Origin of the sequence: Streptomyces sp. NPDC058000 (assembly GCF_042886435.1) — a bacterium.
Classification (GTDB): Bacteria; Actinomycetota; Actinomycetes; order Streptomycetales; family Streptomycetaceae; genus Streptomyces.
Map to the genome: position 1 here is coordinate 227903 of NZ_JBHVQS010000003.1, position 57449 is coordinate 285351.

Sequence of the window (57449 nt, forward strand, 5' to 3'; positions counted from 1 at the left end):
ACGTCGAGTGGTACCGGGTGCACAGCACGCGTGCGGCCGGCGCGAGTTCGGTGAACCGCACCGCCCGCAGCCGCCCGGCGCACGGCCGGGCCAGCGCGCCCCCGCTGCGGTACGCGACGGCCTGTCGCGCGGCCTCCAGGAGCACCATCCCGGGCACGTGGTCGGTGGGGTGGTCGAAGAGGAACGGGTGCAGCGGGTCGGCCGGCGCCACCAGTAGCCCGTCCCCGTCCTCGGCCAGAACCGCGTCCTGGGGGTGGTTCACCGTCAGCGCGCCGGCGTCCGGCCGGTGTGCCGCCGTCCGGGGTGCGGCCGTCGGCGCACCGGCCGCACCCCGGGTCCGCAGCGCGGCGTAACCCGCCCCGTCCACGAACCGCACCCCGCCGCCGCCCTGCCCGAACACCGCCCCACGGGCGGCGAACGAGGCGTCCAGCCGCAGGCCGCTGACGGTCCGGTCCGGTGTCCGTCGGATGCCGCTCACCCGGGCGCGGCAGGTGACCTCGGTCGCGCCGGGCTCGGCCGGCGGCTCGCTCTTCGGGGTCAGGCGGAAATACAGGTCGGTGATGATCGCGTGGCGCGTCGCCGGAACCCCGAGGAACCGCAGCGGGACGTACAGCCCGAGCTGGCGCAGGGTCTCCACCAGGACCAGCGGGCTGTGCCGCTGCGATCCGTCGCGGGGGAACGTCGTATGGGCCCGCGGCCAGGACGCCGCCGCCTCGAAGACGTCCGGCGCGGTCGTCCGCCGCACGTCCGTGAGGAGGACCTCGGCCACGGAGGTCCGGTGCACCAACTCCCGCTCGACGGTGCGGGACCAGCTGAGCGGCCCATTCTTCTCGACTGCGTCGACAGGTGACGTATTCATATGACCAGGGAATATCGAAATTCGAACACGCGCACCCGTGAATTGGAAGCGCCCGGGCGCGGTAGATTTCTGTCAGGTGGCACGAGAACGACATCTGAGGTGCACGTGCAGATCCGGGCGAAGACCACGCGCAGGTTCCTTCTGGAAGCAGCCGCAACCTTGTTCGATGAACGGGGCTATGTCGGCACGAGCATCAGCGATATCAGCGCGCATTCCGGCCGCACCAGCGGCGCGATCTATTTCCACTACGCGAGTAAGGAGAAGCTCGCCCTCGCCATCGTCGAGGAGCACTTCGACACCTGGCCGCAATTGATCGGCCGTTACCGACAGCCCGGTGTGCCCGCACTGGAGAAACTCGTCGGGTTGAGCTTCGAGGTGGCGCGGGCGTTCCGCGACGACATCGTGGTCCGGGCCGGGGCCCGCCTCTGGGCGGAGCGCAAGGCCATCGAGACCCAACTCCCGGCACCGTTCCTGGGGTGGATCGAAGCCGTCACCCAACTACTCGAAGAGGCCGCCCGCAACGGCGAACTGGCCGTCGGAGTACCGCCCGCCGCCACCGCACACAGTGTGGTCTGCGCCTTCTTCGGCCTGCACACCGTCTCCGACGCCCTGGAGGGGCGACGGGACATCGAGGAGCACCTGGGCGACCTGTGGCTGCTGCTGCTCCGCGGCCTCCAGGCCGAGCCGGACCCGGCGGCACTACTAGACCGGGCGCACCAACTCGCCCGCGCTGCCCGAGCGGCGCCCGAACCCGCCTGACCGGGCGCGGCGGCGCCGGCCGGTCGCTACGACCGGCGGCCGCCGCGCAGGAAGCGTCGCAACGCGGTCAGCGACCAGGTGTTGATGACGTCGTCCTTGGTGAGCCAACCGCGCTGGGCCGTGCCCACCCCGTAGCGCATATACGGCAGATGTGTAGTGGCGTGGGCATCGGAATTCACCGCGAATTTCACACCGTGGCGTTTGGCGCGGAGGATGTCCTCGTCGCACAGGTCCAACCGCTCGGGGTGGGCGTTGATTTCCAGTGCGGTACCCGTCCGCGCACAGGCTTCGAAGACCGCGTCGAAGTCGGCGTCGATTCCCGGGCGTTTACCGATCAACCGTGTGGTGGGGTGCCCGATGATCGCGACGTACGGATTCTCGCAGGCGCGGATGAGGCGACGGGTGAGCGCCTGCCGGCTCTGCTGGAAGTGCGAATGCACCGAGGCCACGCAGAGGTCGAATTCCGCCAGGAACGCGTCGGGCCAGTCGACGTCGCCGTCCGGCCCGATGTTGAGTTCGGTGCCGTGCAGCAGCCGCATACCGCGGTGCTTCCGGTCCAGCGCACGCACCGCGTCCCGCTGCGCGAGCATCTTCTCGTCGGTCATCCGCTGCATGGCGAGGTTCGGCGCGTGGTCGGTGACGGCGAAGTACCTGTACCCCCGGGCGGCGGCCGCGGTGACCATGTCCGCCAACGAGGACAGCCCGTCGGTGAGATCGGTGTGGGTGTGCAGATCGCCCCTGATGTCGTCCTCCGCCACCAGGTCGGGCAGGTCGCCCCGGAGCCCGGCGGCCACCTCGCCCCGGTCCTCCCGCAGCGGCGGCGCGATCCACGGCAGCCCGAGCCGGCCGTAGATCTCCTCCTCCGTCTCCGACGCGACCAACTCCCCGCTCGCACTGTCGAACAGCCCGTACTCGGACAGCTTGAGCCCGTTCCGTACGGCGATCGCACGGGTGCGGATGTTGTGCCCCTTGGACCCCGTGAAGTACTGGAGCCCCGCGCCCCAGGAGGCCGGCGGCAGCACCCGCAGATCCACCTGGAGGCCCTTGGTGGTGCGGATCGAGGTCTTCTTCTGGCCGTGCGCGATGACCTCGGCGGTGTACGGGAGCTCCGCCAACGCCGTCATGAAGGGCGCCGACCGCTCCGCCGCCACCAGGACGTCGATGTCCCCGATCGTCTCCCGCATCCGGCGCAGCGACCCCGCATAGGTGCACCGCTCACATCCGGTGATCCCCGACAACTCCCCGGTGATCTGCTCCGCGACGTCCATCGCGGCACTGATCAGGATCCGCCCGCCGCCCGCCTGTTGCAGCAGCGAGATCCCGTGCAGGATGTTCTCCTCGGTCTTCTCGCCGAACCCCTTCAGATCCCGCAACCGCTCCTCGTGGACGGCGTCCAGCAACTGATCCACCGACGTGATGCCCAGATCCTCGTAGAGCACCATGGCCTTCTTCGGCCCCAGCGTGGGGATGGCGATCAGCTCCCGCACCCCCGCGGGGATCTCCGCCCTGGTCTCCTCGATCACCGCCACCCGGCCGGAGCGCAGGTACTCCACCACCTTCTCCGCGATCGACGCCCCCACGTGCGGAATCTCCCGCAGCCCCGTCACATCGAGCTTCGAGACATCGGCGGGATGCCCCCCGATCGCCCGGGCGGCCTTCTCGTACGCCCGGGCCTTGAAGGCGTCACCACCACTGATCGCAAGGAGGTCGGCGTACTCCTGGAGCAACGCCTCGACCTCCTCGTTGGCGCGGACCATGTCTCCAGGGTGCGCCTGGTGGGGTGGGGCGGCATGTGAAGGGGCGGCGGCGGGGCACCATCCGCCGCTCAGCGCAGTGAGCCGAGCAGCACGCCGAGTGACGTCAGGACCAGGAAGAACGCGCTCGTGACCATTCCGCGCCGGATCCAGCGGTACTTGGTGGCGACCACGCGAGACAGCTCGGCGAACTGGCTGACGTCCCGCTCCACGGGATCGGTCCGGCGGACGGCGGAGCTCAGGTGGGCGGAGGTGGAGCCGACGGCATCGCCGAAGTAGTGCACGCGGTACCGCCGGGCCGTTGCCGTACGGGGCACGATGACCAGGCCCAGCAGGCACAACGAGGGCGGCAGCGCCGCACAACCGGACCAGAAGCACAGCTGGGCGACCACCCCGAAGCGCAGCGGAGCGACGGCACCCGCGCTCACGGCTCCCAGGAGGGCGGTCACGGCGAGCCCGAGGACGGACAACAGGAAGCCGGCCTTCTGATCCGCCTTGACCATCTCCTCGCGGGTCTCGGTCACCAGTAAACGGGCCAGGGCGTCACCCCTGGGACCACCGCCGTCGCGGCGTGGACCACCAGCCCGGCTCGAAACGGACAACGGGACTCCTCTCTGGCGCAACGGGGGCTCCCCGGCCGGTGGCCGGGGAACCCCTCCGGTCGGCAGGGGCCGGATCAGACGGACGACTTACGGCGCAACTCGTCCTCCAGGGCGTTGACCGCCTGGCTGACGCGAATGTTCATCTCCGCCACGTGCTCGCGGCGGGCAGCGTCGAATTCGGCCTTGCGGCGCCGCACGTACTGTTCGCACTCCTCCTGGGCGATCTCCAGCTCCGCCAGCGACTTCCGCTCCGCGGCGCGTACGGCCGCGTCGTGCACCTTGACCGCACTGTTGCTGCGCGACGACAGCAACCGGTCGTAACTGCTCTCCTGGCCGAGGAACTTGACCAGCACCGGCAGCACGTCGATGAGCACGAAGAGCAGCCGGACCAGCCAGACACCCGTGAACAGCGTCGGGTTGTCCCCGGTGAGCTGCTCCAGGGCCGCCATGCGCTCCAGCACGCCGATGCCCTTCTGCTTCGCCCGTTCCTGGGCCACACGGCGGGCGATCTCCTTGTCCCGGGCGGTCAGGAAGGCGCCACGGGAGTGCGTCAGCCGGCTGCCGTCCTGGCCGATCCGGTCGTTCATCCCGGTCAGCCGGCGCTCGTTGGCCGCGGTGTGGTGCGTGGCGCGGTAGTCGGCCGCCTTCGCCCGCAGCCGCTGGCACTCCGAGGTCCGTTCCAGCAGCCCGGTGCCGGCATCGCGGATCAGCTGACGGCACTCGTTCCGGACGTCCGCATCCAGGGACTCCAGCAGTTTGGCGTCCTGGTCGACCCGCTTCTGCAACTCGGCGGCGTCCTGGCGCAGCGCGTCCAACTCGGCGGACTGCCCTCCCGGCGTCGCGCTGAACGACAGCAGGTAGCTGTCGCAGCCACCCGGCCGCCCCTGGTCACCGGAACCTTGTGAGGGGTCGGGGTTGCAGCGCAGGAGGTTGCTCCGCAGCCGGTCCACGTCGCCGTGCCGTTCGTCCTGGATCCGCTCCTCGACCGCGGTCTGGAATATCCGCAACACCAGCGGCTCGGCGATGACCGTACCCAGCAGCACGGCCACCAGGAGGCGCGTCAGCAGCGGGGTCACCCGTCGTTTGGCGTTCGGTTGCGGGGCGATCAGCCAGCGGTCGAGATTGAGCACGAACAGCATCCAGACCACGGCGGGGACCAGCGCCAGGACGGACGTGCCACCGACGGCCTCGTTCGCGAAGTTCCACATGGAGAACGCTGCGATGACGGAGGTACCGAGAACCACGCCGCCCAGTGCGGTGTACTTGCTGCGCTCGTACCAGACCCAGGCGAGCAGGTTCTCGTCCACGCCGGTGAGGGACCGCAGCCGGCGGGCCGGGTCGAAACCCGTGGGAGGGGCCTTTTCCCGGGGCCTGCCGTACCCCTCCGGCAGCTTGAGGTAGTCAGTCAAGGAGGTGGTCCTCGTCCTTGATGTAACGGGGGCCGGGCCCCTGGCCGTTTCGGCTGGTCAGCTTTGCGGGGGAGCCGTTGGCGCGGTCCGCCGGCGCGGACTCCACGGCCGGGGCCGCCGGACCGGCGGCCGGGACGGTGCCCTGCTCCATCAACTGCTGCAACACCTGCTGGTAGTCCACGAAGTGTTCGGCCCGGCCCATGTGCGTCACCAGGGTGCGCAGCAGATCGGCGTGGAGTGCGCGCTGTTCCCGCTCGCGCTCCTGCGCCCGGCCGCCGGCCTGGGCGGCCGCCTGCTGCCGGTGTGCCCGGTCGTCGTCCTCCCGGCGGTGCGCGCGCTCGGCGATCGCGGCGACGTCGATGACGTTGCGGGTCACCCCGAGCGCGTCCACGTACTCGCCGCCCTGCTGGAGCAGCTCCGCCAGTCGCTGCACCGACTGGGACTCGAACTCGTGCTGTCCGCGGAGGAGTTCCTGGTCACGACGCTCGTCCCGGAGCTTCTGCTCCCACTTCCGCAGGTCCTCGGGCGTGAGCACCTCGATGCCGACGAACTCCACGTTCATCCCGGCGATCCGCGGCGTGACGATCGTGGTGTACGCGGTCATCCGGCGGGTCGCCTCGTCGCGGACCGCGTTGACCTCCTCGATGCGATGGGCGGCGCTGACCCGTGACAGCTCACTGTCCCCGGCAAGGTACGCGCGAAGGGGAACCGTCACATCGTCGATGCCCTGGCGGGCGACGGCGGTGGCGTCCGTGACCTGGCAGGTGAAGGACGCCCGGATCGTGAAGGTGTCGGCTTCGCTCACCGAGGGGACGACCCGCTCCGCCTCGACCAGCCGGGCCCTGGTGTCCACCAGGCTCACCGACGAGGCGTCCACCACGTCGGGGTGCGACGGGTCGAAGGTCATCCCCTCCGGGTATTCGCGGTACTGACCGCCGACCCGGAAGACGTAGACCGCACCGGGCGGCAGCGCCGGTACGTCGGCGCGCTGCCGGCGGCGTGACCACCAGCCGCGCTGCACGGTCTGCAGCATCTGCTCCGCCACGATCGGATAGTTCTCGGGCACTGCTGTCATCCTCCTTGGAGGGAAAGGGAATTGCTGGTGGATCCGTGGCGTCGCAGGTTTCCGAGGAGGACCTGTACGAGGTGCTGGGTACCAGGTATCGCGTAGTCCGGATGGCGAACCGCCACCGACACGTTGGCCCGCAGTCCCTGCCACTGCCGGCGGTCCAGCGCGCCACGCATCGCCTCGCCCAGCTCGCGTACCGAGCCGGTGGCGGACGGGACGTCCTGGAGTGCGGCCAGGGTGCGGACCAGTGCGGTCACGGCACGTGCGCGGCGCACGCTGAGCAGCACGGTGGTCCAGAGACAGCCCAGGTGCCGGGCGGTCGGAGGGTGCCGCTGGAGCAGTTCCGCGGTCAGCGGTACCCCTGGGTTCAGCCCTTCCGCTTCGAGGATCTGCAGGACGGATTCGAGGGCCAGGGTCCGATCCCTGAGGTCCCGGGTGTGGGCCAGCTGGGTCCGTAGGAAGCGGAGGGAGATTTCCGCGCGCTCGGCCTCCGCTTCGGCCGCGGCCGTCGCAAGCAGGAGCACCAGCGAACGGCGTGCCGCGGCCGCCACCCGCTGTCCGCGGACGATCATCCCCCACAGGCAGTTGAGCGCCTCCAGCCGATAGAGGGCCCCGGCCTCGCCGGCGAAGGCCATCGCCGCCGTGATGGCGCGCAACTGCCCGTTGCCCAGCTTCGACCAGCCGAGGGCGGTGGCGAGTGCCTGCGGTGCCAGGCGCTCGTCTCCGCACATGAACTGCAGGACGAAGGCCGCGGTCAGTCGCTGGCTGCTGAGCCCGTCCGACCAGGACGGGAGGAGGTTCTCCTCGACCTCCGGCAGGGCGTGCCGGGCCAGCAGCGCCACGCCCCGCGCCACCTCTTCCCGGACCCGGGGGCCGCCCTCCAGGGCCAACTGGTTGAGCCAGCGCCGCAGCGGATACCAGAGCTCGTAGCCGTACAGTGCGTGCAGTTCGCCGATCACCAGCCCCCGTACCCTCGGAGAGGCGAAGACGATCGTCCGCTCGCTGCGGCACCGGTCGCCCCGGTGCACCGGAGTGGCGATCCCGGACGCGCGGGTGCTCCACGCGGCCCGACTCTGCCGCAGGGGCGGCCGGGTGACCGGGACGGCGTCCTCGTCGGACACCGGCTCGCCGGCGGGCCGGTCCCCGTTGCGCACGTAGTCATCGAGGAGCACCACCAGTTCCTCGAAGGTGCGCTCGGGAAGCCCCTCGGCGAAGGCCAGGGCCGCGATCGGGAGCAGATCCTCGGGCGCGGGGCTCTTCTGGAACCAGTCCCGGACGGTCTGCTTGGCGCTGTCCCGAAGGCCCTCCAGCGCGGCCTGCGTGCCGTTGGCGAGCTGCCGGGCGGCCCGGACGATGTCCCTGGGCCGCCACAACTCCGCCACGAGCGCCCGGAGTTCGTCCAGGGTCGCGGCGGGCAGCTGGCCGAGGAAGGCGGCTCCGTACATCTGGTCCGCGCAGTGCTCGAAAAGCGGCAGCGGGCCCGGTGGGGTCCAGGGCACGCAGTGGCCCTTCAGCGCCAACCGCCGTCGGTCGGCCGGAGAGGCGGTGAGCACCAGGTAGGAGCCGCGGCGGCGCAACTCGTCCTGGAGCTTCTTGAGGTTGTAGTCCTGCACCGCGTCGGACTCGGTCTCGCCGGCGTAGTCGAGGATGACGTACCCGCTCGCGGGTTTGACGCTCCCCTTCTCCGCGAGATGGGTCAACGAGTTCGCGGGGGACAGGCTCCGGAGCGCGGCATCCTCGCCCAGCAGGTCCCGCAGCATCGCGAACGCCCCAGCCCGCCGCCCGCTGCCCTCCTCCCCGGCCAGCACCAGGAGGTGGTCGGACTGCAGCCGGCCGGCGGTTTCGTCATACGTGTCCGGGTGCAGGTAGTGCGCCAGTACCCGGCCGATCTCGGCGGGTTCGACCAAGCCGGGTGCCAGTCCCGGGGAGGTGGCGGCACCGAATCCGAACACCGATTCCGCCGCGTCGACCCGGCCGTAGAAGGTGTTGTAGACCTGCTGGACCCGATGGTTCAGAGCGCCGGTCAGCTCGTGGTAGTCCTGTTGATCGGCCTCCAGGTCTCGGGCCTCCAGGTCTGGGGCGGCCGGGTCCGGGTGGCCCGGCGCGGGGTGCGTGGTCTCGTCTTCGGCGGGGTCCGAAGCGGGACCCGCCGGTCCCGGTACGCCGTCGTCCGGTGCCTGACGAGGCGGTTCTTCCCCTGTTCCGGAGCCTGCCGGCGCCGTTGCGTCGTCGGGCTCGTGGTCAGCCATCAGTGGTTCCGAATCCGACGACCCCGCCGCGCAGGTCCACGGGAGCGTGGAAGTTGTTGACGTTGAGGTTCCGGCTCTTGTAGGTGCTACGGATCCCCTGGCCCGGATGGCCGGCCGTGGGGTGTTCCGAGCTGTTCGTCGTGGTGGTCCGGGCCGCGGCGGCCGGGTCCCTGGGGCCGTCGACCTCCGGAGCGGCGACTCCCGGGTCGAGATCGTCCGGATCGTGTCCCGGTACCCACAACCAGGCCGTCGACTCGCATTCCTTCTCCCGGATGTCCACCCGCCGGAAGGCGGACCGGGGAAGCGTGGTGTGTCCGCCGGCCACGGTGTTCAGGAAGACCGTGTCGGACAGGGCGAGCACCAGGTCGGCGTCGTCCGCGGCGGCCAGCGCGGCGCGGAGCGGATCGGAGTTGAGCAGTCGGCAGGTGGTGACCACGGTCCGGCCGGCGAAGCCGTTGTCGGCGACCTCCACCGGTCCGTGGTGGATGGCGGCCCGCACTCTCATCCGCGCGCTGCGTACCCGGTCCTCGTTGTAGGCGAGCAGCACCGCCGTGATGTGGCGGATGTAGTCGTCCACGATCCGGGGTTCGGAGCCGTCCATGGGGGCGACGGCCAACTGCTCGTCGCCCTTGGCCTGGATGTGCCATCGGGTCCGGTCCAATGCCGCATTGTGGGCGGCCCGGGAAAGGAGCCGGGGGAGATCGTGCTGGATTTCGGATTGCCGGCGGTCGTTGTTCCCTCCGTACGACTGGACATCCAGGGCAATGCACGTGCAGGGGTAGTACCCGGCCTGATCGGCCACTTGGTCATTCCTCCCTCACATCTCACGGGCTTTCCGCGAGGTGTGAGGGAGAGGCTAGGAGTGGCGGCGAGAAGCGAACCCGTATTAATACGGGTTCTCGGCCTCGATTTTTGCGAATTCCAGCAGCTGCGGAATGTCACTGATTGATATCTGACGGTAGCTGCGCTCGATCAGACCGCGTTGGGACAGTGCGGCGAGCGCCTTCTCCGCGGTGGGGAGGGCCAGTCCGGCGAGTGACGCCAATTCCGACTGCGTGAGGGTTACGCCGAGCGCGCAGCGCCGCCCGTCGGCGCCGCTGACCGCCTGTCCGTAGGTCTGGGCCAATTCGGCGATCACGCGGGCCAGTCGGGTCGACGCGTCGTAGGCGCGGAAGTCCAGTCGACGGCGGTTCGCCCAGCGCAGACGGGCACTCATCATGCGGTACAGCGCGGCCATGGCGTCCACATGCCCGCTGAGGAAGGTTTCCAACGTGCGCCGTTGGATGATCCGCGCGGTGACCTCGCCGCAGGCGATGACGGTGCCGGAGCGCGGCTCGTCCTCGAACGCCGCCATTTCCCCGACCAGATCGCCGGCCAGGCGAATCGCCAGGAGCATGTCGAAACCGTCCGCCGAGCTCGTCACCACCTTGACCACGCCTTGGGTGACCAATAGGACATGACTGCTCTCATCGCCCTGATGTAACAAAGTGCGATGTGCCGGGTATTTGGCCAGGGTGCCCAATTCCAGGGCGGCGGCGAGCGATGCGGGCTTCAGTCGGCCGAGAAAAGTGGCGAGCGGCCACTCGCGCCTCATCGGGTCGACTCGCCGGCCCGGGGCCTGCGCGAACTGGTGCGTAACTTCAGCATGCTCTATTGCCCCCATTGCGATGTCGTTCGCGCACGCACAGCGGTGCTCGGCACACGTCCCCCTATATTGCCGCCGGTGGGTGAATCATGAAGCAGAAGAACGGCTTTGGCTGAATTCCGTACCGGCCCGTGTCCGTGCGCCCATCCGGTGATGGCGGACTCGTCACGGAAGATCCGGAAACGGCCGCCGCAGGCGCAGAAGGAGGATCGTGGCGGCGCATGCGGCAACTGTCGTCACGGGGCGCTCGAACGCGATGGCGAGCATTATGCGCCGTAACCGGTTCCGGGAGGGGCGCCGTCACCCTTCACACCCCTTGCCACCGGGCGGGCCCGGGTCCGGCTGCGCCGGCGCCATGGATTGCCTTGCAGACGCCATCCGCTACCCCGTCAGTTAGGTCAGCGGTGGCTCCAGCAGGCCGGCGCCCTCGACAGCGGTGCGGGCCGAATCTTCCACTAGGCGGTCATCGTCTCGACCAGCCGGGCCAGTCCTCCCACCACCGCCCCGTAGCCGGGGATGGCGAGGAGCGGCCAAGGCACGGGGCGGGGGACCAACACCTTGGCGTGGAAGGCGAGGTCACGGTACTCGGGCATGCCCTCGGTGCCGGGGAGCACCATGAAGCGCGGCCGCACCGTACAGAACAGCAGCCAGTCGATGACCAGCAGGTCGAACAGGGTGAGGGCGAGGAAGCCGGTGGTGCCCAGGACGAACGGCGGTAAGAAGCCCAAGTGCCCCTCGGCCCGGTCGTGCAGGTCCAGCACGCCGACCACCGGAACAGCAACGAAGAGCAGGAGGTTCAGCAGGCCGGCCACCGCCGCGGTCCGTCTGCCGCGTGCGCTCTGCGGCCCGTACCGCTCCCTGATCGCGGGCGGGTAGTCGGAGAGCAAGGCATCCCGCGCCACGAGCAGGGAGCCGATGACGATCAAGGTGAAGAGGGACACCAGGACGAGGGCGTAGCCCATGCTGACGCGTGCGATCGCTATGAAGTCCATGGTGCCGGAGCCTAAGCGCCGTCGCGCAGATGATCTATTGCGTGCCCGTCACCCCGGCACCCCGTCGCCCCGCCTGTCGTTGAAGCGCGGTGCATTCGTCACGCGAAGTCGGCAATTGGCCGTGGCCCGCATCCGCAGTTCGACTCACGCGGGACCGGCCGTCCGTAATTGCGCTATCGCCTTCCGTAGTCACGCTGGCAGGATCGAGCCTCGCGGCGCGGGTGCCGCGAAGTGCGACCCAGTGGGCGAGGGGATCAGGCCGATATGGGCACACGCGAGGTTGTGTTGATGACCGATCACGCCTCGATGGAGGGCAGTCGTTCCGCTCTGGCCGCAGCCGTCGAGCTACTCACCGGACGACCACCCGTACTGATCGACGCGCGGCACTTCATGACGGGTGGGACCGGTCGGACGCACATCGTCGATGCAGGAGTCCGGTTCGAGGTGCCGGCCGAGGGCCTGATGGTGACACCTTCGGCGGTACTCATCTACGAGGTTCAGCCTCCCGAACGCCGCAGCTTCGCCCCGTTCCAACGACTGCTGAGCCGGCATGGGGTGGTGTCGCTGGGAACAGACGCCAGTGCCTGGCGGGAGGCCACCGAGAAGGACCTCATGGTGGAACGGTTCGCCCAGCGCGGTATCCGGCATATGGAAACCATCAGTCTGTCCCGGCCCAGCGCGCGGAGAGCCACCGAGGCATTCGAGCGACTGGGTCGAAACGTCTGGGCTCGGCCGGTGCTGGGCACCTGCGGAAACGACGTCTTCCACGTCACCACTCCCGAGCAACTGCGCGCCGCGATCGGCTACTACGCCCGTTCCGAGCAGGACTGGTTGATCTCCCGGGATGCCGACAACTTCAACTCCGATGGGCTGCGCCATCAGTTCCGTGTTTCCGTGCTGGACGGACGCCCGGTACAGGCATGTGAACATGTCCAGGCGGATCCGGACGCTCCCTGCAACGAGGCCCAGGGAGCGGGCTGCACCCCCTTGCCGATTGATGACCTGCCCGCAGAACTCTGCAAACTGGCCGTCTCGGCCACCGAGTCCATCGGGCTGCCGTTCGCCGGCGTCGACCTCGCCGTTGAGAACGGCGGCGTGGTGTTCGAAGTCAACGTGCACCCGATGCTCGGCTCGGTGCACCCCGCGGAGTCGGTCGCGGTCCCGTACGTGGAAGCGCACCTGGCCATGCTGTGATCACGCGAGCAGCCCCCTGATCCCAACTGGGGCCCCGCGCCCCCTCACCGCGTAGGCCAGGCCAGGCCGGTACGGCGGAGGTGCAGTGGGGCCGGGCCTTCCAGCCTTTCAGACAGTTCTCCGTGAACGCCGACACCCGCGGTCGGCCTTGCGCGGAGCGCCGAGGACGACCGCGGGCGCGTTCATGGCCGCCGCACCATCGCAAGGGCCGCAGCACCGATCGCGCAGGCGATGGCGGCCGCGAGGTAGGCCAGGTGATAGCCCCCCAGCCGGTTGTCGCCGGTCGCCGCGACCAGGACCAGGGCAGCGACTCCGGCGCTGGAACCGATCTGCTGCGCAACGACGTTCACCGCTCCGGCGACCGCGTGCTGGTGCGGCGGAACGCCGGTGAGCCCGGCCGTCGTCATCGCGGGGAAGTTCAGTCCCTGGCCGAGGCCGCTGATCACCAACCCGGGCATCACATGCAGCACGTAGTTCCCATGCGGCGGGGTGGTCATCCACAGTGCCGTTCCCGCGCCGATCAGGATGAGCCCGGTGACCATCAGCGTTCGCGGGCTGTACTTGGTCAGCAGCCGTCCGGTGGCGAAGGTGGCCGTGAGGAACACCGTCAGCGACATCGGTACCAGGGCGAGACCGGATTCGACCGGGGAGTATCCCAGCATCCCCTGGAGATACAGCGGCGCGAAGAACACGATCCCGACCGACGCCGTGTACTGGAGGAACGCCGCCGTGGTCGCGAGCCGCACCGATGAGAGCCGGAAGAGGGAGAGCGGCAACAGCGGGTCGGCCGTGCGGCGTTCGCGCACGACGAAGAGGACCAGGAAGACCACCGCGGCCCCGATGACGGCCCATGCCCACTCCCCGCCCCAGCTCACGCCGACGACGAGCAGTGCGAGGCCGAGGGTGCCGGAGATGGCGCCGGCCATGTCCAACGGGCCCCTGCGGCCCGCCCCGTCGGGCAGTCCGGCCCGCGTGACCGCGAGCACGATCACTCCGAGTGCCACCGAGAACCACAGGACCGACCGCCAGCCGAGGAACTCGGTCAGTACGCCACCCAGCAGCATCCCGCCGCTGAAGCTGGCCGCGCCGACCGCGGCGTACACGCCCAGCGCACGGCTGCGCTCCGGTCCGGCCGGGAACACCTCGGTCAGCAGGGCCAGTGCGGCCGGACCCGACAGTGCCGCGCCGATTCCCTGGACCGCCCGCGCGCCGAGCAGCACCGCGCCGTCCGGTGCCAGGGCGCCGGCCACGGCAGCCACCGTGAACAGGGCGACCCCGACCTCGAAGACCCGCCGTCGGCCGAACACATCGGCCAGTCGGCCACCCACCAGCAGGAAACCGGCGAACGTGACGGAGTACGCCGTCATGACCCACTGGAGGGAGGTGTCGGCCAGGCCGAAGCGTGCTCCGACGGACGGCAGCGACGCGTTGAGGACGGCCATTCCGCTCAGATCCAGTGCGAGCGCCCCGGCCAGCACCCCGAGCGCCAGGCCCGGCCTGTGCCGCGGCGTCGTTGCGAGGGTGGTCATGCGGACCTACCGACGACTGCCCGGGGGAGGTTCTGCCGGTTCGTGACGGGCAGATGGCTGTCGGCATGCGCCTGGCCGACTAAGTCGACGGGCCCCAGCGGGGCCGCGCCTGTCGCGGCCGGGCGGGCCCGCCTCCGTGATGGTCTGTTGCGCATGGTGGTGTTGCTTCCTCTCCCCAGGCGGGTTGGATACGAGCCCCACAAGCCGATCATTGCGCCAGACACAGGTCAACTGCTTGTTTCCCAACTGGCTGGAAACAACACGTAGTTCATGCGTGTCCGGCAGATGCGGAATCCAGGGCCCACCCTGGCGGCGCGCCTGTGGAACCGGCAACGGCCTGCCTCTGACCTCGCCCGGCGCAGCTTGCCCCTCGGAGAACGACACGGGCCGCACGGGGGTCGTTCAGTCGCCCTCCCTTGCCTTGGAGTAGGGAGCGCCGCCAGTCGCGACGGGGGTGGCGGCTGCAACGGATCACTAATAATGGATCACCAATACAGGCCGGGTGTGTCGGGAATAGCCCATCCTGGAGAGTGGTGCCGGTATTTGCGTTCGATGTCCGAACTGCCCCATGGTCATCGCCCGAGAAAAGAGTGAACCGGCCACTTGGGGATCAAATCTTGCCAGTGGGCCTTCCGGCCAGAGGATCACTCTTGTCTCACCAATCCCAGAGTGGCAATCTGATGTTCGCCGATCGGGCGAGCACCTCGTAATCCGGTCCACCTGGGTGAAACGGACCTTTACGCCCGTCGGCATTGCCCATGCAGGTGAAGAGTTTTGCGTGCACGTTCTCACAGTCAATGCAGTCGCCGATCAACCTGACCAGAAGACCGACGACGTACCCGGCGGGTGAACTGCCGGGCGGTGATTCCGCAGCAGATCGTGGTCTGCTGCGGTCGAGATGACTCAACGGGGGCAGTCACAGTGCAATCATTGGTTTTTCGGCAGCTGCGCCTTCACGTCCGGGGCGGTACAGGAAGTCGAGCACCATACGGCTCTCTTTGCCCTGACCGGGCTTCCGCACGTTTCTCAAGCTCGCCGTATTCCAGCTTCGCCGACGAGACCATCGCGGCGCCGAGTACAGCCGGGGGCGGCCCGGTAAGCGCGTTCCAGCTGTAGCAACGGCGCGGACCCGTAAGCAGCGAAAGCGGTCAAAGGGCCGACCAGGTGCGGCTGTGAAGGCGCGAGTCGGTCCGTAACCGGCTGCGAGCCGCGGATGCGCGACCACTCGGACAATCTTCGAAACCCCTGATCATCAGCGTGCGATGGCCTATTCGCGTGTGTGGTGGCGCGTTTGTTGTTTCCTCTCGGTGTCAGGCGGAACGGCTTTGACGGACCGCAGGCCCACCTATGTCCTGTGCAAGTACGGCACTTGACGCGGCGGAGTGAAAATCCGCTTCGCAAACCATTCCCATGGCCAGCTTTCTGAGCACTGACTGACCATTTTGAGAGCCGCCGACGCCGGCCGTGTGGACCGGCACGGCCGCATGCGCGTCGAGCCACCACAATCCCGCTGCTGTTGCGTGGTTGACGGAGTTCGAGAGCCTTCAAACCGCCGGTGGCAACCTCTACCAGCCCCTTCCATCCGCCCTGCCGAGGAGGCGAAATGCCCCAAGAGCGCGGAGCGCGCAGTGTGCGCGCCGTAACAGATTTCCTGCTTTCTCGCGTCGTTGAGCTGCTGGACGTGTCCAAGGACGCGATGGATCGCTGGGCGCCGATGCACAAGTACGGCCTGGACTCGGTGAAGGCCGCGACCCTTGCCGCCTCGTTGTCCGAATTCCTCGGCTGGAAAGTTCCGGTCACCTGGATGTGGCAGTACCCGACCATCGACGAACTGTGCCGGGCACTCGTCGACGGTCCACGTGCCGCGGAAACCGCCGCCCCGAGCACCGATCGCCGCGTGGCCTCGCACGAGCCCATCGCGATCGTGGGCATCGGCTGCCGGTTCCCGGGCGGACCGGACCCGTCCGCGTTCTGGCAGCTGCTGACCGAGGGCCGCGACGCCGTCGGCCCGGTGCCGGCCGCGCGGCGCGAGCTCCTGCGTGACACGGCGCGTTGGGGCGGGTTCATCGACGACATCGACCAGTTCGACCCGCTGTTCTTCGGCATCTCGCCCCGGGAAGCCGTCCAGATGGACCCGCAGCAGCGCCTGGTGCTGGAACTGGCCTGGGAGGCGCTGGAGGACGCGGGTGTCGCGCCCCTCAGCCTCGTCGGCAGCGACACCGGCGTGTTCATGGCCTCCTGTTGGGGCGACTACGCCGCGTTGGCGCACTATCGCGGTCCCGACAGCCAGATCACTCCGCACACCGCGACCGGCATGCACGACGGCATCATCGCCAACCGCGTCTCCTACATCCTCGGCTTACAAGGCCCGAGCATGGCCATCGACGCCGCCTGCGCCGGATCGCTGGTCTCGGTGCACCTGGCATGCCAGTCGCTCTGGATGGGCGAGAGCGACCTGGTGCTAGCCGGCGGCGTGAACCTGAGCTTCGTCTCCGACTACTACACCGCCATGGACCAGATGGGCGCGCTCGCCCCGGACGGCCGCTGCAAGTCATTCGACGCCCGCGCCAACGGCTACGTCCGCGGCGAGGGCGCCGGGGTCGTCGTACTCGCCCCGCTGAGCGTGGCGCTCGAACGCGAGCTGCCGGTGTACTGCCTGCTCAAGGGCAGCTCGTCCAACAACGACGGTCTGAGCAACGGTATGACCGCGCCGAACCCTCAAGCGCAGGAGCTGATGCTCCGCACCGCGTACCGACGGGCCGGCATCGCACCGTCCCTCGTGGACTACATCGAGTGCCACGGCTCCGCGACGCCCCTCGGCGACCCGATCGAGGCCAATGCCATCGGCGCGGTCCTGGGCGGCGACCGCCAGGCGGCGCTGCGGCTCGGTTCCGTCAAGTCCAACGTCGGGCACCTGGAGGCGGCAGCCGGCATCGTCGGCCTGGTCAAACTCGCGCTGTCGATGCGCAACGGCGTGCTGCCGGCGAGCCTGCACTACGCCACCCCGAACCCGCAGATCCTGTTCGACGAGTACAACCTCACGGTTCAGGACCGGCTGACTGCCTGGCCGCGACGGTCCGACGCGCGCCGCGGGGGCGTCAGCTCGTTCGGCTTCGGCGGCGCGATCTGTCACGTCGTCGCCGAGGAGCTGCCGCGCCCCGAGGGCTCGCTCCTCCTGCTGGCCGAGGACTCCGCGGAGGCGCTGGCCGAGCGGGCCGTGGCGCTGCGCGACGAGCACGACCTGCGGGCGATCTGCCGGCGGCCGTCCGGCGACGGCAGGTTCCGGCTCGCGGCCGCCGCCCGCGATATGACCGAGCTCAGGGCGCAGCTGGATGCCTTCACCGCCGGCACGACGGCTTCCGGGCTGAGTGTCGGAGAGCAGACCGAACGCCCGCCACGGGTGGCGTTCCTGTTCTCCGGCAACGGTTCGCAGTGGGTGGGCATGGGCCGGCAACTGCTCGCCGGGATGCCCGTGTTCCGACGGTCCATGATGCGCTCCGACAAGCGGATGCGGGAGCTGCTGGGCTTCTCGCTCGTCGACCAACTGCTGGCACCCGACGGCCGCCTCGACGACATGGACGTCTTCCAGCCGCTGCTGTTCTGCATACAGGTCGCGCTGGCCGATGCCTGGCGCTCGCTGGGGGTGCAGCCGGACGTCGTCGTGGGACAGAGCGTCGGCGAGTTCGCCGCCTCCCACATCGCCGGTGCACTCGACTTCGAGGACGCCTCCCGGCTGGCCGCCGGCCACGGCCGGCTCCTCCAACAGCTGGCCGTCGGACGCGGCGAGGGCATCGTGGTCACGGCCGGTGCGGACGTCGTCAAGCAGTACCTGACCGGCCAGCTCACGGTGTCCGGCTACAACGGCCCGAACTCCACGCTGGTCACCGGCACACCGCAGGAGATCGACGGACTCGTCCAGCGGATGACCGACGAGGGCCTCACGACCCATCGGGTGCGGATGGGCCACGCACCGCACTCGCCGCTGGTCGACCACGTCCTCGCCCCGCTGCGGGCCGAACTCGCCGACATCAGGCCCCGGACCACGCGCATCCCGATGATCTCGACGGTCACCGGCGAACTCGTCGACGGTGCGGAGCTCGGACCGGACTACTGGGCGAACAACCTGCGTTGGGAAATCCAGGTGGTCGACGCCCTGACGACCCTGCGCGACCACGACATCGACGCGGTGATCGAACTCAGCCCGCATCCCGTACTGCTCAAGTCCGTGGCGGAGATCCTCACGGCCACCACCCTGCCCTCGCTCCGACGCGGTAACGACGAAGCCTGCACCCTGCTGGGCTCGCTCGGCGCGCTGTTCGCCGCCGGCCACCCCGTCACGGCGGGCCCGTTCCTCGCGGGTGACCGGGGACGACACGTCACGCCGAGCCAGGCCGGCCTCGCGGCCGACGAACAGGTGCACCTCGTACCCGTCACGGCGCACTCGGCGGCTGCGCTGGCCGACACCTGCCGTGAGCTGTCCAACCATGTCGAACGGGACGCCGGACTGCGGGTTTCCGACCTCGCCTACACGCTGGCGACCAGGCGCACCCACCAGAACCACCGGATCGCGCTGTTCGCCCGCAACCGTCAGGACGTCCTGGACGGACTGGCCCGGGTCGCCGCTGGTCAGCCGCACCCCGATGTCGTCACAGGCACGGTCGTCGGCAACAGCGACCGGCGAGTGGCGCTGGTGTTCTCCGGCGGCGGCACCCAATGGGTCGGCATGGGCCGGGAGCTCATGCGCTCGCACACCGGCTTCCGCACATGGATGCACGCCTGCGACGCCGCCGTGCGCGCGGCCGGCGGCTGCTCGGTGCTCGATCAGCTCGACGCCCCGAAGGACCGGGCCAGGTTCGAGGAAATGGACTTCCAACAACCCGTCCTGTTCGCCCTCCAGGTCTCACTGGCGAAGGTCTGGCTCGACCTCGGTGTCCAACCGACCGCCGTCATCGGGCACAGCCTGGGCGAGGTCGCGGCCGCATGCGTGGCCGGCGCACTGTCGTTGGACGACGCTGCCCGCGTCGTGGTCGCCCGGTCGCACCTGCTCGAACGGAAAGCGGCCCCCGGCGCCATGATCTCGGTCGACCTGCCGGAGCAGGAGCTGCTGCCGAGACTCGCCACCTACGCCGAGCACGCGGCCATCGCCGTGGTCAACAGCCCCACCAGCGCGGCGGTCTCCGGTTCGCCCGAGGCCGTCCGCGCCCTGGAGGCCGACCTCCGGCGGGACGGGATCTCGACCAGGAACATCCGGGTCGAACGGCCGGTGCACAGCCCCGGCATGGATCCGCTGATCCAGCCCCTGCGCGAACTCATCGACGGCATCACCCCGTCGACCGGCACCATCGACTTCTACTCCACGGCACTGGCCGACACGGTGAACCCGGTCGTCGATGTCGACTACTGGGTGCACAACCTGCGCAACCAGGTCCGGTTCGCCGAGACGATCGGTGCGCTGGTCGACGAGGGGGTCGGCACCTTCGTCGAGATCGGCCCGCACGAGACGTTGCGCGGCGCGGTCGAGGAGATCGCGCTGACCCGCGGTGCCGGTGTGCACGCGATCAACTCCCTGCGGCGCGACGAAAGTGACCTCCACTGCCTGCTGGGGGCCGCCGCGTCGCTGTACGTCAGGGGTATCCCGTTGACCTTCGACTCGTTGTTCGCCGACGACGTCGAGGTCGTGGAGACCCCGCTCGTGCAGTGGCAGAAGGACCGCTACTGGCTGGACACCACGCCGCGCGTCGAAGCCGCGCCGGCACCGGTCGTCGAGACCGTGGCCCGGCCGGTGGCCACCACCGCACCCGTGGCCACGACCGTGCCGAACAGGTCGGTGGCGGAGGTCGTCCTCGGCGAGATCGCCGACGTGTTGGGCGTGCCGGAGCACAGGTTCCACGAGGGCGCGAGCCTGCGCGACTTCGGCCTTGACTCGATGCTGGCGATCCGCCTGGTCAACAGGGTGCAGTCGCTGTTCGGGCAGCGGGTGTCGCCGGTGGTGTTCCTCGACGGCCGGACCGTCTCCGAACTCCTCGACCACCTCGCGGAGGTCATCGGCGGGCCGACCGCGCCCGCGGCGGTCGCGCCGGCACCGCCCACGGCGGCCGAGCCGGCACGGACGCCGGATGCACAGCCGACGGCGATGGCCGAGCCGCCACCGGCGCCCGGGGCCGAGCCGACCCGGACGCTCCTCGACGAGCTGTCCGAAGTGGACGCCGAAGAGCTGGTGGACGAACTGGCCGCACGCGGGCTGCTGGACCCCACCGACGCACCCGCGCTCGACCAGCTGCGCGCCGACGGTCTCGGCCTCGAACTGGCACCGGCGTCCCACGGCCAGTCCTCGCTGTGGTTCATGCAGCAGATCGCACCGGACGCCGTGCCCTACAACTTCATGGTGGCCGCCCGGATCCGGACCGCGGTCGACGAAGAGGCGCTCGATCGCGCCGTGGGGGCCGTGATGGAACGGCATCCCGCACTGCGCACGATCTTCGTCGAGGCGGGCGGCAGTCCGTACCAGGTCATCCTCGACGAGCCGGTGTACGAGTTCCTCGTCGTGGACAGCGCGCACCTGGATGACGAAGCGGCCCGCGAGGAACTCGCCGCGCACGGGCACGTACCGCTGGACGTGGACAACGGACCGCTGGTGCGCGTGGTGCTGATGACGCGTGGGCCGGCGGACCACTACCTGCTGGTACTCGTACACCACATCGCGTCGGACGCGGCGTCGGCCGACGTGATGATCCGCGAACTCCAGGAGTTCTACGAGGGCGCCGACCCCGCCGACAGCAAGCCGGTCGCCCCCTACACGGACTTCGTCGAATGGGAGCGGCAGTGGCTGGCCGGCCCGGCGGCCGACGCCGCACTGAGCTGGTGGTCGCAGCAACTGGCCGACCCACCCGCCCACCTCGACCTGTCCGCCATGGAGCGCCCGCCCGGCGTCACCTACGAGGGCCGCGACCTCACGTTCCGCTGGAGCGCCGAGGAGACCCGCCGGCTCCGGGAGTTCGCGGTGCGCGAAGGCGTGTCGCTCAGCACCGTCGCGCTGGCCGGCTTCTTCGCCACGCTCAACCGCGCGGTCGGCGTCGAGGACTCCGTGCTGGCCACCGCCATCGCCCAACGCGCCGAACCCGGCTGGGAGTCCGCCATCGGCTACTACCTGAACACGGTGCTGGTGCGTGCGAAACCGGCCGGTGACCGCAGTTTCCGAGAGCTGCTGCACGAGGTGCACACGTTCTCGCTCGGCCTGCTGGAGCACATGAACTACCCCCTCGACCTGCTGGCGTCCACCTTGAAGCCACCGAGGGCCGAGGGCCGCTCCCCATGGTTCGACGTCGTGCTCAACTGGCTGTCCTCGGAGGCCTTCCCGCGCTCCGTCAAGCTCTTCCACGGCATCGGCGACACCCTCGCCCCCGACAGCGCCCTGCCGCTCGAACCACTGCCCGTACGCAGGCACCTCGCCAAGTTCGACCTGGAGATCTCGATGGCCGACGTCTCCGGCGAAGTGGTCGGCCACGTCCAGTACAAACCGAGCTACCTGGAGAAGCAGACCGTGACGGCACTGCTCACGCTCTACCGCACCGTGCTCTTCGACTCGATCGCCCACCCCGACCTGGCACTCGACGAGATCACGCCGGGCGGTCGTCCCGAGGAGACGGACCAGTGACCCAGACCCTGTACACCGAGTTCGTCGAACAAGCCGACAAGAACCCGGACGCCACCGCGGTCTACTCCGACGCCGGCGTCCTGACCTACCACGACCTGAACGAGCAGTCCCGTGCACTGGCCGAACGGCTCGTCGCCGAGGGCGCCGGCCCCGGTGTCCCGGTCGGCATCTGCGTCGAGCGCACGCCCCACCTGCTCGTCGGCATCCTGGCCATCCTGCGCACCGGCTCCTGCTACGTGCCGCTGGACCCGAGGTATCCGGCCGGACGGCTGACCTTCATGGTCCGGGACAGCGGGACCCGCCTGCTGCTGACCACGCCCGCGTCCCGGGCCAACTGCCCGGCCGGTCCGACCGTGGTCGTGCTGGACGGGACCGTGACCACCGAGCCCGGCGAGCGGCCCGTACCGGTCGTGCCCGCCGACACCGCGTACGTGATCTACACCTCGGGCTCCACCGGCCAGCCCAAGGGCGTGGCCGTCCGGCACAGCGGCTGCGTCGCCATGCTGTCCGAAATGGACCGGTCCCTCGCCGACTGCGACCTGAGCGGTGTCTCCGCGGCCAGCTCGATCTGCTTCGACATGTCCGTGATGGAGATCTTCCCCGCACTGTGCCGCGGCGGCGCCGTCGTGCTGGTGGAAAGCGCCGTCCACCTGCCCGAGAGCCCGCACCTCGACAAGATCACCCACCTCCACGCCATCCCGTCGGTGATGAACTCCCTGCTCGACGCCGGCAGCCTGCCCCCGAACCTGCGCACGGTCGTGTTCGGCGGCGAGCCCCTGCGGCGCAAACTGGTGGACCGGGTGTACCAGGAGACCGGCGCCGACCGGGTCTTCAACGCCTACGGCCCCACCGAAGGCACCGTCTTCTGCACGTTCGGACCGGTGCCGAAGGACGGGACCGGCGAGCCCACCATCGGCTCGCCGTCGATCAGCGCCCGGGTCTACGTGCTCGACGAGAACCTCAAGCCGCTGCCGGCCGGCGTGCCCGGTGAGCTGTACCTCGGCGGCGCGGGCCTCGCCCACGGCTACGTCAACCGGCCGCGCACCACCGTCGAACGGTTCGTGCCGGACCCGTTCCTGGACGGCGAACGCATGTACCGTTCCGGCGACGTCGTCCAGTTGACCGACAACGGTGAGCTTGAGTTCGTCGGCCGCACCGACAACCAGGTCAAGGTGCGCGGCCACCGCATCGAGTTGGAAGAGGTCGAGGCCCGGCTGACCGGCTGCCCCGAGGTCCGGGAAGCCGCCGCTGTCGTACGGGGCCGCAGACTCATCGGCTACGTCGTGTCCGAGGGCGACCGCCGGGACGGTGTCTGGCTGGACGCCGAGCTCCAGACCACCATCACCGGCAAGCTCGCCGCCGAGCTGCCCGAGTACATGGTGCCTGGGACGATCGTGTTCCTGACCGCGCTCCCGCTGACGCCGGGCGGGAAGCTCGACCGCGCCGCACTGCCCGAGCCGCCGGCCGCCGACACCGGGCGTCCCGTGACGGCCGCCGGCACGCCGACCGAGGTGGCACTGTCGGAGATCTGGGGCCAACTGCTCGATCTCGAACCGGCGAACATCGATGTCCGGGCCGCCTTCTACGACCTCGGCGGCGACTCGCTGCTGCTCGTCCGATTGGCCAGGCTGATGACCCGGCGGTTCGACCGCCGCGTCCGCGTGCCCGACCTCTTCAGCTTCCGTGACATCTACTCCCTCAGCCGCTGGCTCGACGACGAGAGCGGCGCCACCCCCGAGGTGGTCCAGTCGGCTCGCCGCCGCGCCACCGTCCGCCGCGCCGCGCTGCGTGGCCGCGCCGCCTCCACCGGCAACTGAGTCACCACCCACTCCACTTGAGCAGGAGCCTTTCATGTCCGACAGTCCAGAGCAGGACTACGACCCGGGCGACGTGGCCGTCATCGGCATAGCGTGCAAGTCACCCGGCGCCCGCACCAAGGAACAGTTCTGGGACAACCTCGTGCACGGCAGGGAGTCCGTGACGTTCCTGGCCAAGGACGAGATCAAGGTCGACGAAACCCTGATCAACAACCCGTTCTACGTGCCGGCCTGCGGCACGCTCGACGGGTACGACGAGTTCGATCCGTCGGTGTTCGGGATCAGCGACCGGATGGCGGCCGCGATGACCCCGGAGAACCGGCTGTTCGTCGAGAGCGCGTGGGAGGCGCTTGAGGACGGCGGCTACGACCCGGACCGGGTCAAGGGCGAGGTGGGCATCTACGGCGCCAACAACCCGCAGACCGCCGCACTTTACAGCTCCCCGCCGGACCGGGTGTCGGTCGGCCCCGAGGCCATCGAGCACGGCCTGGCGTGGTCGCCGGACACCATGACCTCCAACGCGCTGTACTACCTGGGGCTGACCGGTGAGGCCGTCACCGTCGCCACCGCCTGCGCCGGCTTCCACTACGCCGTGCACCTGGCCTGCCAGTCACTGCTGCTCGGCCAGACCGACATGGCGATCGCCGGTGGCGCGATGGTCCGCCTGCCGCACCCCCGTGGCCATCTGTGGGAGGAAGGCCGCATCCTGTCCAAGGACGGCCACTGCCGCCCGTTCGACGCCAACGGCACCGGCGCCGCGCTGTCCAGCGGTGTCGCCACGCTGCTGCTCAAGCCGCTGGCGGAGGCCGTCGCCGACCGCGACCACATCTATGCCGTGGTCAAGGGCTCGGCCATCAACAACAACGGTGTCAGCGCGATGGCCTACGGTCTGGCACAGCCCGAGCGGCTGAGCGCGTGCATCGCCAACGCCATGCAGGTCGGCGGTGTCACTCCGGACACCGTTTCCCTGTACGAGGCCAACGGTCTCGGTCTGCCGATGACCGACGAACTCGAAGTGCACGCGGTGAGCATGGCGTTCGGCAAGCAGACCGGCACCTGCTCGATCGGCGCGGTCAAGAGCAACGTCGGCCACGGCGGTGTGGTGGCAGGCGGCTTCGGTGCAGTGAAGGCCACGATGGCCCTGTACCACAAGCAGTTGGCACCGACGATCAACCTGACGGACGTCAACCAGGACATCGACTTCCCCAGCACCCCGTTCGTGCCGCAGCTGGAGTTGGCGGACTGGGAGCCGGCGGCCGGCATCCGCCGGGCGGGCATCACCGCGATCGGTGGCGGTGGCTACAACGCGCACCTGGTGCTGGAGGAGCCGCCGGCCGTCGCCGAGCGGGCCCCCGAGGCCGTCGACCGGCCTCGCCTGGCCACCCTGTCCGCCCTGGACGACGAAGCACTGGCTCGTCAGCGCACGAGGCTGAAGGACTGGCTGGTCGCCAACCCCGACCTGCGTCTGGACGACGTCTGCTTCAGCCTCAACCTGGGCCGCAAGGTGATGGGTCACCGGTGGGCGGCCGTGGTCCGCAGCCGTGCGGAGCTGATCGAAGCGCTGTCCGCCGACTCCCCCCGCGGCCTGGTCGCCGCGACCGGTGCTGCGCCGCAGGTGGACGCGGATTCCCTGGGCCGCAACGACAACGGGATCGTGCCGGCCGGGAAGGACGGCCAGGCACTGTTCGACCTCGCCGCCGCCTGGGTGACCGGCCAGCGGGCGGACTTCGACTCGCTGCACCAGGGGGAGGCCAGTCACCGGGTGTCGCTGCCCACCTACCCGTTCCAGCCGCGTCGGTTCTGGCGTACGGACTGGTGACCGTGACCACACCAGCACTGGACACCATGGATCTGGGCGCCCCGAACACGTTCGCGGACCACGACCTCGGCGCGTTCTGGCGCACCCTGCGGGACACCGCCCCGGTGCACTGGAACCCTCCGGTCGACGGCCGCCGGGGGTTCTGGGTGGTCTCCCGCTACGACGACATCATGGCCGCCTACCGGGACGACGTGAACTTCACGTCCGAGCGCGGCAACGTGCTCGTCACGCTGCTGGGCGGCGGTGACGCCGGTGCCGGCCGGATGCTGGCCGTCACCGACGGGCACCGGCACCACGAGTTGCGCAAGATTCTCCAGCGGGTGCTCTCGCCGAGGGTGCTCAGCGAGGTCGCGGCGGCGGTGCGGGTCAACACCCGGCAGCTGATCCGCGAGGCGGTCGAGGCCGGTGGCTGCGACTTCGCCGAGCAGATCGCCAGCCGGATCCCGATGACCACGATCTCCAACTTGCTCGGCGTGCCCGAGCAGGACCGGGAGTACCTGCTCGCCCAGACCAAGACCGCGCTGTCGACCGACGCCGAGGACGTCGACGAACTCGACTCCGAAATGGCCCGCAACGAGATCCTGTTGTACTTCATGGACATGGTCGAGGAGCGGCGCGAGTCGCCGGGCGACGACGTGATCAGCATGCTGGTCGGCAGCTCCATCGACGGTGTGCCACTGTCCGACGAGGACATCGTGCTCAACTGCTACAGCCTGATCATCGGCGGCGACGAGACCAGCCGGCTGACGATGATCGACAGCGTCCACACGCTCGCGGCCCAGCCCGAGCAGTGGCGCCGGCTCAAGCACGGCGAGGTCGCGATCGACACCGCCGTGGACGAGGTGTTGCGCTGGGCGTCACCCACCATGCACTTCGGGCGCACTGTGGTCCGCGAGACCGAACTGCACGGCGTACAGCTGCGACCGGGCGAGATCGTCACGCTCTGGCACGCCTCCGGCAACCGGGACGAGCGGATCTTCGAACGGCCCGACATGTTCGACCTCGGCCGCACCCCCAACAAGCACCTGGCCTTCGGCTACGGTCCGCACTTCTGCGTCGGCTCGCACCTGGCCAAGGTGGAGATCTCCGAACTGCTCATGGCGTTACGGGACTTCACGGCCGGATTCGAGCAGACCGGTGAGGCGCTGCGCATCCGGTCCAACTTCCTGACCGGGTACTCCACGCTGCCGGTGCGGTTCCGGCCCGACCACTCCGGAAGGAAAGAGGTCGACTGATGAGCGGCAACCCCTTCGACGGCGGTGCGGGCGACTGGCTGGTCGTGGCGAACGCCGGCGGACAGCACGCACTGTGGCGGCCGCACCTGGAGGTGCCCAAGGGCTGGCGGATCGTCTACTCCGGCCCCGGCCGTGACGGTGCCCTCGACTACGCCGAACAGCACTTCACGGCGACGGCGCAGACACCCACTCCCTGAACTCACCTCCGCTGACCCCTCCAACAAACGTCGCGGCCGCGCGTGACCGTCCGCACCTCGTGGGCACATGCAAACAAGGGACACGCGGGACCCAGAGCGAAGCGATGTGCTCCTGTCCACTTGCCTACCGGCCCTGGCCGGACCGACCTCCGAGCCGAGGGCCTGCCTGTGGGCTCGGCTGAACCGATCGACAACAAGCCGCAGGCGAGAACGGACTGGTGCCCGGCACCGGAGCCGCATTCAGCTGTTCCTGTGCCTCGTTGGAGCGCTCTCTCACCCGTACTGAACAGACACCCGACCAGCAACTGCCGGGAGCGCGAGTGAACATCTACATTTCAGGACAGGGAGCATTCGCGGTGCAGGTCGCGGATGCCCTGTCGGACGAAGGGCACCGGATCGCGGGCGTAGCCGCCCCCCGGCTGCGCAAGGGGCATTCCGACGACAGCAACGCGTTGTCCTGGGACCGCCTGCGCTCCTGGGCGTACCCCAGGAGCATCCCATGGACGGATTCGGCCGAGCTGCGCGCGATGCACATCCCGGACGGGGTGGACCTCATCGTCGCGGCACACTCCCACGCCTTCATCGGCCGCCAGACACGTGCCAGGGCCGCCGTCGCGACCATCGGCTATCACCCCAGCCTGCTGCCGTTGCACCGCGGCCGGGACGCGATCCGATGGACGGTCCGCGACGGTGACAAGGTAACGGGCGGGAGCGTCTACCACCTCACCGAGCGGACCGACGCCGGCCCGATCGCCGCACAGGAGCACCTGTTCGTGCCCCCGGGCTCGACCGCACAGAGCCTGTGGCGCGAGCACCTGGCCCCGCTCGGCGTGCGGTTGCTGGTGCGGGTGGTCGCCGACCTCACCGAGGACAGGCGGATCGAGGTCCCGCAGGACGAGAAGATGGCGACCTGGGAGCCGGCAATGGACACACCACCACTCTTCAAACCCGAACTCATCGCACTCCCCGGAACGGCGTTCGTCGACGGCAGCAAATGGGCACTCCACGCGCGATGAGGACATGACCAACTGGGCTTGAAGCGCGGGGCCGACTGCGTGGACCGTCGACGTGCCTGACAGTCGACCCGCCGGGAGCCCCGGCCCGCCCTCCGGCGTGGCCCCGGCCGCCGAGCCGAACAAAAGGCGCCTGACAGGCGAAAGCCCAGGTCAGGCGCCTTTTCTCGGGGCTCTAGAAGAACCCGACCTCCTTCGGCGAGGAGGAACTGTTGCATGGCCTCGACTTTCGGTGACGGTCACTGTCCAGCGCTCGTCGTGAGAATCAACTGGTGTCGTTGGAAGCGAGGTCGTCTGGGGGGTGCCGCAACGAGCCGATAGCGGATTGCGCGCTCAGTGCGATCGAAGTCCGTGCTCTCTCTATGGGGCGCCAGGGCACGCTCCTACGGGCCTTGGCTCTGCGAGTGTGACCTTCCGGCCGGTCCGCGCTGCCCTTCGGATCTCTTCCAGCATCCCGTGCCGCCGGACCGCGAATCGAAAGTCGGGAACGCTCTCCTCGTCCGACACAAGGCTCCCGGTGATCACCAGGGGAGGCCGAACGGCCTGCGTGACGGACTTTCCGGCAGGCGGCCGTTGGAGACGACCACGGCCACGAGAGTCGGCCCTCTGATACGTTCCAGGACCAAGGGGTCGACATGGATGAGGCTTCGAAAGCGCGCGACGAACTGGACCGGCTGGGCCGGTCCCTGCGCGGGCAACTGGTCGCGCTGATCACCGATTTGACCGTTCGTGTCCACCTCCGCCAGCTGTCCCTCGACGAGCCGAAGGTTGCCGACCGGCGCGAGCCGCTGCGCTACCACTATTCGACGGGGTACCAAGGCAATCGTCCGGCGACCGCCACCGCTGCCGAGACGGCCTCCCGTGCGGCCTTCCTCCTCCGCGCGGCCGGTTGGGACGTCACGGCGTCACAGGAGGATGACGACGGGATGCTCTGGATAGTGGTCGTCGCTCACCGGGATGGCAACGGCATCCGCGTCCTGACGAGCGACGACACACCCGCCGTGGTGTTCCGCGGACAGACGCCGGCGCTGGCACTGTCCCCGCCGCAACCAGTCCAGCAGCCGGAGCCGGTGCGAGCGCCGGAGACCATCACACCTGGTTACGTCCTCTGCTACGAGTGCGACGGCCTCGGCTGGTGTCCCGGATGCGGTGGCCGCGGGTGGGTGCTCGGCCAGTCCCACCGGAGGAGCCGATGCAGGGAATGCGGCACAACGAAGGTCTGCCCTATCTGCCGGGGTGAGGGTCAGTTGAACGCCTCCAGTTTGTCGCCGTACCAACGCGGCTACTACCCGGGACTGGACCGACACTGACTGAGAAGTCCTCCAGCCCCACCGGTCCACCACCCTCCGCGGCGTTCGGAACAACGGAACAGCGGTTGGCGCTAAGCGATTGATCTTGCTGGCTACTCAGTCTGTGCGGACTGGAGGATCTGGTCCTGGAGGCGCTGGCGGAGGGTGACTTCCTCCGAGGTGAGCGCATCGGCTGGCCGCCGGATGCGGACTCGGCGGGGGCGGGGGATGTCGTCGACGTCCTGAAGGTCGGCGAAGTCGGCGCGTGCCGCCGCGACGGCTTCGGGGTACGCCTCCTTCTTCTCGTGTTCGGCGAGTGTGCGGTAAATGCTCGCGACGCTGGGGGCCTGGCCCGCTGGGGTCGTACATCCCTGGCACAGGGGCCCGGCGGGCATCTCCAAGGCCAGGCCGTGGGCAGTGAGGTGGTCGGCGAGTGCGGTGAGTTCGGCGGCGTCGCGGCCCAGGCGCTTCATCTCGTACACGGTGAAGATGACCCGGCAGTGCGGGGCGTGGGCCTTGATCTGGCGGGTGAGTGCGAGCGCGGCCTCGAACTGGGGGCGGACCCGAACGCGGGTGCTGATCTTCTCGGAGAACGCCTTGTCGCGCGGGATGCCGTGCTTGGCGAGCGCGTCGAGCTGGGACTGGAGTTCCTGATTGAGCGTCGAGCACCTCGCGTTAGGCGGGTTGCGGGGCGGGCGTTGCCGGAGCGGCCGCGACCTTGCGGGTCTCACGCATTATCAGCAGGCCGTTGACCACCATCAGTGTCGCGGTCAGGCAGTGGACGCCGAGCGCGGTGGCCACGGAGCCGTGGTGGGCCAGCACGGTGGTCATGTCGCCGTACGCGGCGAGGGCCTCCACCAGCAGCGCCCAGGCCAGCGCCCGGCGGTGGCCCGTCACCAGCAGGATGCCCAGGACCAGGGCCAGGACGACGTCGCGGATTCCCTTGATGATCAGGAAGCCGTCGCCGTCGCCGTCGCCGGACGGCCAGCTCGGCAGGCCGAAGCCCGGTGCCGTCGTCTCCGGGCTCAGGATGAACTCCGACCCGAACCAGAGGATGAAGAGGATGAAGGCGGCGGCCAGGACGGTGTTGATCTTCTTCAGCGACATTGTTCTTCTCCTTGCGAGTCTTCGTCGGCTTGGTGAGCTTCGTGGAGCTTGCTGAGTCGTGTGGGGCCTGATCAGGCCGCGCGGACGCGGCTGTTCGAGGGGCGTTGTTTGTCGGGATCGCCGTTGTGGGATCTGATCGGCAGCTGCATTCCCGGATGTCGGGATTTCGGTGGCCGGCTGCCGCCCGGGGAGTGGGGATTGTGCGCCACCGGCGCGGCGTCGGCTCGCGGCGTCGGCTCGCGGGGTCAGTAATCCGAAGCCCTGTCGGGCTCACCCCGACGGGGCGAAAGCCGTCGATAGAACGGGGCGAATCAGCGCATGTCGGGGCGGCTTTGCTATCAGGTGAGAGCGGCGACCAGCAGGGCGAAGGCGGCGATGATGACGGCGACGCGGACGTAGTGGAAGCGTTCCCAGCGCTTCATCTGCTGCTTCCAGTCGGCGGGCCGGTTGTCAGGGGTCCACGTCTTGTTCCGGTTGTTGATCGGGACGAGCAGCAGGAGCGACATGATCACGCTGAGGATCAGCAGCGCGGCGGCGGTGACGATGAGGCCGGGATGAACTGGTCGCTGGAGCGCCCGTTACGCCCGTGGACGTGACAGAAGAGCCGCACTGTCGAGCACGGCGCGTCCGAGCGCAGCCACGGTGACATGTCGACGGCCAGGACCAGCCGGCCGTCCGGAGAGCGCGGCACTGGCAGCCCGCCCAGCGGCACCCGCAGCCGGTCGACGTCGATGCAGCCCCGGTTGAGATCGCCGTACGGCCCGCCGTGCCCCCGTCGGTGTTCGGGCAGCAGCGTCAGATCGACCGGTGACGTCACCGGACCGTCCGCGCACATCACCGCGTCGGTCGCGACTACGAACGCGATCCCGCCACCGGCGAAGCCATGATCCGCTGAGCCGCCATCGGCCTCACGACCCGGTGCCGCCCGGGGTGAGGAGTTCCATGAGATGTCCGTCGGGGTCACGGAAGTAGGTGCCCCTGCGGCCTTCGGTGTGCTTGCTGTGATAGATCTGCCCAATTTCTTGGCATGCGGGATCGCCGTAGTGGGTGATTCCGCCGTGCTGGATGCGGGCGAGGGCGGCACCGAACTCCTGCTCGCCGAGCATGAACGCGTAGTGGTGTGGCTCGAATTCGTCCAGCTGGTCGTAGTCCAGGCTGACCTGGTTGGCCAGCGTGACCGGCCTGAAGTGCGCCACCGGCGGACCGACACTCAGGCCGAGGATTTCGGCCAGGAACTGCGCCGAGGCTTGCGGGTCACGGGCGGGGACGATGGTGTGATTCAGCTCCACGGTCATGGTGACTCCTCTTCAGGGACGGGGCTACGCATGGTGGGGTGCTCGGCGGCCTTGGCGGCCCGGCATGGTGCGTGGATGCGTGACTGGCGGGGGGAGGACAGGGCTTCTCCGGCTGCCCTCCCTCGGCTACAGCTGCTGTGTCATATGTCGATCTGCTCGAAGATGTGCGGGTACGACACGATGTCGTCAGGGGACTCGGCCACCATGTGCTGGAACTCCGGGCTGCCGAACGCCGTGGCGAGAGCCTGGGTCGACTCCCAGACCGCGACGTTCATCAGAAGTTGACTGTCCGCCGTTCCCTTGTGCATCTGCAGGGAGACGAATCCCGGCTGAGCCTTCATGAACTCCGCCTGCCTCCGAAAGAGGGTCAGGAACGCTTCAGTCCTCTCCTTCGGAACGACGAAGGTGTTGGCCAGGACGATGGGCCCGGTCTTCTCCTTGAACTGCGCGAACATCGGCGTATTCGGGTCGAGACTCTGCAGCTTGGCCATTCTCGGCACTTCCTCTCGCTATCGGTCAGTGGGTGTCGCTGGCGCCCGCGTCCGGGGGATACCAGCGGAGGTCGCGGGTGTTGGTGTCCGGGTCCTGGATGTAGATGGAGGTGGCGGTGCCGCACTTCGGGCGCACGGCCGAGCGGTTGCGGCTGACGACCGGGCGGGTGAGTCCGCGGGCTCAGATGAGGGCGGCGACCAGCAGGGCGAAGGCGGCGATGATGATGCCGACGCGGACGTAGTGGAAACGGTCCCAGCGGTTCATCTGCTGCTTCCAGTCGGCGGGCCGGTTCTCGGGGGTCCACGTCTTGTTCCGGTTGTTGATCGGGACGAGCAGCAGGAGCGACATGATCACGCTGAGGATCAGCAGCGCGGCGGCGATGACGACGAGGCCGGCGCCGGGGCGGTGCCATCCTGCGATGGCCCAGACCGCGACGAGGATGAGCGAGCCGATGTACCAGAACGGCATCACGGCGCCGAGCATCCGGCCCCCGTGGGCGCGGCCGAGTTGGCCACTGTCCTCGGGGAGGGCGTTGAAGATCGGGTTCATGACGAAGGCGACGGAGAACTCCACCCCCACCATCACGCCGACGACCACGGTGGTGACGACCTCAAGTGCGTCGAGAAGCATGATGACCCCTCCTGGGATCTAGCGCCGCTAGCTGATGAGCCAACGCTAGTGCTACTGCCGCTCGATTGTCTAGCGGTGCTACGATCGAATCATGTCGGTACAGGAACGCAAGCAGCGCGAACGGGCGGAGCGCGAGCGCCTCATCGTGGCGACAGCCCGCGAACTCGCCGAGCAGCAGGGCTGGGACGCGGTCACCACCCGCCGGCTCGCCGAACGCATCGAGTACAGCCAACCCGTCCTCTACAGCCACTTCCGCGGCAAGCGCGAGATCATCGGCGCCGTCGCCCTGGAAGGCGCCACCGAGATGGCCGCGGCGGTGCGGGCCGCGACCGCCGCCGCGGACGGCCCGCGCGCCCGGGTCACCGCCCTGGCCCGCGCCTACCTCGACTTCGCCGCACACAACCCGGCGGTCTACGACGCCCTGTTCCAGCTCGACGGCGGCCTGGCGTACGCGCAGGAGGACACCCCGGAGCCACTGAAGGACGCCTTCGCCGCGCTGCTGGAGAGCCTGGGCGCGGTCGCCGGGGACGGCGTCCACCCGGGGCTGTTCACCGAGACGTTCTGGGCAGCCCTGCACGGCCTTGCGACCCTGACCCGGGCAGGACGGCTGCCGCCGGCGGAAGCCGAGCGGAGGATGGAACTGCTGGTGGACCGGCTCGCCGTGATCTGACACACCGTCCCGGCGGGCACGCAGCCGGGGCCCTCGATCCCCGCCGCTGCCTGCCTGCGGCAACGCTTTCGGTCACTCGCGTCCACACGGCGCAGCCGCAGATCGTCGGGCCCCGTACCCCAGACGGGCCCCCGCCCCGGAAGCAGCTGCGATGCTCATTGAGCACGACCCGATACGCGCCCTGACGCCGCGTCATTCGCCGGTGCCCTCGTCGTCCTCGTCGAGGTGGACGGTCGCCGGGTCACGCAGTGGGCGCAGGCCCTCGCGTGGCGGGCGGGCGGCGAAGCTGTAGCGGCCCAGGCAGTTGAGGTCGGCGTGCTTCGGCGGGGAGACCCGGGCCACGTCCTCGTCCAGGACGTCATGCTCCCGCTCGTCGGGCGGCAGGGCCCGCAGGTGGTCGACGGTGGCGTCGAGGTGGCGCATTGTCCAGAGCGCGGCGGCATTGAGGACCAGGCCGAGCGCGCCGAGTTGGTCCTCCTGCCCCGTCCTGCATGGAAGATCCTTCGTGACTGCCGCCTGAAAGGCGACGGCGGTCACGCCGCCATGCTCGGCATCGCCCGGCTGCACAACCTCGCCCTCGCGGGGGCAACTCCCGCCCCATACGAGACCAGAGAGGCCCAAGGGAGGCGGCTCCCCACCTCCCCGGCTCGGAGAATGTTCAGTCGATACAGAACTCGTTGCCCTCGATGTCCAGCATCGGGATGCACGACTCGTTTTCCTCATCGGCGTACAGCGTTTGCACGTGGGTCGCACCGAGCGCAACCAGTCGTGCGCACTCGGCTTCGAGCGTGGCGAGGCGCTCGTCCCCCACGAGCCCGGTGCCGACCCGGACGTCGAGATGCACCCGATTCTTAACGATCTTGCCTTCGGGGACGCGCTGGAAGTACAGGCGCGGGCCCACGCCTGAGGGATCACTGCAGGCGAACCATGATCCCTGCTTCTCAGGAGGCAGGGTGAGGTTGAAATCGTCCCAGGTGCTGAACCCCTCCGGTGGCGGCGGTATGACGTACCCCAACACTTCACACCAGAAGCGAGCGAGGCGCTCAGGTTCTGCGCAGTCAAAGGTGACCTGGAACTTCTTGATCGCTGACATCGGCGCACCGTACCGCGTACCAGCGGAACTCTGCCGCTCATTTCCCCAGGCGGATCCGCCCGTCACCCGTCGCATCCTGAGCCGCCTTGGACACCAGGTGATCAAACCGGACAGTCCACGAGAACGACGCGAGAAGTCGGCCGGAGATGACGAGAGTGCGGAGGCCCACTACCGCGAGGCCGCCGGCCGGGGCCGTCTGTGCGCCCCACTGGATCTATTCGGCCCAGGCACGCTCCAGTTGGGTGCGGAAGGTGGTGGGCTCTCGCCTGATCAGTTCGGCCAGCGTCGAGTCGACAGCGGTGAACTCGCCGTTGCGCGCCGCGGCGAAGATGCTCAGCATCAGGTCGGCGATCGGGGCCCGGGCGCCGTGCGCCAGGGCCTGCTCGCGGAAGGCGTCGTCGGGGACGACGGTGCGGGTGAAGGGCCGTCCGGTGGTCTGGGACGCGATCTCGGCGACGGTGTCGAAGTCGAGCGCCGCCGGGCCGGTGAGCGGCGGGGTGGGCCCCTCGAAGCGGGCCTCCTCGGCGAGGATCACCGCGGTGGCCTCGGCGAGGTCGTCGTGGCCGGTCCAGGCGACGGGGCCGTCGGCGGGGAGGGCGATGTCGCCGGTGTGGCGGGTGGACTCCAGGAACTGCAGGGCGCTGGAGGCGTAGAAGCCGTTGCGCAGCGCGGTCCAGGGCAGGCCGGTGGCACGCAGCAGGTCCTCGGTCTGGGCGTGGTCGCGGCATGCCTGGAAGCGGGCGTTGTGGGCGGCGCCCATCTGGCTGGTGTAGAGGATGCGGCCGACGCCGGCCTGCACGGCGGCGTCGATGGCGGCGCGGTGGCCGCTGACGCACTCCTGGCCGGTGCGGTCGAGGGAGACGAGGAGCAGTTGCTCGGCTCCCTCGAAGGAGTGCACGAGCGAGGCGGGGTCGTCGAAGCTGCCCTGGCGGACGCGGACGCCGCGGCCGGCGAGGTCCTGGGCCTTGCGGGGGTCGCGGACGCTGACGCCGACGCGGTCGGCGGGGACGCGCTGCAGGAGGCGCTCGACGGTGCGGCGGCCGAGCTTTCCGGTGGCTCCGGTAACGATGATCATTGGTTCTCCCGACACTGTTTCCACTGTTTCCGATGGAATCATTCTAACGATAACACTGGAAATTCCGGTGGAACCAGATCCTCGGTATCATCGGTTCATGGCTACGCGCGACTCAACCGACAGCCCTCGGCGCCGCATCGTCGAGGCAGCCGTCGAGCTGCTGGAGAACGGCGGCCCTGACGCGGTGAGCACCCGCGCGGTCGCCGCCGCGGCCGGAATGCAGCCGCCAGCGATCTACCGCCTCTTCGGCGACAAGGAGGGGCTCCTCGAGGCCGTCGCCGAGCATGGCTACGCGCAGTTCCTGGAGAGAAAGCGCGCGCAGCTCGACCCCGCCCCGCAGGACCCGGTGCAGGAGCTGCGCCGCGGCTGGGACATGGTGGTCGAGTTCGGGGTCTCCCGCCCCGAGTTGTTCGCGGTGATGAACCGGACCACCGGCCGGGGATCGGACGCAGCACACCGCGCGGGCCTGGAGATCCTCCACGGCCGGGTGCGTCGACTGGCGGCCGGGGGCTGGCTACGGGTCGACGAGGAGCTGGCCGCCCAGATCATCCAGGCAACCGGCCAGGGCGCGGTCACCACTTGGCACTCCACCCCCACGGACCGCCGCAATCCGGCGCTGTTGACCGTCCTGCGGGAGTCCATGGTCGCGGCCGTCACCCGCGCCGAACCGACGGTCCCCGCCGCGGAGTCCGGTCCCGCCGCGGCGGCCCGCGCGCTGCGCGCCGCCCTCCCCGACGACGCCGACGTCCTGAGCGACGCCGAGCAGCGCCTGCTGCGTGAGTGGCTCACGCGCCTGGCGGCAGACGGTGGCGCGCCGCATGCCTGATCGCGCGTCAGGCGCCCTCGCGCAGGTTGAACCTCCCGAGGAGAGATCGTGGTCTCGCGCCCGGCGGACTGGCCGTCCCAGGTCGAAGTCGCGGGTTACTGGTGGCCCGCCCGGCCACACGGTTGGCGGCCCCCGGCCGAGCTTGTCGATTTCCTCCAGGCCGGTCCACCCCCGGTGTTCATCGGGTTCGGCAGTATGGCGCCGGGCCAGGGGGAACGGCTCGGCGAGCTGGTGACGGCGGCGGTCGCCCGGACGGGGATGCGCGCGGTGGTGCAGGCGGGGTGGGCCGGACTGGGCGCAGTCGGGGACGACGTCCTGGCGATCGGCGACCTCCCGCACGACTGGCTGTTCCCTCGCACAGCCGCCGTCGTCCACCATGCCGGGGCGGGCACCACCGCAGCGGGATTGCGCGCCGGAGTACCCGTCGTGCCGGTACCTGTCATGGCCGACCAGCCGTTCTGGGCAGCCCGACTGCACCGGCTTGGAGTCGCCCCCCGACCGCTGCCGTTCCATGAGCTCACCGCCGAAGCCCTCGGGGCGGCGATCACTGCCTGTGTGACCGAGCCGGCCCACCGGCAGCGAGCGGTCGAGCTCGCGAGCCGCATCACCGCGGAGGACGGCGCCGCCGCAGTGCTCGCCCGCGTCGGCGTCGCAGGCGACGGCTGAGGACCGTCAGTCCCATACCGGCCAGCGCCGGGCCGATCGCGGCGACGATCCAGCGGACGACGAGATCGGCGAAGCCCTTGAACTGCTATGGGGCATCACGGTAATCACAGCGGCTGAGCGGCTGCCGGAGCCGGAGGAGCCTGTGATCGCGGTGAACTCGCCGCGCAGCAACGTGCCGCCCTCCGGCACCGGCCGGCACCGCCGATCGTCATCCCTCCGTCATTCGGTGTCTGTGGTGATGGCCTTCAGCATCGGGATCTTCGCGGCCTGGCGCCCCGGCCAGAGAGAGGCGAGGACGCCGATCGCGGCGGTGGCGAGGAAGAAGAGGACCGCCCTGTCCCACGGGATGACGAGGGGGACGCCTTCCTGGCCGAGGACGGCCGCCGCGCCGATCGCGCTGCCGGCGATGAGACCCAGTGCGGAGCCGAGGAGGGAGATGGTGACCGATTCGAGCCGCAGGACGGAGCCGATGCCTCGGCGGTCCAGGCCGAGAGCCCGTAGTACGCCGATCTCCCGGACGCGTTCGAAGACGGCCATGCCCATGGTGTTGACCACCCCGAGGGCCCCGATCAGCACGGTGACGCTGAGCATGGCGTACATGATGTTCAGGAGCGGGGCGGCCCTGGCAGCGGCCGCCGCCCTTACATCGGTGCGGTCCTGTACGAGGAGCGCGGGGTTGTCCAGGGTGCGCCGGATCTCCTGCCGGAGCGCGACCGTGCGGCCGTGGGCGGTGTTGACCAGGACGGATTCGACACGCGGCCGGTGCTCGGTGTCGGCGGTGTGCGGCAGCGCCTTGTCGGAGAGGAGGACGGGAGCCAGGGCGCCCGAGCCGTCGTAGATCGCCACGATGGGCAGGCTGGTCTTCGTGCCCGAGCCGTTTGAGCGTCCCGGTGACGCGGGAGCCGAGCCGCCAGCCGTGGGCGGTGGCCGTCTTCTCGGAGACGGCGATGCCGCCGTGGTCGAGTCGGTCCAGCGAGCCCTCTCGGACGGTGACTGCCGCCAGGCGTTGCACCGTCGCGGGGTTGACGGCGCTCGCCGGCAGGGAGTTGCCGCCGGAGACGTCGAAGTAGGTGTGGATGACCGGGGTGACGGCCTCGGCGTCCGCGAGCCGTGCCACGCGGGCGGCGGTGTCGTCGCCGATCTCGGCGAAGTCGACGGCCGTGATGCGCAGGTCCGAGGTCATGGAGCGGTCGGCGTCCTGGTCATCCATGCGGTTCACCGAGGAGACGACCACGGTGCCGGCGGTGATCACCGCGAGACCGACCATGAGGGTGGTCGCGGTGGCCGCCGTTCGCCGTGGATTGCGGCGGGCGTTCTCCACGGCGAGCTTGCCGCGGATGCCTGCCAGCCGGGTCAGCGGGGAGCGCAGCAGCCCGGTGACGCCCAGAGCGAGCAGCGGGGTGAGGACGATCAGTCCGATCAGGAGGATGGGTACGGCGCCGAAGAGGAGGTTCTGGCTGCCGACGGCGGCAGCGACCAGCAGGGCGCCGAACGCGGTGAACGGCCAGGCCGATGGCGTTGCGGCGGCGCAGTGAGGCGGCGGTGGGGGGCTCGCTGGTGCGCAGCGCCGCCACGGGCGGTACGGCCGCCGCTCGGCGGGCCGGCAGGTACGCGGACAGTACGGTGACGCCGATGCCGACCGCGAACGCCGCGACGAGCGGTGTGACGGAGAGGATCTGCAACGGGGCACTCGGCCCTCCGGTGACGCCGAACAGCCTGCTCAGCAGCGCCGCCGCCCGCAACCGGGTCGAGATCGCCGCCTGGGCCTGGGAGAACGGGATCTGCACCGGCGGCCGGGACTGACAGTTCCTACGGTGCCTGTGCGGCGACGACCCTGCGGAACAGCGCCTGGACCGCCACGGTGACATCGTCGGAGGAGCCGTGGTGGCAGGGCCCGGCGTAGGCATGGGTGAAGGTGATACAGCTCGTGGCAGGAAAAGGGAGTTACAACGTAAACCCGGGCTCTGCTCTGAGCGGGTCGCACGGAAGGCGCCTGACGGGCAAATGCCCAGGTCAGGCGCCTTCTTTCGGGCCGTTAGAAGAAGCCGAGCTTCTTCGGCGAGTACGACACCAACAGGTTTTTCGTCTGTTGGTAGTGGTCCAGCATCATCTTGTGGGTTTCGCGGCCGATGCCGGACTGTTTGTAGCCGCCGAAGGCGGCGTGGGCGGGGTAGGCGTGGTAGCAGTTGGTCCATACCCGGCCGGCCTGGATGGCGCGGCCCGCGCGGTAGGCGGTGGAGCCGTCGCGGGTCCAGACGCCGGCGCCGAGGCCGTAGAGGGTGTCGTTGGCGAGGGTGATCGCCTCGTCGAAGTCGCTGAACGGGGCCACGGCCACGACCGGGCCGAAGATCTCCTCCTGGAAGATCCGCATGTCGTTGTTGCCCTCGAAGATGGTCGGGCGGACGTAGTAGCCGCCCTCCAGTTCGCCGCCCAGCTCGGCCCGGGTGCCGCCGGTCAGGACCTTGGCACCTTCTTTCTGGCCGATGTCGAAGTAGGAGAGGATCTTCTCCAACTGGTCGTTGGATGCCTGGGCGCCGATCATGGTGTCGGTGTCGAGGGGGTGGCCCTGGACGATCTTCTCGGTGCGGGACACGCCGGCCGCCAGGAAGTCCGCGTAGTGACCGCGTTGGATCAGCGCACGGGACGGGCAGGTGCACACCTCGCCCTGGTTGAGGGCGAACATGGTGAAGCCTTCGAGGGCCTTGTCCTGGAAGTCGTCCGCGGCGTGGGAGACGTCGTCGAAGAAGATGTTGGGGCTCTTGCCGCCCAACTCCAGGGTCACCGGCCGCAGATGCTCGGACGCGTACTGCATGATCAGCCGGCCGGTGGTGGTCTCACCGGTGAAGGCGATCTTGGCGACCCGGGGGCTGGACGCCAGGGGTTTGCCCGCCTCGACGCCGAAGCCGTTGACGATGTTGACGACGCCCGGCGGCAGCAGATCGGCGATCAGGCTCATCAGGAAGTGAATCGAGGCGGGGGTCTGTTCGGCGGGCTTGAGCACCACCGTGTTGCCGGCGGCCAGCGCCGGCGCCAGCTTCCAGGTCGCCATCAGGATCGGGAAGTTCCAGGGGATGATCTGGCCGACCACCCCGAGCGGCTCGTGGAAGTGGTAGGCGACGGTGTCCTCGTCGATCTCCGAGAGGGTGCCCTCCTGGGCGCGGACCGCGCCCGCGAAGTAGCGGAAGTGGTCGATGGCGAGCGGGATATCGGCGGCCAGCGTCTCCCGTACGGGCTTGCCGTTCTCCCAGCTCTCGGCGACCGCCAGCGCCTCCAGGTGGTGTTCCATCCGGTCGGCGATCTTGTTGAGCACGGCGGCGCGGTCCGCCGCGGAGGTGCGGGCCCATCCGGGGGCGGCGGCGTGCGCCGCGTCCAGGGCGCGTTCGACGTCCTCGGCCGTACCGCGGGCGACCTCGGTGAACGGCTGTCCGTTGATCGGCGTCGGATTCTCGAAGTACCGGCCCTGGGCGGGCGCGACGAACTCACCGCCGATCCAGTGGTCGTAGCGGGGCTGATAGCTCATCACGGCATCGGCGGAACCGGGGTTCGCATAACGTGCCATGGGGCGGCCTCCCAATTGATCGCGCGGCGCGGCCCGCCGCTCCCGTGCGGCGGGCGGTGGGGGGAGGCTAGGGCGGCGAAGGTTGCGCGAACGTTGCGCGGGGGAGTGGGGGCGCGGGGCCGGTGGCCGGGCCGTGGCATCAGCGCGTGGCGACCCCCGTGCGGGCGGGGCTGCCGACGGTCAGGCCGTACTCGGTGCGCAGCCGCCCGGCCGCCGCGACGGACGCGGTGCGCGCCGGGGAACGCTCCGGAAGGGCGTCCACCAGGGCCTCCCGGATCTCCAAGTCGTGCTCGCCCCAGGGGGTGAGCGACCAGGCGCGTAGCTGGTCCGGGTCGGCGGCGGTGAGCAGCGCCCGGCGCATCCGGTCCTCCAGTGCGGTGCGCAGCCGGCGGATGCCGGGGGCCTCGGACGAGGGCAGGAGCGGGCCGCGGTAGGTGTCTAACGCCAGGGTTAGGTGATGGTTCGTCAAGTCTCTTTGTGCGGAGGAGAGATCGGACTCCACCGGGGCGCTCAGGCGGTAGGGGCGGGAGTGCAGCAGTGGGCCGACCAGTTGCCGTAGTCGGGACAGCTCGGCGCGCAGGGTGACCGGGCGTATTTCCCGCTCGCCGTAGAGCAGTACCGCGAGCTGATCGCCCGTCAGCCCGGCCGGGTGGTGGGCCAGCAGCACCATGATCTCGCTGTGTCGGCGGCCCAGGCGCAGCCGCTCGCCGTTGCGCACCAGCAGTGCCTCGTCGCGGCCGAGCGCCGTCAGGAAGTTTCCCCACTCCCTTGTGGAGTCGGTCAGATGCGACTCGGCGGCACGTGCGGTGGCCTGCACCAGGGCGAGGCTGTGCGGGTTGGCGAGATGGTCGCCGCCGGTGATGTCCACGGCGCCCAGCAGGCGCCCGGTCCGCAGGTCGTGCAGGGGGGCGGCGGAGCACGTCCAGGGCTGCACCCGGCGGTTGTAGTGCTCGGTGGCGAAGATCTGGACGGCGTGGTCGGCGGCGAGTGCGGTGCCCGGTGCGTTGGTGCCGGCGTGGGGTTCGTCCCAGCGGGCGCCGATGACGAAGTTCATCTGTTCGGCGCGGCGCAGCACTCCGCGGTGCCCCTCCACCCACAGTAGTCGCCCCTGCGGATCGCAGACCGCCAGCAGATGCGCCCCGTCCTGGGCGATGGTGCCCAGCAGTTCCCGGAAGACCGGCATCGCCCGGGCCAGCGGATGCGCCTCGCGGTAGCTGTGGAGTGCGGCCTCGTCGAGTTCGACGGGGACCTCACCGTCCGGTGCGGCGCAGGCCCGTGCCGAGCGGCGCCAGGAGTCGGCGACCACCTGTCGGACCGGCGGCGCCACCGTCCCGTCGGTGAGGAACGCCTCGTGCGCCCGGCGCACCGTGCGGATGCGTTCGCCCGGGTCGGCGCCCGCTTCCATCGCCAGCCAAGGGTTGACCACGCGTCACCTCTCTGTTGCGGCTCCTGCCCCGTACGCCGATGGTGCTCATACCGGCCGGGGGCGTAAACCCCGCGTCGGGCATCCCGGCTCAACTGCCGCCGGTGGAGCCGGCTCAACCGCCGTCCGCGGTGCCGCCCGCCTGGAGCCGCAGGCCGTCCGCCACGATCAGGTCCGAGGTCACCAGGGCCTGCTCGGCGGTCACCCGCGTCATGTAGACGAACGGCGGGACGACCGGCGGAACGGGGAGGGTGTCGGGGGTGAAGGTGAGGCAGAGCACCCCCTCGATGCAGCCGCTGAACTTGGTGAGGTAGAGGGTCACCGCGCCCTTGAGGTTCAACGCATCGGCGTTCAGGCGGAGTTGGGGGCCCTGGCGGTCGTGGGTGGTGAGGCGGTAGTCGGTCAGCGAGGCCGCCTTCATGTGCAGCACCATCACCTTCAGCGGTCCGGTGGTGGTGGGGACGGTGGTGACGCCGGCCAGGGTGAATCCCTGGGGGGCGAAGCGGGTGGTGGTCACGGTCGGTGTGACGGGGGGTGCCGGGGTGCTGGTCGCGCCGGCCCGCTGTGCCGGGCCGCCGAGGGCGGTGAGCAGGGCGATCGGCAGGCCGACGGCGAGTGCCTTGCTGCCGGTGCCGCGACGGGGCGGCGTACGGTCCGCCGGGGCCGCTCCGGTCGGTCCGGTCGGTCCGGCGCCGTCGGGATGCGGGTCCGGCGGCGCCGCGGCCGGCCCGGCGGGCTCCGTGGCGTCCCGCACCGGCGTCCACCCGAATCCCAACGCGCTGCCTGCGATCCCCAGTCCCATCCCCACCAGGAACCCACCGAGATTGGTCGCGGCGAACGAGAGCACCGACAGGATCAGCGCATTGATGCTCACGTAGTGGTGTGCGGCCGGCGTGCACCACAGGAACACCCCGGCCACCATCAACGCCAGTCCGATGCCGAGCGCGGCCAGTCCGCCCAGTCCCAGGCTGACCAGGACGGCCAGTGGGGACAGCGGCACCAGCAGCAGTTCGGCCCCGCCCAGCAGGAGCAGCAGCCCGGCCCAGAACGGCCGGGTCCGCCGCCACCGCCGGAACGCCGCCCGCCGCTCCGGCCAGGGCAGCGCCCGGTCCAGCCTGGCGCCCCACCGCGCCCGGCGCGCGCTCAGAAACACCTCGTGCCGTCCAGGCTGACGCTCACCCGTAGTCCCTTGAGGCGGAAGTTGCCGCCGGTGGCGGACCAGGCGTGCGATTTGACACCGGCCACCTCGATGTTGCCGGCCTGGAGTCCGAACTTCCCGCGTGGGCCCTTGACCCCCGGCACCGAGTCGAGCGTGCCGGCGTCCCGGCCGATCTGGGCGGTGCCGAACCGGGCGTCGCCGACCAGGTCCTCCCCGTCGATGATGAGGCTGTCGGCGCGCACCGGCCCGGCCCGGCCCCCCGCGGTCAGCTTGAACACCACCGTTCCCACCGGTGTCTTGACCTGCGCGGCCTGGCAGATGTCGGTCAGGTCGGCCTTGCCGATGCCCAGGAGGGCGACCGGGTGGCCGCGGTCGTCGGTGTCGCGGTCGGTGTGCACGTACGAGGCGAGACCGGAGCTGGTCAGCTTGCCCGACGCGACCTGGAAGTTGGTGCCGGACACCGCGAACGAGGCGGCCAGGGCGCCCTGGGCCATTGCGGTGGCCAGTGCGCCCACGGCGATGACGGCCGGCACCGCCACCGCCGCGGTCTTCTTCCAGGAGGTGCGCCCTTCGGGCGCCCTGCCGTTCGGTGTGCTCACTGCGTCCTCCCCGGGGCAGCGGTCGAATGCGCGAGGGAAGTGCTTCATGGAGCTGTCCGCGGGGGCCCGCCGCAAACCGGAATGCGTAAATGACGTTCTGTCATACTGCGCAAAATTCTTGGCAGTTGGAGACTAGGGCGGATTTTGAATAAGAGTCAACAGCGCGGACACGCGGCCTCGCGGAGCGACCGCGGCACCGCGCGGTACCAGGCACGTCGCGCCGAACTGATAGCCACCGGAAAGAAGCTGTTCGCCGACACCTCGTACGACGCGCTGTCGATGGACGACATCGCGCGCCAGGCCGGGGTCGCCAAGGGCCTGATCTACTACTACTTCACCAACAAGCGCGGCTACTACTTAGCGATCATCGAGGACGCGGTGGCCGAACTCGTCGAGCGCGCCGGCAGCACCCACGACCTACCGCCCGTCGAACGCGTCCGGCGCACCGTCGACGGCTATCTGCGCTACGCCCAGCACCACCAGGCCGCCTACCGCACGATCGTCACCGGCGGGGTCGGTTTCGACGCCGAGGTGCTGGCCATCCGCGCCAGCGTCCGGGCCCGGCTGCTCGGCACCATCGCGCGGGGTGCCTGGGACCGGGCGGAGATCCCGCCGCTCGCCCGTACGGCGCTGACCGGCTGGCTCTCCAGCGTCGAGGGCGTCACCCTCGACTGGATCGAGGAGCAGGAGTTGCCGCGCGAGACCGTGGTGTCGCTGCTGGTCCGCGGGCTGGGCGACACCCTCCGCCTGATCGAGGAGTACGAGCCGGACTGTCCGGCGCCGCCCCGGCCACCAGCCTGACGAAGCGTCAATTGTCGCCTGTACAGGGGCCAGGCACGGCCGAGCGGGCGGGAAGCCGTCGCCTTCCGCCCGCTCGGGTTCCCCCGTTTCTCCATGCGGTCCTTCGGCGGGGCGGTGCCCCGTGGTCGCCGTGGTCGCGGCTACTTGATGGCGTTGATCAGCTCGCCGTCCGGGGTGTCCCCGCTCAGCTCCCAGAAGAACGTCCCGGCCAGTCCCTGGGCGTCCTTGTAGGCCATCTTGGTGCCGATGGTCTGCGGGGTGTCGTAACTCCACCACTGGTCACCGCACTTGGCGTACGCGGTGCCGCCCACGGTGCCGGTGGCCGGGCAGCGGCTCTTGATCACCTTGTAGTCGTCGATGCCCGCCTCGTACTTGCCGGGCGCCGCGCCGGTCGCGGTGCCGCCCGGCGCGTCCTGGGTGACGCCGGACCAGCCGCGGCCGTAGAAGCCGATGCCCAGCAGCATCTTGTCCGCCGGCACGCCGAGCTTCTTGAGCTTGGCGATGGTGTCGGTGGTGTTGAACCCGGCCTTCGGTATGCCGTCGTACGACGTCAGCGGGGAGTGCGGGGCGGTCGGTCCCTTGGCGTCCCACGCGCCGAAGTAGTCGTAGGTCATCGGGTCGTACCAGTCGACGTACTGCGCCGCGGCCCCGTAGTCGGTGGCGTCCATCTTGCCGCCGTCCGAGGCGTCCGCGGTGATCGCCGCGGTCACCAGGCTGCTCTGGCCGAACTTCTCCCTCAGCGCCTTGAGGACCCCCGTGAAGGCGTCCTTGCCGCTGGTGTCGCAGGACAGGCCGCAGGCGTTGGGGTACTCCCAGTCGACGTCGATGCCGTCGAAGACGTCGGCCCAGCGCTTGTCCTTGACCAGGTCGTAGCAGGACTGGGCGAACGCCGCGGGGTTCTTGGCGGCCTCGCCGAACCCGCCCGACCAGGTCCAACCACCGAACGACCACAGCACCTTGAGGTTGGGGTGCAGCTTCTTGAGCTTGCGCAGCTGGTTGAAGTTGCCGCGCAGGCCGTTCGGGTCGTCCCAGGTGTCGGCCTTGCCGTCGACGCTCTGGTCGGCGGTGAACGCCTTGTCGTAGTCGGCGTAGGAGTCGCCGATGGCGCACTTGCCGCCCTGGACGTTGCCGAACGCGTAGTTGATGTGTGTCAGCTTGGCCGCGGAGCCGGAGGTCTCGATGTTCTTGACCTGGTAATTGCGGTCGTAGATGCCCCAGTTGGTGAAGTACCCGACGACCTTGTTGCCGGCCGCGGTGGTCTGGGAAGCGGTGGTCCGGGCCGCGGTGACCGGATGGGTGGCGGTGGAGGGCGACGGGTGGGCGGAGGCGGAGCCGGCGAAGAGGGTGCCGGCCAGGGCCGCGGTACACAGGGCGGTCGCGGCGGCGATCAGCTGCCGCGGCGCTCGCATCCGGTGCGGTCTGAGCATGTCGTCTCCTCGGAGGGGGGCGAGGGTGGAGCATGGCGGCGTTCCGGCCCACATGCCTGCCGAATTGGCATGAACGCGCGGAACGTTGGGGGAGAAGTTAGAAGGACTAGACCACTGCGTCAATGGTTCGGACCAATTTCCCGGTGGTGCTGCCGACCCGTCTCGCGGTCCGGATCCGCACGGCGATTGATGATCAACCCGTGACGTCGGGCCGCCGATCGGGCATACTCCTAGCGCCACAGCCGCAGGTCATCGCCTTCCGAGACCCGGAACGCGATCATCGGCGAGGCACGACGGAATCCGGCGCCGCCGCCCACCCCATGCGCGCGTCGCCGCAGCGCCCGAAAGGGAGGAGAGCGCCGCCATGACCGAGTACGTCCCCCCGCCGGTGGACCGCAGGCTGCCCACCGAGGAGGCCCGCGATCTGATGGCCCTGGTACGGGAACTCGCCGAGCGCGAGATCCGGCCAACCGCCGCGGAAGAAGAGGAAGCCGGTCGCTTCCCCCGCGCCCTGTTCACCCTGCTCTCCGAATCCGGCCTGCTGTCGCTCCCGTACGCCGAGGAATTCGGCGGCGGTGATCAGCCCTACGAGGTCTACCTCCAGGTCCTGGAGGAGCTCGCGGCCGCCCGGCTCACCGTCGGCCTCGGCGTCAGCGTCCACACCCTGGCCTGTCACGCGCTCGCCGGTTACGGCACCAAGGAGCAGCGCGCCGAGCACCTCCCGGCCATGCTCGGCGGCGGTCTGCTCGGCGCCTACTGCCTCTCCGAGCCCGCCGCCGGCTCCGACGCCGCCTCCCTGACCACCCGCGCCACCCGGAGCGGTGACACCTGGACGCTGGAGGGCACCAAGGCATGGACCACCCACGGCGGGGTGGCCGACTTCTACACCGTGCTGGCCCGTACCGGCGACAGCGGCGCCCACGGCATCACCGCCTTCCTCGTGCCCGGTGACGCCGAGGGGCTCAACCCGGCCAAGCCCGAGCGCAAGATGGGCATGAAGGGCTCCCCGACCGCGCAGCTGCACTTCGACGGGGTCCAGGTGCCCGACTCCCGCCGCATCGGCGAGGAGGGCCAGGGCTTCTCGATCGCCCTCTCCGCCCTGGACTCCGGCCGCCTCGGCATCGCCGCCTGCGCCATCGGCATCGCCCAGGCGGCGCTGGACGAGGCCCTCGCCTACACCACCGGGCGCCGCCAGTTCGGCCGACCGGTCGCCGACTTCCAGGGCCTGCGGTTCATGCTCGCGGACATGGCGACCCAGGTGGAGGCGGGCCGGGCGCTGTACCTCAGCGCCGCCCGGCTGCGCGACGCCGGCCTGTCGTTCTCCAAGGAGGCGGCGATGGCCAAGCTGTTCTGCACGGACACCGCGATGCGGGTCACCACCGACGCCGTCCAGCTGCTCGGCGGCTACGGCTACACCCTCGACTTCCCGGCCGAACGCTATATGCGCGAGGCCAAGGTGCTGCAGATCGTCGAGGGCACCAACCAGATCCAGCGGATGGTGATCGCCCGGCACCTCGCGGGTCCCGAGTCGCACTGAGCCGCCGGGGGCGGGGCCGGCCGGTGCCCCGCTCCACCGGCCGTTCCGTACGACCGCCGACGGCCTTCGCCCGCTCCCGCACCGCCCGCTCCCGCACCGCCCGTGCCCTCAGCGGACGTCCCCTCCGGTCACCGCCCCGAGCTCCTTCATCCCGGTGGCCGTCCCGATCGCCACCACCACGGCGCCCGGCGCGGTCACCAGATCGCGGGCCGCCGCCACCGCGACCGCGGACGACGGTTCCAGCAGCAGCCCCTCCGCGGCCAGCCGCCGGTATTCGGCCATGGTCACCTCGTCGTCCACCGCCACCGCGGTACCGCCGGTGCGCCACAGGGCGTCGAGCCCCTGCCAGCACGGCCGCTGCTCACCCAGCGAGAACGCCACCGTCGGGCCCGGGTCCACCTGGGTCCGCTCCTGCTCGGCCCGGTCGGAGCGGCGCAGCGCGGCGGTGAACGGCGCCGCCGGCGCGGCCTCCGCGGCCACCAGTCGCGGCACCTCGGCGATCAGCCCGGCCGCCGCCAACTCCCGGAAACCACGGGCGATTCCGGCCAACAGATCGGCCCGGCTGGTGGGCACCACCACCGCATCGATCCGCCGCCCCGCGAAGTCCCGCGCCAGCTCGTGCGCGACCGACTTGTAGCCCTCGTTGGCGTACGGGTTCCCGCCCGGCGACGGCGCCGAGAAGCTGGTCAGCGGGTACCACCCGTGCTGCGCGACGGCCTCGGCCATCGCCGCGTTGCGCTCCGCCGTGCTGCCCCTGTGCACCACCCGCTCGGCCCCCAGCGCGTCGATCTGCGCCCGGAGCCCGGCCGGTACCCCGTCGGTGGTGAACACCACGCAGCGCAGTCCGGCCCGGGCGGCGTAGGCCGCGGCCGCCGCCCCCGCATTGCCCGAGGACGCCGCGACGACGGTGTCCGCACCGGCCGCCAGCGCCGCCGCCACCCCCACGGACATCGCCCGGTCCTTGTGCGACCCGGTCGGATTGCCGCCCTCGTATTTCAGCCACAACTCGCCTGCGCCAGTGGGTGGTTCAGGTGCCTCCGGCGGCGCGGTGCGCAACCGCACGACGGGCGTGTTCCCCTCGCCGAGGGTGACCGGCGGGCCGGACACCGGCAGCGCCGCCGGCCAGCCCCAGGGGCCGCCCGGGTACGCCGCGAGGTCCAGGCCGGTCAGATCCGCCAGCGGGGGTGGGGTGTTGACGCCGATGCCGTCGCGGGCGCAGGGCGAGCAGCCGGTGAAGCCTTCCGCGGCGCGGCCGCAACGCGGGCATTGCAAGGGGGCAGGGGGCATCGTCGTCGCTCCTGGGGTCGGGGCCGGGCCACGGTGGACGAGCGTGACGGTAACAGGCGTAATGCTGCTGTGCCACCTACATTTCCCGGAGGTGTGGCCGCTCGCCACTATCTGACGTACCGTCAATTCCTCGTTTCCCGGTGATCCCCGTGCGACCGCGCCCAGGAGGGACCGTGTCCGACCGCCCGATCCCGCTCGACGAATACCCGATCCACCAGGCCCCGCTCTCCATGCGGCAGGTGGCCACCAGCGACCGCAACGCCTACGACCGCTGCATCTTCCACGTCCTGGACCACACCGGCCGCGCCCTGCTCATCGCCGGCCTCGGGGTCTACCCCAACACCGGCGTCATCGACGCCTACGCCACCCTCCGCCTCGGCGACCGGCTGCACGCCGTCCGCGCCTCCGACGCGCTCACCGACGACCGCCTGGCGCTCACCGTCGGCCCGCTCACGATCACCGTCGAGGAACCCCTGCACCGCCTCCGGCTCACCTGCGACCCCGACCCCGCCGACCCGGACGGCCTCTCCTACGACCTGACCTGGACCGCGTCCTTCCCCGCCGCCTGGGAACCGCACCACACCCAGCACCGCGGCGGCCGGCTGATCCTGGAGGGCCGCCGCTTCGTCCAGGCCGGCACCTGCACCGGCACCCTCCGCGCGGCCGGCGAACAACTCACCGTCACCCCGGGGGAGTGGACCGGCACCCGGGACCGTAGTTGGGGCGTGCGCCCGATACCCGGCGAGGACGGCGGCCGGGCCGCCGCCGAGTCGCCGACCGAGGGGTTCCACTGGATCTGGTGCCCGGTCCGCTTCGACGACCGGTTCGTCATGGTCATCCTCCAGGAGGACGCCGACGGCCACCGCACCCTCAACGAGGCGCTGCTGGTCCGCGACGGCGCCCCCGACCGGCAACTGGGCTGGCCGTACGCCGACATCAGCTACCGCCCCGGCACCCGCCACCCCGAACGCGCCGTCCTCCACCTCACCGACCCCGGCCGCAAACCCCTCGAACTCACCGCCGAGATCCTCACCTCCTCGCCACTCGCCCTCGGCGCGGGCTACCCACCCGCCGACGACTGGCAGCACGGCACCTGGCAGGGCCGCGGCTGGACCGACCGACGCGTCTACGACCTCTCCGACCCGACCGCCCACCGGCTCGCTGCCTACGGCGTCACCGACCACGCCGCCCGCTTCACCCTCGACGGCCGCACCGGCTACGGCATCTTCGAACACGGCAGCTTCGGCCGCCACGACCCCAGCGGCTTCACCGGCTACGACTCCGTCGCCCCGGACCGCAACCGCCGCCCCGGAGAGGCCGCCCGATGAGTGCCGCGCCGCGCCCCCGCACCACCACCCGCGACCCCGAAGAGCTCACCCGGCGGCTCTCCGCCTGGCTCGCCACCCTCCCCCAAGCTCTCGACTCCGCTCGAACAGGGGGGACCCCCATCCCGGCGCCCCGCGTCACCGCGGCCACCGTGCCCGCCTCCAACGGCATGTCCAGCGAGACCCTGCTTTTCGACATCGACCACCCGGACCTGGGCGTCCGCTCCTGCGCCCTCCGGCTCGCCGCCGACCCCGCGGCGTACACGATCTTCCCGCGCTACGACATGCCCCGGCAGTACCGCACCATGGAACTGGTCGCGGACCGCACCGACCTGCCGGTGCCCCGCACCCTCTGGCTGGAGGAGGACCCGGCGCACCTCGGCGCCCCGTTCTTCGTCATGGCCCGCGCCACCGGCCGGGTGCCGCCCGACGTCATGCCCTATACCTACGAGGGGAGTTGGCTGCACGACGCGACCGACGCCGAACGCGACCGGCTGGAGGCGGCGAGCGTCTCCGTCCTCGCCCGCCTGCACGACCAACTCCCGGCCACATCGGCGGAGTTCCTCGCACTACCCGGCGCCGGCACCCCCCTGCGCCGCCACGTCGACGCCCAACACGCCTACTACACCTGGGTCGTTGACGGCCTCCCGCGCTCCCCGCTCATCGAGCGCGGCTTCGCCTGGCTCGCCGACCACTGGCCCGAGGACCCCGGCGGCACGGTACTCACCTGGGGCGACGCCCGGATCGGCAACATCGTCTACGACGGCTTCGAACCGACCGCGGTCCTCGACTGGGAGATGGCCGCCCTCGGCCCCCGCGAACTCGACCTGGGCTGGATGATCTACCTCCACCGCTTCTTCCAGGACCTCACGGAGTCCAGCGGCCAGCCCGGACTGCCCGACCTCCTGCGCCGCGACCGCGTCGAGAGCCGCTACGCCCACCTGACCGGGCACCAACCCCGCGCGATGGAGTTCCACACCCTCTACGCGGCCCTGCGGCACGCCATCGTGATGCTCAGGGTGGCCTACCGCCAGGTCCACTTCGGTGAGCAGTCGGTCCCGGCCGACGCCGACGGGCTGATCCTGCACCGGGACACGTTGGAGGCGATGCTCGCCGGCCGCTACTGGTGAACCGCCGCGGCCGGCGTCCGGAACGTCAGCTCCGGCGGCGTGCGCGGGGCACCCGGGCCGGCCGCTCACCCGGCCCGCCGGGGTGCGAGAACGGCTGGCGACGCCAGTCCAGGCCCTCAGGGAGCGTCAACAAGATGGCCGCGTCCTGCTCCTGGGCGTCCATCATGTCGTCGGTGTCCGGGGCGTCGGCCGCCGGCCGGCCGGAGCCCTGGCACACCGTCAGCGCGAACGGGTTCCACGGCGAGGGGCACAGCGCGTGCTCCGGAAGCGTGTCCTCGTCCACCAGCAGCGCGATCGGCTGCCCGCAGTCCGGGCAGCTCACGCGGTAGATCTCGTAGGTGTCGAAGGGATCGTCCGCAACCTCCTCGACCGGGAAGCCGAAACTGTCGCCCTCCTCGGCGCCGACCTGGGCTGCGGCGGATTCCTGCTTCAGGCGTCGCATGATGTCCATCCCCCTCGGGTGGGCCACTCGGACCGCTGAATTCGTTCGTGTGACCGGCGGTCTCGGCCAACAGCAGCAATGCCCTTCATGCCGGGCGCATAATCGCCGACGCCCCCCGGACCCGGCGTCACGGGTGTGGCATTCCTCACACGACCCGGTGCTCAGGCGTCCACGATCCGGCGCGCGCTGCGCACACGCGCCCGCGCACAGTAGGTTGAGCGGGTGGAGGAGTTGGACCGACAAATCGTGGATCTGCTCGTCAAGGACGGGCGGATGAGCTACACCGACCTGGGCAAGGCCACCGGCCTGTCCACCTCGGCGGTGCACCAACGGGTGCGCCGCCTGGAACAGCGCGGGGTGATCCGCGGCTACGCCGCCATCGTCGACCCCGAGGCCGTGGGCCTGCCGCTCACCGCCTTCATCTCGGTCAAACCCTTCGACCCCAGCGCCCCCGACGACATCGCCGACCGGCTGTCCGAGGTCCCCGAGCTGGAGGCGTGCCACAGTGTCGCCGGCGACGAGAACTACATCCTCAAGGTCCGGGTCGCCGCCCCACTGGAGCTGGAGCACCTGCTCACCCGCATCCGCAGCCTGGCCGGCGTCTCCACCCGCACCACGGTGGTGCTCTCCACCCCCTACGAGGCCCGCCCGCCCCGGATCTGACCGTCCGGGAGACGACCCCCGTGCGCCGGGCACCCCCGCACAGGGGCGAGACTGTCCGGTATGAGCGAGCGCAACCCGGACAGTTCCGATCAGCACCCCTCCCGCACCGTTCTCCTGCGGGGCGGTGAGGTGCACAGCCCCGCCGATCCCTTCGCCACCGCGATGGTCGTCGAGGGCGACCGGATCGCCTGGGTCGGCGAGGAGGGCGCCGCCGACTCCTTCGCCGACGGCGTCGACGAGATCGTCCACCTCGACGGTGCGCTGGTCACCCCCGCGTTCACGGACGCACATGTGCACACCACGGCCACCGGGCTGACCCTCACCGGCCTGGACCTCTCCGGCGCCCCCACCCTGACCGACGCCCTGGATCGGATCCGCCGGTACGCCGCCGGCCGCCCCGCCGGCGGCGTGCTGCTCGGCCACGGCTGGGACGCCAGTGCCTGGCCCGAGGGCCGCCCGCCGTCCCGCGCCGAGCTGGACGCCGCCGCCGGCGGCCGTCCCCTCTACCTCACCCGCGTCGACGTGCACTCCGCGGTCGTCACCACCGCCCTGCTCGACCTGGTCCCGGGCATCCGCGAACGCGCCGGCTTCCACCCCGACGCACCGCTCACCGGCGACGCCCACCACGCCGTCCGGGCCGCCGCGTACGCCACCGTCACCCCCGCCCAGCGCGCCGAGGCCCAGGCCGCCGCACTGGCCCGGGCCGCCGCGCTCGGCATCGGCACCGTTCACGAGTGCGCCGGTCCGGAGATCTCCAGCGAGGACGACTTCACCGCACTGCTCGCCCTGGCCGCCGAAGGCACCGGCCCGCGCGTCATCGGCTACTGGGCCGAACTCATCGCATCCGCAAAGGACGCCGACCGGATCCGGGAACTCGGCGCGCACGGCGCCGCCGGCGACCTCTTCGCCGACGGCTCGCTCGGCTCGCACACCGCCCACCTGCACGCCCCCTACGCCGACGCACCCCCTGGCTGCGCCGGGGGGACCCACACCGGCACCGCGCACCTCGACCGCGACGACGTCGCCGCCCACGTCGCCGCCTGCACCGAGGCCGGTCTCCAGGCCGGCTTCCACGCCATCGGCGACGCCGCCCTGACCACCGTCACCGACGGCGTCCGGGCCGCCGCCGACCGGGTCGGCCTGGCCCACGTCCGAGCCGCCCGGCACCGGGTCGAGCACGCCGAGATGCTCACCGACGCCACCATCACCGCCTTCGCCGAGCTGGCCCTCACCGCCTCCGTGCAGCCCGCCTTCGACGCGGCCTGGGGCGGCACCGACGGGATGTACGCCACCCGCCTCGGCGCCGACCGGGCCGCCGGCCTCAACCCCTACGCCGCCCTCCTCAAGGCCGGCGTCCCGCTCGCCCTCGGCTCCGACAGCCCGGTCACCCCGCTCGACCCCTGGGGCACCGTGCGCGCCGCCGTCTTCCACCGCACCCGCGCCCACGGCATCTCCGCCCGCGCCGCGTTCACCGCCCACACCCGCGGCGGCTGGCGCGCCATCGGCCGCGACGACGCCGGCGTCCTGGTGCCCGGCGCCCCCGCCGACTACGCGGTCTGGCGGACCGGCGACCTGATCGTCCAGGCCCCCGACGAGCGCGTCGAGCGCTGGTCCACCGACCCCCGCTCCGGCACCCCGGGCCTGCCCGATCTCACCCCCGGCAACGACCTCCCGCGCTGCCTGCGCACGGTCGTCGGCGGCCGGACGGTCTTCGACCGGCCGATCGAGTGACATCGCAGGTGCCGGTGGTGCCGGACCCCGTGCCCGAACCTGCCTGCCCTACCTGGGAAGGCTCGGCACTGACCTGGGACGACGCGAAAACGACGCAGGCGGAGGGACTGTTGACAGCAGGCGCCGGTCGGCCGGTAGGTTCGGCCGAGTCCACCACAGGACGTCCGACCGGGAGACCTCCGCGCAGCCGTCGAACGCAACTGGGCCATGGGGCGGCGAGCCATCCGGCACACCGCCACTGGGAGCCAGGTCCAGCGCCAGGGCGATGGCGAGGTTGGTCGGCAGGTGCGACCCGGGTGGGGCCCGGCGCTCAGTAGACAACGGCTCTCGGTCGACCCGCAGCCAGCGGATCCCAGGCCGGCCCGAAGGGCGCCGGGCCCCGATCCGCACCCCGCGCCGCCCCCGCCCACCCCGCGGAAGCCGCTGCCACGCGCCCCCCGGCCCTCCCGTCGCCCGGCCCGCGCGATCCGCGTGCGGTCCCCACACCCCACCCCCGCACCCCCGGCCCTCCGATGTACGGTCAGCTGACAACCGGACGACCTGCAGGAAGGCCCGCGACCGTGCCATCGGGTTCCGACACCACCGCCGCAGCCGTGCGCGGCACCGCACCCGACGGCCCGGCGCCGTCCACCGTGACCGGCGCCGCCCGCCCCGGACGGGCCCGCCGGCTGGCCGCCCTGGCCCGCCGCGAGGCGTTGCGCACCGCCCTCGCGGTCGCCGCCGGCCTCGCCCTCGGCTTCGCCTTCCCGCCGTACGATCTGTGGCCGTTGTCCCTGGTCGCGGTGGGCGCGCTGGCGCTGCTGACCCACGGCCGCCGGGCCCGCCAGGGCGCCTGGACCGGCTTCGTGTTCGGGCTGCCGTTCTTCCTGCTCCTGCTGAAGTGGCTGCACGTGGTCGGCTGGGACGCGGTGGTGGGCCTGTCCCTCGCCGAGTCGCTGTTCGTCGTGCTGCTGGGTGCGGGGCTGGCGCTCACCTCCCGGCTGCCCGGCTGGCCGCTGTGGGGCGCGTGCCTGTGGGTCGCCCAGGAATGGGCCCGGGACCGGTTGCCGTTCGGGGGCTTCCCCTGGGGCCGGCTGGCCTTCGCCAACACCGGTTCGCCGTTCACCCCGCTCGCCGCGCTCGGCGGCGCCCCGCTGGTGACCTTCGCCGTCGCGCTGGCCGGTGCGCTGCTGGCCGCCTCCGCGGCCGCCCTGTGGGGGATGCGCCGGGGCGGCGGTGCGCGTGCACTGGTGCGGACGCTGGAGGCGTTCGGGCTGGCCGCCGCGGTCACCGTGGCCGGCCTGGCGGTCCCGATCCCGACCAAGGCCGACGACACCGTCCGGATCGCGGTGGTGCAGGGCAACGTCCAGAAGCCCGGTATGGACTTCCTGGGCCGCCCGATGAAGATCCTGGACAACCACGCCACCGCCACCGAGAAGCTCGCCGACGACGTCCGCAACCACCGCGTGCCCAAGCCGGACCTGGTCATCTGGCCGGAGAACTCCTCCGACCTGGACCCCTTCCAGTTCCCACAGGCGTACGACCGGATCGACGAGGCGGTGAAGGCGATCGGCGTGCCGGTCCTCGTCGGTGCCCTGGTCGACCATCCGACCAAGCCCGGCTACGTCTTCAACGAGGGCATCGTCTGGGACCCCAAGACCGGTCCGGGCGCCTCGTACACCAAGCAGCACCCGGTGCCGTTCGGCGAGTACGTGCCGTTCCGGGACCAGCTCAGCAAGATCATCACGCGGTTCAAGCGGGTGCCCCGCGACTTCTACCCGGGCGACCACACCGGTCTGCTGAAGGTCGGCCCGGCCCGACTCGGCGACGTCATCTGCTTCGAGGTCGCCTACGACGAGATCGTCCATGACACCGTCCGGTCGGGAGCCCGGGCGCTGGTCATCCAGACCAACAACGCCACCTACGGGCGCACCGGCCAGCCCGAGCAGCAGCTCGCGATGTCCAAGCTGCGGGCCGTCGAGCACGGCCGGGCCGTGGTCACCGCGGCCACCAGCGGGATCAGCGCGGTGGTCGCCCCGGACGGGACCGTTACGCACCAGATTCCCGAATTCACCCAGGGTGTGGTCTCGGCCCGCATCCCCCTGCGCGACGAAACGACGCTCGCTGACCGCGTTGGAGCGGCTCCCGAGTGGGTGCTCGCTATCGTGGGCCTCCTGTCCTGCGGGGCCGCCGTCATCGCCGGCCGGCGCAGGCGAACGAAGGACGAGAAGGGACAGCAGTGACAGACGGTCAGCGGCAGTACGGACCGCTCGGCAGCACGTTGGTGATCATTCCGACGTACAACGAGGCGGAGAACATCAAGCCGATCGTCTCGCGGGTGCGGTCTGCCGTCCCCGAGGCGCACGTCCTGATCGCGGACGACAACAGTCCGGACGGCACCGGCAAACTCGCCGACGAACTGGCCGCCGAGGACGACAAGGTCCACGTCCTGCACCGCAAGGGCAAGGAGGGGCTGGGCGCCGCCTACCTCGCCGGCTTCCGCTGGGGCATCGACAACGGCCACGGCGTACTGGTCGAGATGGACGCCGACGGCTCCCACCAGCCCGAGGAGCTGCCCCGGCTGCTCACCGCCCTCAAGGGCGCCGACCTGGTGCTCGGCTCCCGCTGGGTGCCCGGCGGCCGGGTGGTGAACTGGCCCAAGTACCGCGAGCTCCTCTCCCGCGGCGGCAGCACCTACTCCCGCGTCATGCTGGACGTCCCGATCCGCGACGTCACCGGTGGCTTCCGCGCCTTCCGGGTGGAGACGCTGAATGGCCTGGGCCTGGACGAGGTGGCCTCCCAGGGCTACTGCTTCCAGGTCGACCTGGCCCGGCGGGCCGTCCAGGCCGGCTACCACGTCGTCGAGGTCCCGATCACCTTCGTCGAGCGGGAGCTGGGCGACAGCAAGATGAGCCGCGACATCGTCGTGGAGGCGCTCTGGCGGATCACGGCCTGGGGCGTCGGTTCCAAGGTGAGCAAGATCCGCGGCCGCTGATCCCCGGGCGGGCCGGGCCAGGCACACTGGTGGCATGACGTTCGGAGCCACGCCACCGCCGAGTCCCCGCCCGCCCCGCTCGCGCGCCCGCCGGTTCGTCCCGTTGGGCGTCGCCGCCTGGATGGTGCTGGAGATCTGGCTGTTGACGGTGGTCGCCGGCGCCACCAACGGCCTGACGGTCTTCCTGCTGCTGCTCGCCGGGGTGCTCGTCGGCGGCGCGGTGATCAAGCGGGCCGGCCGCCGTGCCTGGCGCAACCTCACCGGCGCCCTACAGACCGGCGGCACCCCCGAGGCCCCCCGCGAGACCAGCTCCGGAGGCACCGGCAACACCCTCCCGATGATCGGCGGGCTGCTGCTGATGCTGCCGGGCCTGCTCTCGGACGTGCTCGGGCTGCTCTGCCTCCTCCCGCCGACCGGGCGGCTGATCCTGCGCGGCGCCGACAAGCTGCTGAC

The 57449-nt window shown here is 70.5% G+C and carries 48 protein-coding genes and 4 pseudogenes (2 of these 52 running past the window's edge); 24 read left to right on the top strand and 28 right to left on the bottom strand.

Going from position 1 to position 57449, the window contains the following annotated elements; genetic code table 11:
* On the bottom strand, positions 1 to 859 hold the 5' portion of the coding sequence (locus ACFVT2_RS05830; RefSeq protein ID WP_390012620.1) for a ScbA/BarX family gamma-butyrolactone biosynthesis protein. It extends 62 nt beyond the left edge of the window; only the first 859 of its 921 coding nucleotides appear in the window; the start codon lies at positions 857 to 859; its stop codon lies off the left edge, out of view.
* Between the two features lie 99 nt (positions 860 to 958).
* Here ACFVT2_RS05830 and ACFVT2_RS05835 point away from each other — a divergent pair, with 99 nt between their 5' ends.
* Positions 959 to 1618 (top strand): ScbR family autoregulator-binding transcription factor, encoded by a 660-nt coding sequence (locus tag ACFVT2_RS05835; RefSeq protein ID WP_390012622.1) that lies wholly within the window; start codon positions 959 to 961, stop codon positions 1616 to 1618.
* 26 nt (positions 1619 to 1644) lie between these two features.
* Here the strand turns inward: ACFVT2_RS05835 and polX are convergent, their stop codons facing one another.
* The 8 genes from polX to ACFVT2_RS05875 form a co-directional block, all read right to left on the bottom strand.
* Positions 1645 to 3375, bottom strand: a complete 1731-nt coding sequence (polX, locus tag ACFVT2_RS05840) for a DNA polymerase/3'-5' exonuclease PolX (RefSeq protein WP_390012624.1) — start codon at positions 3373 to 3375, stop codon at positions 1645 to 1647.
* A gap of 68 nt (positions 3376 to 3443) precedes the next feature.
* A complete protein-coding gene (locus ACFVT2_RS05845) occupies positions 3444 to 3896 on the bottom strand; it encodes a Pycsar system effector family protein (protein WP_390012626.1) in 453 nt (150 codons plus the stop codon).
* 152 nt (positions 3897 to 4048) lie between these two features.
* Positions 4049 to 5383: a DUF4407 domain-containing protein gene (locus tag ACFVT2_RS05850; RefSeq protein ID WP_390012628.1), complete on the bottom strand. Its 1335-nt coding sequence runs from the start codon at positions 5381 to 5383 to the stop codon at positions 4049 to 4051.
* Positions 5376 to 6449 carry a hypothetical protein gene (locus ACFVT2_RS05855; protein WP_390012630.1) on the bottom strand — a complete coding sequence of 358 codons (1074 nt, stop codon included), beginning with the start codon at positions 6447 to 6449 and terminating at the stop codon, positions 5376 to 5378. Before ACFVT2_RS05855 ends, ACFVT2_RS05850 begins: the two co-directional genes overlap by 8 nt.
* A gap of 5 nt (positions 6450 to 6454) precedes the next feature.
* Complete coding sequence (locus tag ACFVT2_RS05860; protein WP_390012632.1) at positions 6455 to 8701, bottom strand: hypothetical protein; 2247 nt, start codon at positions 8699 to 8701, stop codon at positions 6455 to 6457.
* Positions 8694 to 9362 carry a hypothetical protein gene (locus ACFVT2_RS05865; RefSeq protein WP_390012634.1) on the bottom strand — a complete coding sequence of 223 codons (669 nt, stop codon included), beginning with the start codon at positions 9360 to 9362 and terminating at the stop codon, positions 8694 to 8696. Before ACFVT2_RS05865 ends, ACFVT2_RS05860 begins: the two co-directional genes overlap by 8 nt.
* A 225-nt stretch (positions 9363 to 9587) precedes the next feature.
* Entirely contained in the window at positions 9588 to 10295 is a 708-nt protein-coding gene (locus ACFVT2_RS05870; protein ID WP_390012636.1) for a Crp/Fnr family transcriptional regulator, read from the bottom strand.
* A 506-nt stretch (positions 10296 to 10801) separates the two neighbouring features.
* Complete coding sequence (locus tag ACFVT2_RS05875; protein ID WP_390012638.1) at positions 10802 to 11338, bottom strand: hypothetical protein; 537 nt, start codon at positions 11336 to 11338, stop codon at positions 10802 to 10804.
* A gap of 288 nt (positions 11339 to 11626) precedes the next feature.
* Between ACFVT2_RS05875 and ACFVT2_RS05880 the strand changes: the two genes are divergently transcribed.
* Entirely contained in the window at positions 11627 to 12532 is a 906-nt protein-coding gene (locus tag ACFVT2_RS05880; protein ID WP_390012640.1) for a RimK family alpha-L-glutamate ligase, read from the top strand.
* A gap of 182 nt (positions 12533 to 12714) precedes the next feature.
* Here ACFVT2_RS05880 and ACFVT2_RS05885 read toward each other — a convergent pair whose 3' ends face one another.
* The gene (locus ACFVT2_RS05885; protein WP_390012642.1) at positions 12715 to 14061 is read right to left on the bottom strand and encodes an MFS transporter; all 1347 of its coding nucleotides are present in this window, start codon (positions 14059 to 14061) and stop codon (positions 12715 to 12717) included.
* 1603 nt (positions 14062 to 15664) lie between these two features.
* Here ACFVT2_RS05885 and ACFVT2_RS05890 point away from each other — a divergent pair.
* From ACFVT2_RS05890 to ACFVT2_RS05920, 7 genes are all read left to right on the top strand, one after another.
* A complete protein-coding gene (locus ACFVT2_RS05890; protein WP_390012644.1) occupies positions 15665 to 21715 on the top strand; it encodes an acyltransferase domain-containing protein in 6051 nt (2016 codons plus the stop codon).
* A complete protein-coding gene (locus tag ACFVT2_RS05895) occupies positions 21712 to 23532 on the top strand; it encodes an amino acid adenylation domain-containing protein (protein WP_390012646.1) in 1821 nt (606 codons plus the stop codon). The genes ACFVT2_RS05890 and ACFVT2_RS05895 overlap by 4 nt, the downstream gene beginning before the upstream one ends.
* 34 nt (positions 23533 to 23566) lie before the next feature.
* Positions 23567 to 25351, top strand: coding sequence for a beta-ketoacyl synthase N-terminal-like domain-containing protein (locus tag ACFVT2_RS05900; protein ID WP_390012648.1), 1785 nt, complete (start codon positions 23567 to 23569; stop codon positions 25349 to 25351).
* A complete protein-coding gene (locus tag ACFVT2_RS05905; RefSeq protein WP_390012650.1) occupies positions 25348 to 26586 on the top strand; it encodes a cytochrome P450 in 1239 nt (412 codons plus the stop codon). Before ACFVT2_RS05900 ends, ACFVT2_RS05905 begins: the two co-directional genes overlap by 4 nt.
* Entirely contained in the window at positions 26586 to 26783 is a 198-nt protein-coding gene (locus ACFVT2_RS05910) for an MbtH family NRPS accessory protein (protein WP_390012652.1), read from the top strand. Before ACFVT2_RS05905 ends, ACFVT2_RS05910 begins: the two co-directional genes overlap by 1 nt.
* A 320-nt stretch (positions 26784 to 27103) precedes the next feature.
* Entirely contained in the window at positions 27104 to 27799 is a 696-nt protein-coding gene (locus ACFVT2_RS05915) for a formyltransferase family protein (RefSeq protein ID WP_390012654.1), read from the top strand.
* A gap of 632 nt (positions 27800 to 28431) precedes the next feature.
* Positions 28432 to 29106: a hypothetical protein gene (locus tag ACFVT2_RS05920; RefSeq protein WP_390012656.1), complete on the top strand. Its 675-nt coding sequence runs from the start codon at positions 28432 to 28434 to the stop codon at positions 29104 to 29106.
* Between the two features lie 92 nt (positions 29107 to 29198).
* On the opposite strand, the gene ACFVT2_RS05925 is transcribed toward ACFVT2_RS05920, so the two are convergent.
* The 7 genes and pseudogenes from ACFVT2_RS05925 to ACFVT2_RS05955 form a co-directional block, all read right to left on the bottom strand.
* A complete protein-coding gene (locus tag ACFVT2_RS05925) occupies positions 29199 to 29816 on the bottom strand; it encodes a recombinase family protein (RefSeq protein ID WP_390012658.1) in 618 nt (205 codons plus the stop codon).
* Positions 29761 to 30192: a DUF4267 domain-containing protein gene (locus ACFVT2_RS05930; protein ID WP_390012660.1), complete on the bottom strand. Its 432-nt coding sequence runs from the start codon at positions 30190 to 30192 to the stop codon at positions 29761 to 29763. The genes ACFVT2_RS05925 and ACFVT2_RS05930 overlap by 56 nt, the downstream gene beginning before the upstream one ends.
* Before the next feature lie 338 nt (positions 30193 to 30530).
* A pseudogene (locus tag ACFVT2_RS05935) lies at positions 30531 to 30743 on the bottom strand (DUF1772 domain-containing protein); the annotation flags it as partial.
* Positions 30743 to 31036 (bottom strand): annotated as a pseudogene (locus ACFVT2_RS05940) (transposase); the annotation flags it as partial. The pseudogenes ACFVT2_RS05935 and ACFVT2_RS05940, both read right to left, overlap by 1 nt.
* A gap of 64 nt (positions 31037 to 31100) precedes the next feature.
* On the bottom strand, positions 31101 to 31487 hold the full coding sequence (locus ACFVT2_RS05945) for a VOC family protein (protein WP_390012662.1): 387 nt from the start codon (positions 31485 to 31487) through the stop codon (positions 31101 to 31103).
* A 140-nt stretch (positions 31488 to 31627) separates the two neighbouring features.
* Positions 31628 to 31978 carry an antibiotic biosynthesis monooxygenase family protein gene (locus tag ACFVT2_RS05950; RefSeq protein ID WP_390012664.1) on the bottom strand — a complete coding sequence of 117 codons (351 nt, stop codon included), beginning with the start codon at positions 31976 to 31978 and terminating at the stop codon, positions 31628 to 31630.
* Positions 31979 to 32159: 181 nt separating this feature from the next.
* Positions 32160 to 32609, bottom strand: coding sequence for an anthrone oxygenase family protein (locus tag ACFVT2_RS05955; RefSeq protein ID WP_390012666.1), 450 nt, complete (start codon positions 32607 to 32609; stop codon positions 32160 to 32162).
* A gap of 91 nt (positions 32610 to 32700) precedes the next feature.
* Here ACFVT2_RS05955 and ACFVT2_RS05960 point away from each other — a divergent pair, with 91 nt between their 5' ends.
* Positions 32701 to 33279, top strand: a complete 579-nt coding sequence (locus ACFVT2_RS05960) for a TetR/AcrR family transcriptional regulator (RefSeq protein ID WP_390012667.1) — start codon at positions 32701 to 32703, stop codon at positions 33277 to 33279.
* A gap of 192 nt (positions 33280 to 33471) precedes the next feature.
* Here ACFVT2_RS05960 and ACFVT2_RS05965 read toward each other — a convergent pair.
* Positions 33472 to 33768 (bottom strand): annotated as a pseudogene (locus tag ACFVT2_RS05965) (Tn3 family transposase); the annotation flags it as partial.
* Here ACFVT2_RS05965 and ACFVT2_RS05970 point away from each other — a divergent pair.
* Positions 33769 to 33864 (top strand): annotated as a pseudogene (locus ACFVT2_RS05970) (IS5/IS1182 family transposase); the annotation flags it as partial. It lies immediately after the preceding pseudogene.
* A gap of 73 nt (positions 33865 to 33937) precedes the next feature.
* Here ACFVT2_RS05970 and ACFVT2_RS05975 read toward each other — a convergent pair.
* Together ACFVT2_RS05975 and ACFVT2_RS05980 are read right to left on the bottom strand one after the other, a co-directional pair.
* On the bottom strand, positions 33938 to 34372 hold the full coding sequence (locus tag ACFVT2_RS05975) for a VOC family protein (RefSeq protein ID WP_390012669.1): 435 nt from the start codon (positions 34370 to 34372) through the stop codon (positions 33938 to 33940).
* Positions 34373 to 34586: 214 nt separating this feature from the next.
* Positions 34587 to 35447, bottom strand: a complete 861-nt coding sequence (locus tag ACFVT2_RS05980) for an SDR family oxidoreductase (RefSeq protein WP_390012671.1) — start codon at positions 35445 to 35447, stop codon at positions 34587 to 34589.
* A gap of 97 nt (positions 35448 to 35544) precedes the next feature.
* Between ACFVT2_RS05980 and ACFVT2_RS05985 the strand changes: the two genes are divergently transcribed.
* Together ACFVT2_RS05985 and ACFVT2_RS05990 are read left to right on the top strand one after the other, a co-directional pair.
* On the top strand, positions 35545 to 36273 hold the full coding sequence (locus ACFVT2_RS05985) for a TetR/AcrR family transcriptional regulator (RefSeq protein WP_390012673.1): 729 nt from the start codon (positions 35545 to 35547) through the stop codon (positions 36271 to 36273).
* 48 nt (positions 36274 to 36321) lie between these two features.
* Positions 36322 to 36939, top strand: coding sequence for a glycosyltransferase (locus tag ACFVT2_RS05990; RefSeq protein WP_390012675.1), 618 nt, complete (start codon positions 36322 to 36324; stop codon positions 36937 to 36939).
* 219 nt (positions 36940 to 37158) lie between these two features.
* Here the strand turns inward: ACFVT2_RS05990 and ACFVT2_RS05995 are convergent, their stop codons facing one another.
* Positions 37159 to 37785 carry an ABC transporter permease gene (locus ACFVT2_RS05995; RefSeq protein ID WP_390012677.1) on the bottom strand — a complete coding sequence of 209 codons (627 nt, stop codon included), beginning with the start codon at positions 37783 to 37785 and terminating at the stop codon, positions 37159 to 37161.
* Between the two features lie 230 nt (positions 37786 to 38015).
* On the opposite strand from ACFVT2_RS05995, the gene ACFVT2_RS06000 reads away from it, so the two are divergent.
* Both ACFVT2_RS06000 and ACFVT2_RS06005 read left to right on the top strand, forming a co-directional pair.
* On the top strand, positions 38016 to 38474 hold the full coding sequence (locus ACFVT2_RS06000) for a hypothetical protein (RefSeq protein WP_390012679.1): 459 nt from the start codon (positions 38016 to 38018) through the stop codon (positions 38472 to 38474).
* Positions 38475 to 38571: 97 nt separating this feature from the next.
* A complete protein-coding gene (locus ACFVT2_RS06005; protein WP_390012681.1) occupies positions 38572 to 38742 on the top strand; it encodes a hypothetical protein in 171 nt (56 codons plus the stop codon).
* A gap of 232 nt (positions 38743 to 38974) precedes the next feature.
* Here the strand turns inward: ACFVT2_RS06005 and adh are convergent, their stop codons facing one another.
* From adh to ACFVT2_RS06025, 4 genes are all read right to left on the bottom strand, one after another.
* Entirely contained in the window at positions 38975 to 40498 is a 1524-nt protein-coding gene (gene adh / locus ACFVT2_RS06010) for an aldehyde dehydrogenase (RefSeq protein ID WP_390012683.1), read from the bottom strand.
* 139 nt (positions 40499 to 40637) lie between these two features.
* A complete protein-coding gene (locus tag ACFVT2_RS06015; protein ID WP_390012685.1) occupies positions 40638 to 41924 on the bottom strand; it encodes a GAF domain-containing protein in 1287 nt (428 codons plus the stop codon).
* 112 nt (positions 41925 to 42036) lie between these two features.
* On the bottom strand, positions 42037 to 43074 hold the full coding sequence (locus ACFVT2_RS06020) for a DUF6114 domain-containing protein (protein ID WP_390012687.1): 1038 nt from the start codon (positions 43072 to 43074) through the stop codon (positions 42037 to 42039).
* The gene (locus tag ACFVT2_RS06025) at positions 43065 to 43679 is read right to left on the bottom strand and encodes a DUF6230 family protein (protein WP_390012689.1); all 615 of its coding nucleotides are present in this window, start codon (positions 43677 to 43679) and stop codon (positions 43065 to 43067) included. Before ACFVT2_RS06025 ends, ACFVT2_RS06020 begins: the two co-directional genes overlap by 10 nt.
* A gap of 144 nt (positions 43680 to 43823) precedes the next feature.
* Here ACFVT2_RS06025 and ACFVT2_RS06030 point away from each other — a divergent pair, with 144 nt between their 5' ends.
* Complete coding sequence (locus ACFVT2_RS06030) at positions 43824 to 44480, top strand: TetR/AcrR family transcriptional regulator (RefSeq protein ID WP_390012691.1); 657 nt, start codon at positions 43824 to 43826, stop codon at positions 44478 to 44480.
* 140 nt (positions 44481 to 44620) lie between these two features.
* On the opposite strand, the gene ACFVT2_RS06035 is transcribed toward ACFVT2_RS06030, so the two are convergent.
* On the bottom strand, positions 44621 to 45907 hold the full coding sequence (locus tag ACFVT2_RS06035; RefSeq protein WP_390012693.1) for a glycoside hydrolase family 18 protein: 1287 nt from the start codon (positions 45905 to 45907) through the stop codon (positions 44621 to 44623).
* A gap of 364 nt (positions 45908 to 46271) precedes the next feature.
* On the opposite strand from ACFVT2_RS06035, the gene ACFVT2_RS06040 reads away from it, so the two are divergent.
* Positions 46272 to 47444, top strand: coding sequence for an acyl-CoA dehydrogenase family protein (locus ACFVT2_RS06040; RefSeq protein WP_390012695.1), 1173 nt, complete (start codon positions 46272 to 46274; stop codon positions 47442 to 47444).
* A 108-nt stretch (positions 47445 to 47552) separates the two neighbouring features.
* Here the strand turns inward: ACFVT2_RS06040 and ACFVT2_RS06045 are convergent, their stop codons facing one another.
* Positions 47553 to 48731 carry a pyridoxal-phosphate dependent enzyme gene (locus tag ACFVT2_RS06045; protein WP_390012697.1) on the bottom strand — a complete coding sequence of 393 codons (1179 nt, stop codon included), beginning with the start codon at positions 48729 to 48731 and terminating at the stop codon, positions 47553 to 47555.
* Positions 48732 to 48904: 173 nt separating this feature from the next.
* Between ACFVT2_RS06045 and ACFVT2_RS06050 the strand changes: the two genes are divergently transcribed.
* Both ACFVT2_RS06050 and ACFVT2_RS06055 read left to right on the top strand, forming a co-directional pair.
* Complete coding sequence (locus ACFVT2_RS06050; protein ID WP_390012699.1) at positions 48905 to 50059, top strand: hypothetical protein; 1155 nt, start codon at positions 48905 to 48907, stop codon at positions 50057 to 50059.
* Complete coding sequence (locus ACFVT2_RS06055) at positions 50056 to 51186, top strand: phosphotransferase family protein (RefSeq protein ID WP_390012701.1); 1131 nt, start codon at positions 50056 to 50058, stop codon at positions 51184 to 51186. The genes ACFVT2_RS06050 and ACFVT2_RS06055 overlap by 4 nt, the downstream gene beginning before the upstream one ends.
* A 25-nt stretch (positions 51187 to 51211) precedes the next feature.
* Here the strand turns inward: ACFVT2_RS06055 and ACFVT2_RS06060 are convergent, their stop codons facing one another.
* Positions 51212 to 51637, bottom strand: a complete 426-nt coding sequence (locus ACFVT2_RS06060) for a hypothetical protein (RefSeq protein ID WP_390012703.1) — start codon at positions 51635 to 51637, stop codon at positions 51212 to 51214.
* Between the two features lie 213 nt (positions 51638 to 51850).
* Here ACFVT2_RS06060 and ACFVT2_RS06065 point away from each other — a divergent pair, with 213 nt between their 5' ends.
* The 5 genes from ACFVT2_RS06065 to fxsA all read left to right on the top strand — a co-directional run.
* Positions 51851 to 52291 (top strand): Lrp/AsnC family transcriptional regulator, encoded by a 441-nt coding sequence (locus ACFVT2_RS06065; protein ID WP_390012705.1) that lies wholly within the window; start codon positions 51851 to 51853, stop codon positions 52289 to 52291.
* 60 nt (positions 52292 to 52351) lie between these two features.
* The gene (locus ACFVT2_RS06070) at positions 52352 to 54022 is read left to right on the top strand and encodes an amidohydrolase (protein ID WP_390012707.1); all 1671 of its coding nucleotides are present in this window, start codon (positions 52352 to 52354) and stop codon (positions 54020 to 54022) included.
* Between the two features lie 560 nt (positions 54023 to 54582).
* Positions 54583 to 56244, top strand: a complete 1662-nt coding sequence (gene lnt, locus ACFVT2_RS06075; RefSeq protein ID WP_390012709.1) for an apolipoprotein N-acyltransferase — start codon at positions 54583 to 54585, stop codon at positions 56242 to 56244.
* Entirely contained in the window at positions 56241 to 56996 is a 756-nt protein-coding gene (locus ACFVT2_RS06080) for a polyprenol monophosphomannose synthase (protein WP_390012711.1), read from the top strand. The genes lnt and ACFVT2_RS06080 overlap by 4 nt, the downstream gene beginning before the upstream one ends.
* A gap of 34 nt (positions 56997 to 57030) precedes the next feature.
* A protein-coding gene (gene fxsA, locus ACFVT2_RS06085) for an FxsA family membrane protein (RefSeq protein ID WP_390012713.1) crosses the window boundary here: on the top strand, positions 57031 to 57449 show its 5' portion. 148 nt of this gene lie beyond the right edge of the window; only the first 419 of its 567 coding nucleotides appear in the window; its start codon is at positions 57031 to 57033; its stop codon lies beyond the right edge, outside the window.

Excerpts from the sequence above, each read along its gene's own strand:
- ACFVT2_RS06045 (WP_390012697.1), bottom strand. The coding sequence starts at position 48,731 with ATGCCCCCTGCCCCCTTGCAATGCCCGCGTTGCGGCCGCGCCGCGGAA.
- ACFVT2_RS05900 (WP_390012648.1), top strand. The coding sequence starts at position 23,567 with ATGTCCGACAGTCCAGAGCAGGACTACGACCCGGGCGACGTGGCCGTC.
- ACFVT2_RS05860 (WP_390012632.1), bottom strand. The coding sequence starts at position 8,701 with ATGGCTGACCACGAGCCCGACGACGCAACGGCGCCGGCAGGCTCCGGA.
- ACFVT2_RS06040 (WP_390012695.1), top strand. The coding sequence starts at position 46,272 with ATGACCGAGTACGTCCCCCCGCCGGTGGACCGCAGGCTGCCCACCGAG.
- ACFVT2_RS05960 (WP_390012667.1), top strand. The coding sequence starts at position 32,701 with ATGTCGGTACAGGAACGCAAGCAGCGCGAACGGGCGGAGCGCGAGCGC.
- ACFVT2_RS06070 (WP_390012707.1), top strand. The coding sequence starts at position 52,352 with ATGAGCGAGCGCAACCCGGACAGTTCCGATCAGCACCCCTCCCGCACC.
- ACFVT2_RS05985 (WP_390012673.1), top strand. The coding sequence starts at position 35,545 with ATGGCTACGCGCGACTCAACCGACAGCCCTCGGCGCCGCATCGTCGAG.
- ACFVT2_RS06060 (WP_390012703.1), bottom strand. The coding sequence starts at position 51,637 with ATGGACATCATGCGACGCCTGAAGCAGGAATCCGCCGCAGCCCAGGTC.
- ACFVT2_RS06055 (WP_390012701.1), top strand. The coding sequence starts at position 50,056 with ATGAGTGCCGCGCCGCGCCCCCGCACCACCACCCGCGACCCCGAAGAG.
- ACFVT2_RS05975 (WP_390012669.1), bottom strand. The coding sequence starts at position 34,372 with ATGTCAGCGATCAAGAAGTTCCAGGTCACCTTTGACTGCGCAGAACCT.
- ACFVT2_RS06000 (WP_390012679.1), top strand. The coding sequence starts at position 38,016 with ATGACCGGGGTGACGGCCTCGGCGTCCGCGAGCCGTGCCACGCGGGCG.
- ACFVT2_RS05885 (WP_390012642.1), bottom strand. The coding sequence starts at position 14,061 with ATGACCACCCTCGCAACGACGCCGCGGCACAGGCCGGGCCTGGCGCTC.
- ACFVT2_RS06035 (WP_390012693.1), bottom strand. The coding sequence starts at position 45,907 with ATGCTCAGACCGCACCGGATGCGAGCGCCGCGGCAGCTGATCGCCGCC.
- ACFVT2_RS05890 (WP_390012644.1), top strand. The coding sequence starts at position 15,665 with ATGCCCCAAGAGCGCGGAGCGCGCAGTGTGCGCGCCGTAACAGATTTC.
- ACFVT2_RS05920 (WP_390012656.1), top strand. The coding sequence starts at position 28,432 with ATGGATGAGGCTTCGAAAGCGCGCGACGAACTGGACCGGCTGGGCCGG.
- ACFVT2_RS05980 (WP_390012671.1), bottom strand. The coding sequence starts at position 35,447 with ATGATCATCGTTACCGGAGCCACCGGAAAGCTCGGCCGCCGCACCGTC.
- ACFVT2_RS05875 (WP_390012638.1), bottom strand. The coding sequence starts at position 11,338 with ATGGACTTCATAGCGATCGCACGCGTCAGCATGGGCTACGCCCTCGTC.
- polX (WP_390012624.1), bottom strand. The coding sequence starts at position 3,375 with ATGGTCCGCGCCAACGAGGAGGTCGAGGCGTTGCTCCAGGAGTACGCC.
- ACFVT2_RS05930 (WP_390012660.1), bottom strand. The coding sequence starts at position 30,192 with ATGTCGCTGAAGAAGATCAACACCGTCCTGGCCGCCGCCTTCATCCTC.
- ACFVT2_RS05910 (WP_390012652.1), top strand. The coding sequence starts at position 26,586 with ATGAGCGGCAACCCCTTCGACGGCGGTGCGGGCGACTGGCTGGTCGTG.
- ACFVT2_RS05955 (WP_390012666.1), bottom strand. The coding sequence starts at position 32,609 with ATGCTTCTCGACGCACTTGAGGTCGTCACCACCGTGGTCGTCGGCGTG.
- ACFVT2_RS05870 (WP_390012636.1), bottom strand. The coding sequence starts at position 10,295 with ATGAGGCGCGAGTGGCCGCTCGCCACTTTTCTCGGCCGACTGAAGCCC.
- ACFVT2_RS05945 (WP_390012662.1), bottom strand. The coding sequence starts at position 31,487 with ATGACCGTGGAGCTGAATCACACCATCGTCCCCGCCCGTGACCCGCAA.
- ACFVT2_RS05950 (WP_390012664.1), bottom strand. The coding sequence starts at position 31,978 with ATGGCCAAGCTGCAGAGTCTCGACCCGAATACGCCGATGTTCGCGCAG.
- adh (WP_390012683.1), bottom strand. The coding sequence starts at position 40,498 with ATGGCACGTTATGCGAACCCCGGTTCCGCCGATGCCGTGATGAGCTAT.
- ACFVT2_RS06005 (WP_390012681.1), top strand. The coding sequence starts at position 38,572 with ATGCCGACCGCGAACGCCGCGACGAGCGGTGTGACGGAGAGGATCTGC.
- ACFVT2_RS05880 (WP_390012640.1), top strand. The coding sequence starts at position 11,627 with ATGACCGATCACGCCTCGATGGAGGGCAGTCGTTCCGCTCTGGCCGCA.